Annotated in this window: 53 protein-coding genes and 1 riboswitch (2 of these 54 cut by a window edge); of the genes, 16 read left to right on the top strand and 37 right to left on the bottom strand. The window is 49.1% G+C overall.

Annotation, left to right across the window (positions count from 1 at the left end):
• From ACFRAM_RS21580 to ACFRAM_RS21530, 11 genes are all read right to left on the bottom strand, one after another.
• Positions 1 to 242, bottom strand: partial view of a methionine ABC transporter ATP-binding protein gene (locus ACFRAM_RS21580; RefSeq protein WP_379467928.1) — the beginning only. The gene continues 775 nt to the left of window position 1, outside the view; 242 of the gene's 1,017 nt are visible here — the first part of the coding sequence; it begins with the start codon at positions 240 to 242; its stop codon lies beyond the left edge, outside the window.
• Positions 243 to 345: 103 nt separating this feature from the next.
• Positions 346 to 484: riboswitch (SAM riboswitch) on the bottom strand.
• 121 nt (positions 485 to 605) lie between these two features.
• Positions 606 to 1,325: a Cthe_2314 family HEPN domain-containing protein gene (locus ACFRAM_RS21575; protein ID WP_379467926.1), complete on the bottom strand. Its 720-nt coding sequence runs from the start codon at positions 1,323 to 1,325 to the stop codon at positions 606 to 608.
• A gap of 166 nt (positions 1,326 to 1,491) precedes the next feature.
• Positions 1,492 to 2,421, bottom strand: coding sequence for a COX15/CtaA family protein (locus ACFRAM_RS21570; protein WP_379467924.1), 930 nt, complete (start codon positions 2,419 to 2,421; stop codon positions 1,492 to 1,494).
• 214 nt (positions 2,422 to 2,635) lie between these two features.
• Positions 2,636 to 2,980 carry a thioredoxin family protein gene (locus ACFRAM_RS21565; RefSeq protein WP_379467922.1) on the bottom strand — a complete coding sequence of 115 codons (345 nt, stop codon included), beginning with the start codon at positions 2,978 to 2,980 and terminating at the stop codon, positions 2,636 to 2,638.
• Between the two features lie 91 nt (positions 2,981 to 3,071).
• Entirely contained in the window at positions 3,072 to 4,697 is a 1,626-nt protein-coding gene (locus tag ACFRAM_RS21560) for a putative polysaccharide biosynthesis protein (protein WP_379467920.1), read from the bottom strand.
• A 26-nt stretch (positions 4,698 to 4,723) separates the two neighbouring features.
• Entirely contained in the window at positions 4,724 to 5,209 is a 486-nt protein-coding gene (locus ACFRAM_RS21555; protein ID WP_379467918.1) for a DUF456 domain-containing protein, read from the bottom strand.
• A gap of 26 nt (positions 5,210 to 5,235) precedes the next feature.
• Positions 5,236 to 5,973 carry a Cof-type HAD-IIB family hydrolase gene (locus ACFRAM_RS21550; RefSeq protein WP_379467916.1) on the bottom strand — a complete coding sequence of 246 codons (738 nt, stop codon included), beginning with the start codon at positions 5,971 to 5,973 and terminating at the stop codon, positions 5,236 to 5,238.
• Between the two features lie 42 nt (positions 5,974 to 6,015).
• Positions 6,016 to 8,142, bottom strand: coding sequence for a peptidoglycan D,D-transpeptidase FtsI family protein (locus ACFRAM_RS21545; protein WP_379467915.1), 2,127 nt, complete (start codon positions 8,140 to 8,142; stop codon positions 6,016 to 6,018).
• Between the two features lie 30 nt (positions 8,143 to 8,172).
• Positions 8,173 to 10,257 (bottom strand): peptidoglycan D,D-transpeptidase FtsI family protein, encoded by a 2,085-nt coding sequence (locus ACFRAM_RS21540; protein ID WP_379467914.1) that lies wholly within the window; start codon positions 10,255 to 10,257, stop codon positions 8,173 to 8,175.
• 126 nt (positions 10,258 to 10,383) lie between these two features.
• Entirely contained in the window at positions 10,384 to 11,523 is a 1,140-nt protein-coding gene (locus ACFRAM_RS21535) for a transglutaminase domain-containing protein (protein ID WP_379467913.1), read from the bottom strand.
• A 54-nt stretch (positions 11,524 to 11,577) separates the two neighbouring features.
• The gene (locus ACFRAM_RS21530) at positions 11,578 to 12,027 is read right to left on the bottom strand and encodes a hypothetical protein (RefSeq protein ID WP_175371445.1); all 450 of its coding nucleotides are present in this window, start codon (positions 12,025 to 12,027) and stop codon (positions 11,578 to 11,580) included.
• A gap of 256 nt (positions 12,028 to 12,283) precedes the next feature.
• On the opposite strand from ACFRAM_RS21530, the gene ACFRAM_RS21525 reads away from it, so the two are divergent.
• On the top strand, positions 12,284 to 13,486 hold the full coding sequence (locus ACFRAM_RS21525) for an MFS transporter (RefSeq protein ID WP_379467912.1): 1,203 nt from the start codon (positions 12,284 to 12,286) through the stop codon (positions 13,484 to 13,486).
• Between the two features lie 313 nt (positions 13,487 to 13,799).
• Complete coding sequence (locus ACFRAM_RS21520; protein WP_066376351.1) at positions 13,800 to 14,147, top strand: DNA primase; 348 nt, start codon at positions 13,800 to 13,802, stop codon at positions 14,145 to 14,147.
• A gap of 96 nt (positions 14,148 to 14,243) precedes the next feature.
• On the opposite strand, the gene ACFRAM_RS21515 is transcribed toward ACFRAM_RS21520, so the two are convergent.
• Positions 14,244 to 14,867, bottom strand: coding sequence for an SCO family protein (locus ACFRAM_RS21515; protein ID WP_379467910.1), 624 nt, complete (start codon positions 14,865 to 14,867; stop codon positions 14,244 to 14,246).
• An 11-nt stretch (positions 14,868 to 14,878) separates the two neighbouring features.
• A complete protein-coding gene (cyoE, locus tag ACFRAM_RS21510) occupies positions 14,879 to 15,811 on the bottom strand; it encodes a heme o synthase (RefSeq protein ID WP_379467908.1) in 933 nt (310 codons plus the stop codon).
• A 228-nt stretch (positions 15,812 to 16,039) separates the two neighbouring features.
• Here cyoE and ACFRAM_RS21505 point away from each other — a divergent pair, with 228 nt between their 5' ends.
• Together ACFRAM_RS21505 and ACFRAM_RS21500 are read left to right on the top strand one after the other, a co-directional pair.
• Complete coding sequence (locus ACFRAM_RS21505) at positions 16,040 to 17,044, top strand: metal-dependent hydrolase (protein ID WP_379467906.1); 1,005 nt, start codon at positions 16,040 to 16,042, stop codon at positions 17,042 to 17,044.
• 205 nt (positions 17,045 to 17,249) lie between these two features.
• Positions 17,250 to 17,438: a hypothetical protein gene (locus tag ACFRAM_RS21500; protein ID WP_379467904.1), complete on the top strand. Its 189-nt coding sequence runs from the start codon at positions 17,250 to 17,252 to the stop codon at positions 17,436 to 17,438.
• A 31-nt stretch (positions 17,439 to 17,469) separates the two neighbouring features.
• Here ACFRAM_RS21500 and trpS read toward each other — a convergent pair whose 3' ends face one another.
• Positions 17,470 to 18,459: a tryptophan--tRNA ligase gene (gene trpS, locus ACFRAM_RS21495; RefSeq protein WP_379467902.1), complete on the bottom strand. Its 990-nt coding sequence runs from the start codon at positions 18,457 to 18,459 to the stop codon at positions 17,470 to 17,472.
• A gap of 449 nt (positions 18,460 to 18,908) precedes the next feature.
• Here trpS and ACFRAM_RS21490 point away from each other — a divergent pair, with 449 nt between their 5' ends.
• A complete protein-coding gene (locus ACFRAM_RS21490; protein WP_379467900.1) occupies positions 18,909 to 19,883 on the top strand; it encodes an aldose 1-epimerase in 975 nt (324 codons plus the stop codon).
• 207 nt (positions 19,884 to 20,090) lie between these two features.
• On the top strand, positions 20,091 to 20,330 hold the full coding sequence (locus ACFRAM_RS21485; protein ID WP_066376333.1) for an alpha/beta-type small acid-soluble spore protein: 240 nt from the start codon (positions 20,091 to 20,093) through the stop codon (positions 20,328 to 20,330).
• Between the two features lie 137 nt (positions 20,331 to 20,467).
• Here the strand turns inward: ACFRAM_RS21485 and ACFRAM_RS21480 are convergent, their stop codons facing one another.
• Complete coding sequence (locus ACFRAM_RS21480; RefSeq protein ID WP_379467898.1) at positions 20,468 to 20,878, bottom strand: O-methyltransferase; 411 nt, start codon at positions 20,876 to 20,878, stop codon at positions 20,468 to 20,470.
• 290 nt (positions 20,879 to 21,168) lie between these two features.
• On the bottom strand, positions 21,169 to 22,968 hold the full coding sequence (locus ACFRAM_RS21475; RefSeq protein ID WP_379467896.1) for a M3 family oligoendopeptidase: 1,800 nt from the start codon (positions 22,966 to 22,968) through the stop codon (positions 21,169 to 21,171).
• Between the two features lie 131 nt (positions 22,969 to 23,099).
• Between ACFRAM_RS21475 and ACFRAM_RS21470 the strand changes: the two genes are divergently transcribed.
• On the top strand, positions 23,100 to 23,288 hold the full coding sequence (locus tag ACFRAM_RS21470) for a YycC family protein (RefSeq protein ID WP_175371407.1): 189 nt from the start codon (positions 23,100 to 23,102) through the stop codon (positions 23,286 to 23,288).
• A complete protein-coding gene (locus ACFRAM_RS21465) occupies positions 23,285 to 23,515 on the top strand; it encodes a hypothetical protein (RefSeq protein ID WP_066376312.1) in 231 nt (76 codons plus the stop codon). Before ACFRAM_RS21470 ends, ACFRAM_RS21465 begins: the two co-directional genes overlap by 4 nt.
• Before the next feature lie 130 nt (positions 23,516 to 23,645).
• Here the strand turns inward: ACFRAM_RS21465 and ACFRAM_RS21460 are convergent, their stop codons facing one another.
• Together ACFRAM_RS21460 and ACFRAM_RS21455 are read right to left on the bottom strand one after the other, a co-directional pair.
• A complete protein-coding gene (locus ACFRAM_RS21460) occupies positions 23,646 to 24,359 on the bottom strand; it encodes a DUF2225 domain-containing protein (RefSeq protein ID WP_379467894.1) in 714 nt (237 codons plus the stop codon).
• 33 nt (positions 24,360 to 24,392) lie between these two features.
• Positions 24,393 to 24,776 (bottom strand): globin domain-containing protein, encoded by a 384-nt coding sequence (locus ACFRAM_RS21455; RefSeq protein ID WP_175371409.1) that lies wholly within the window; start codon positions 24,774 to 24,776, stop codon positions 24,393 to 24,395.
• A 450-nt stretch (positions 24,777 to 25,226) separates the two neighbouring features.
• Here ACFRAM_RS21455 and ylbJ point away from each other — a divergent pair, with 450 nt between their 5' ends.
• From ylbJ to ACFRAM_RS21435, 4 genes are all read left to right on the top strand, one after another.
• Positions 25,227 to 26,465, top strand: a complete 1,239-nt coding sequence (ylbJ, locus tag ACFRAM_RS21450) for a sporulation integral membrane protein YlbJ (protein WP_379467891.1) — start codon at positions 25,227 to 25,229, stop codon at positions 26,463 to 26,465.
• Between the two features lie 113 nt (positions 26,466 to 26,578).
• A complete protein-coding gene (locus tag ACFRAM_RS21445) occupies positions 26,579 to 27,382 on the top strand; it encodes an NAD kinase (protein WP_379467889.1) in 804 nt (267 codons plus the stop codon).
• Positions 27,383 to 27,577: 195 nt separating this feature from the next.
• Positions 27,578 to 28,756, top strand: coding sequence for a stalk domain-containing protein (locus ACFRAM_RS21440; protein ID WP_379467887.1), 1,179 nt, complete (start codon positions 27,578 to 27,580; stop codon positions 28,754 to 28,756).
• 27 nt (positions 28,757 to 28,783) lie between these two features.
• Positions 28,784 to 30,220, top strand: a complete 1,437-nt coding sequence (locus tag ACFRAM_RS21435; RefSeq protein ID WP_379467885.1) for a S41 family peptidase — start codon at positions 28,784 to 28,786, stop codon at positions 30,218 to 30,220.
• Between the two features lie 109 nt (positions 30,221 to 30,329).
• Here ACFRAM_RS21435 and ACFRAM_RS21430 read toward each other — a convergent pair whose 3' ends face one another.
• Positions 30,330 to 31,100, bottom strand: a complete 771-nt coding sequence (locus ACFRAM_RS21430; RefSeq protein WP_379468041.1) for a YutD family protein — start codon at positions 31,098 to 31,100, stop codon at positions 30,330 to 30,332.
• Positions 31,101 to 31,645: 545 nt separating this feature from the next.
• Entirely contained in the window at positions 31,646 to 32,551 is a 906-nt protein-coding gene (lipA, locus tag ACFRAM_RS21425) for a lipoyl synthase (RefSeq protein ID WP_175371414.1), read from the bottom strand.
• Positions 32,552 to 32,843: 292 nt separating this feature from the next.
• On the opposite strand from lipA, the gene ACFRAM_RS21420 reads away from it, so the two are divergent.
• On the top strand, positions 32,844 to 33,935 hold the full coding sequence (locus ACFRAM_RS21420) for a M23 family metallopeptidase (RefSeq protein WP_379467882.1): 1,092 nt from the start codon (positions 32,844 to 32,846) through the stop codon (positions 33,933 to 33,935).
• Between the two features lie 27 nt (positions 33,936 to 33,962).
• On the opposite strand, the gene ACFRAM_RS21415 is transcribed toward ACFRAM_RS21420, so the two are convergent.
• From ACFRAM_RS21415 to ACFRAM_RS21390, 6 genes are all read right to left on the bottom strand, one after another.
• Positions 33,963 to 34,634 carry an alpha/beta hydrolase gene (locus tag ACFRAM_RS21415; protein ID WP_379467879.1) on the bottom strand — a complete coding sequence of 224 codons (672 nt, stop codon included), beginning with the start codon at positions 34,632 to 34,634 and terminating at the stop codon, positions 33,963 to 33,965.
• A gap of 435 nt (positions 34,635 to 35,069) precedes the next feature.
• Complete coding sequence (yunB, locus tag ACFRAM_RS21410) at positions 35,070 to 36,017, bottom strand: sporulation protein YunB (RefSeq protein WP_379468038.1); 948 nt, start codon at positions 36,015 to 36,017, stop codon at positions 35,070 to 35,072.
• 307 nt (positions 36,018 to 36,324) lie between these two features.
• Positions 36,325 to 36,936, bottom strand: a complete 612-nt coding sequence (locus ACFRAM_RS21405) for a TVP38/TMEM64 family protein (protein WP_379467875.1) — start codon at positions 36,934 to 36,936, stop codon at positions 36,325 to 36,327.
• A gap of 234 nt (positions 36,937 to 37,170) precedes the next feature.
• Complete coding sequence (locus tag ACFRAM_RS21400) at positions 37,171 to 38,034, bottom strand: glycine betaine ABC transporter substrate-binding protein (RefSeq protein ID WP_379467873.1); 864 nt, start codon at positions 38,032 to 38,034, stop codon at positions 37,171 to 37,173.
• A gap of 15 nt (positions 38,035 to 38,049) precedes the next feature.
• Positions 38,050 to 38,883: an ABC transporter permease gene (locus ACFRAM_RS21395; protein ID WP_066376245.1), complete on the bottom strand. Its 834-nt coding sequence runs from the start codon at positions 38,881 to 38,883 to the stop codon at positions 38,050 to 38,052.
• Positions 38,883 to 40,079 carry a quaternary amine ABC transporter ATP-binding protein gene (locus ACFRAM_RS21390; RefSeq protein ID WP_379467870.1) on the bottom strand — a complete coding sequence of 399 codons (1,197 nt, stop codon included), beginning with the start codon at positions 40,077 to 40,079 and terminating at the stop codon, positions 38,883 to 38,885. Before ACFRAM_RS21390 ends, ACFRAM_RS21395 begins: the two co-directional genes overlap by 1 nt.
• A gap of 254 nt (positions 40,080 to 40,333) precedes the next feature.
• Here ACFRAM_RS21390 and ACFRAM_RS21385 point away from each other — a divergent pair, with 254 nt between their 5' ends.
• Both ACFRAM_RS21385 and ACFRAM_RS21380 read left to right on the top strand, forming a co-directional pair.
• Positions 40,334 to 40,891 carry a GbsR/MarR family transcriptional regulator gene (locus ACFRAM_RS21385; protein WP_379467868.1) on the top strand — a complete coding sequence of 186 codons (558 nt, stop codon included), beginning with the start codon at positions 40,334 to 40,336 and terminating at the stop codon, positions 40,889 to 40,891.
• A gap of 275 nt (positions 40,892 to 41,166) precedes the next feature.
• Positions 41,167 to 42,189 (top strand): LacI family DNA-binding transcriptional regulator, encoded by a 1,023-nt coding sequence (locus ACFRAM_RS21380; protein ID WP_379468036.1) that lies wholly within the window; start codon positions 41,167 to 41,169, stop codon positions 42,187 to 42,189.
• Positions 42,190 to 42,337: 148 nt separating this feature from the next.
• Here the strand turns inward: ACFRAM_RS21380 and ACFRAM_RS21375 are convergent, their stop codons facing one another.
• The 9 genes from ACFRAM_RS21375 to ACFRAM_RS21335 all read right to left on the bottom strand — a co-directional run bounded on the left by ACFRAM_RS21375 (position 42,338) and on the right by ACFRAM_RS21335 (position 55,447).
• Positions 42,338 to 43,372: a ketoacyl-ACP synthase III gene (locus tag ACFRAM_RS21375; RefSeq protein ID WP_379467866.1), complete on the bottom strand. Its 1,035-nt coding sequence runs from the start codon at positions 43,370 to 43,372 to the stop codon at positions 42,338 to 42,340.
• 58 nt (positions 43,373 to 43,430) lie between these two features.
• Positions 43,431 to 44,144 carry a hypothetical protein gene (locus ACFRAM_RS21370; RefSeq protein ID WP_379467864.1) on the bottom strand — a complete coding sequence of 238 codons (714 nt, stop codon included), beginning with the start codon at positions 44,142 to 44,144 and terminating at the stop codon, positions 43,431 to 43,433.
• Between the two features lie 442 nt (positions 44,145 to 44,586).
• On the bottom strand, positions 44,587 to 45,996 hold the full coding sequence (locus tag ACFRAM_RS21365) for a glycoside hydrolase family 30 protein (protein ID WP_379467862.1): 1,410 nt from the start codon (positions 45,994 to 45,996) through the stop codon (positions 44,587 to 44,589).
• 120 nt (positions 45,997 to 46,116) lie between these two features.
• Positions 46,117 to 47,691, bottom strand: a complete 1,575-nt coding sequence (locus tag ACFRAM_RS21360; protein WP_379467860.1) for an extracellular solute-binding protein — start codon at positions 47,689 to 47,691, stop codon at positions 46,117 to 46,119.
• Between the two features lie 77 nt (positions 47,692 to 47,768).
• Positions 47,769 to 48,707, bottom strand: coding sequence for a carbohydrate ABC transporter permease (locus ACFRAM_RS21355; protein ID WP_379467858.1), 939 nt, complete (start codon positions 48,705 to 48,707; stop codon positions 47,769 to 47,771).
• Positions 48,708 to 48,719: 12 nt separating this feature from the next.
• Entirely contained in the window at positions 48,720 to 49,640 is a 921-nt protein-coding gene (locus tag ACFRAM_RS21350; protein WP_175371425.1) for an ABC transporter permease, read from the bottom strand.
• A gap of 279 nt (positions 49,641 to 49,919) precedes the next feature.
• Positions 49,920 to 52,208, bottom strand: coding sequence for a helix-turn-helix domain-containing protein (locus ACFRAM_RS21345; RefSeq protein WP_379468034.1), 2,289 nt, complete (start codon positions 52,206 to 52,208; stop codon positions 49,920 to 49,922).
• Positions 52,209 to 52,220: 12 nt separating this feature from the next.
• Positions 52,221 to 53,231 (bottom strand): LacI family DNA-binding transcriptional regulator, encoded by a 1,011-nt coding sequence (locus ACFRAM_RS21340; protein WP_379467856.1) that lies wholly within the window; start codon positions 53,229 to 53,231, stop codon positions 52,221 to 52,223.
• A 158-nt stretch (positions 53,232 to 53,389) separates the two neighbouring features.
• Positions 53,390 to 55,447: a stalk domain-containing protein gene (locus ACFRAM_RS21335; RefSeq protein ID WP_379467854.1), complete on the bottom strand. Its 2,058-nt coding sequence runs from the start codon at positions 55,445 to 55,447 to the stop codon at positions 53,390 to 53,392.
• Between the two features lie 327 nt (positions 55,448 to 55,774).
• On the opposite strand from ACFRAM_RS21335, the gene ACFRAM_RS21330 reads away from it, so the two are divergent.
• Positions 55,775 to 56,524: a YqjF family protein gene (locus ACFRAM_RS21330; RefSeq protein WP_379467852.1), complete on the top strand. Its 750-nt coding sequence runs from the start codon at positions 55,775 to 55,777 to the stop codon at positions 56,522 to 56,524.
• A gap of 111 nt (positions 56,525 to 56,635) precedes the next feature.
• On the opposite strand, the gene ACFRAM_RS21325 is transcribed toward ACFRAM_RS21330, so the two are convergent.
• A complete protein-coding gene (locus ACFRAM_RS21325; RefSeq protein ID WP_175371430.1) occupies positions 56,636 to 56,806 on the bottom strand; it encodes a hypothetical protein in 171 nt (56 codons plus the stop codon).
• Positions 56,807 to 56,908: 102 nt separating this feature from the next.
• A protein-coding gene (locus tag ACFRAM_RS21320; RefSeq protein ID WP_379467849.1) for a DUF5666 domain-containing protein crosses the window boundary here: on the bottom strand, positions 56,909 to 57,671 show its 3' portion. The gene runs 92 nt beyond the window's last position; the window shows 763 of its 855 coding nt (coding positions 93–855); its start codon lies off the right edge, out of view; its stop codon occupies positions 56,909 to 56,911.

The following is a 57,671-nucleotide window of genomic DNA, read 5'->3' as shown; positions in this document are numbered from 1 at the left end:
CGCTTCTCCTGCAGCTGTCCTTCCGGCAATTGAGTCAGTTCCACGCCATCTACCCAGACCTCGCCTTCGGTCGGACGCTCCAGCAGATTAATACAACGGATCAGCGTGCTTTTTCCTGCCCCAGAGTGGCCGATGACTCCGAAGATTTCCCCTTTCTTGATCGACAGGTTTAGCCCCGAGAGTGCCGTGGCGGTTTTGCTGCCTTTACCATATACCTTGGTTAGACTCTTTAGCTCTATCAAGCTGCCGTCCTCCTTTAACGATAATATCAGTGAATTGTACAAAAAAAGCCTCCGACGATCGTTTGCAGATCGCAAGAGGCCCTGTGCGCTTATAGACAATGCCGTCTCATCTGCCAACGTCCGCACTCACACGGCATTGTAGGAATTAGCACCATGGCACTTATGTACACGCGGTTCACGCATAAACATAAATCGGTTGCCGGGCTTCATCGGGCCTATCCCTCCGCCACTCTCGATAAGATATGTGATATAGTGTTGTAGTTTGTCATAAAATGTCCGGCCTAAGAAGGCATGATTTAGTATAATTTAGTTCTGCATTCTTTGTCAAAGGAAAATTTTCCGCAGAATTCCATTTTTACATCATCAGGATTTCCCAGTATTCTTAAGCCAGTGTTCCGTACTGTATTTATATACAGCCTCTAATGATTTGCAGACCATTTCCAGCCCCTGCTTTAAATCCTCCAGATGACTGTCGAGATCCTCGAGCTGTATTTTGTCGTGAAGACCCTGATGCCGCTGCCACAAATCATCCTGCATTTCAGCGTTCATATAATGGATTTCGGCATTGCGGCGCTTACGCAGGTTCTGCAGTGGGTCCCGGTAAGAGTTCTTAATGTTCTCCAGCTGGTCGGCCAGCACAGCATGCTCCTTGTGGGTAAGAAATTCCCGGAGTACCGTGAAATAGGAGAAGTGGGTTTTAACCCTGGATGTATTAAGATCATAAAGACTGTTCAATACCGTGCCAAGCTTGTCCAGCAAGGAGAAGACACGAATAAAGCCGTTTTTATAAAAATACACATATCGCGCATATTCGCCCTGCTCGGCCACCGACATATCATCCATATACCCGGCCTTTACGGATTTTCGATAAAAAGCCGCGGCAAACCAGCTCTGCTCCAGTTCATCCAATGAGACGATCAGGCCACGAGTCCAGATTTCCAGCTTCCGGAATTCATGATCACGGTCCTCATATCTGTTCATTTCCTTGCGCAGTAGCGATGCAAATTCCGCCATATGTTCCATCGCCTCAGCGAGCACACCGCTGTTCACACGGGGCGGTTCTCCCAGCAATATCCGCAGCATATGTTGTCCTCCTTACCTGCTTCGGATGCAGCAAATCCAATATGAGTGTTATTGTCCCACCCTGTAAGCCACTCTATCCATCCTCTTAGCCTCAGGGGACATCTGATCAAGTAATGATCAGCATAACATAAATGCCGCAAGGATCTGTAAGGATATGAGTGCCGAGTTAACGCCTGTTTCCCTTGCTAAGCTGCCATACCCGTACGCTCATATAACACAGTACACCGAATAGTCCGGCAATCAGCAAAATGTGAGCAAGAGCGGCAAAGATGTAGAGCTTATCATTCCCGAGCGTATACACAACCGCCGCCCCGCTGAACACCTGCATCAGGCATAGCAGAACCGCTGCAACCCCCAACATCCTCAGCTCTCTGTGGTCCTTCTGCTTCCAGAATGCCAAATGTCCCAGCAATGCCGTCAACATAAACAACAGCAAAGCCGCTATCCGGTGTGTGAACACAACCCCAACGCCCCCCGATAGCTCGGGAATCCACTCCCCATTACAGAGTGGCCAGCCAGAGCAGCCCCCTTGGGAGTCGGTATGGCTAACAAACGCTCCTATGTAGACAACGATGTAAGAATAAATAGTCGTGAACCAAGTCAAATTGCGAAAAGAAATACTCACCGGCTTGCCGGGCACAGGAAGAGTGTCGCCTTCTTCATGCCTTCTTTTGGACCCTAACGCCAACATCAGGGAACTGGCAAACGCAATCAGCGAAAATCCCATATGTAGCGCCATCACGGCTGCAGACTGGGATCTTAGCACTGCAAGCGCTCCCATTCCGCCTTGTACAATTACAAACAGCAGCGTCATCCAGGCATACACTAACAGATCGCGCCGCTGACGCGCATAACGCCAGAAGGCAAACATGGAGGCAAGCGAGAGCATACCCGCCAATCCGCTAAATAAGCGGTGGGTATATTCGATCAAGGACCCTACAGTATAGGCAGGAATCAGCTTACCATGACACAATGGCCATTCATTTCCGCACTCCAGGCCCGAACCTGTTTTGGTTACTACCGCCCCGCCCAGCAGCGCCAGGAACATTACCAGACAGGTTATGTAACTAAGCCACTTCAACTGATTTGTCGTCAAATGTGATCACCCGCATTATAAAATAAATAAGTAAATGAATGACTTTTGCTGGAAAAGTATGAAGTAATGCGTTTCCATTATAACCGATAAAATGGTATTTGCGGCATTTGATTCTGCATTTTAAGAAGAAATGGCCTCCCCGTTGTCTGATATCTAAAAAAAACACCGCTTTGCTCATAAAACGGGCGAAAGCGGTGTTTCCATTATCCATCCATTACTTGTGAATGCTTTGATAAACCTCAAGGGCTGTATTGAGGAAATTCTCGATTTCCACACGGGATTTACGCAGCTTGCTCACAAAGCGAACCAACTCGCGTCCATCGGTATAAGCCACAAAACTCGGAATGCCGAGAATGTTCTGCTCCTGGCTTACATCGCCAACAGCGTCGACATCCACTTCCACGAGCGTCAGGCGGCCGTTATAATTCTGCTCCACCTCAGGCATAAAGGGATCAATGAACTTGCAGTCGACACACCAGTCGGCTTTGAATACGGCTATCGTCAGCCGGGGCGATTGAATCGCTACCTGAAACTCAGCGGGAGAACTAATCTTATCCATCCAGGGGTCATTCCCTTCCAATAAAAAATATGTTGCCTGTACCTTTTAAGTGAAGCAAAATGCGACACGGAAGTCAAATCAATCATTTGCATTATTCTCTTGTCCGCACACGAGCCGGCTGTAATCTCATCAACGGGTTCAGAAGTTTCTGAAGGGCACGAGGGTATCCGGCAATTTCCTGCTTGCTGATCACACCTAGCACGATGAGCAGTACAAGATAGATAATTACAACCGCTGCGCCCACCACGAGGCAAGTCAGCAAGAATGCCAGACGAGCAGGCATAACATGTGTCAGCAGAATACCGGCTTCATTCAAGCCATAGCCGATGCCCACGGAGACTAGAACCGCAAATACAAAACCTCCCCAGCGCTTGCCCATAATCTCGAAAGGTACGATCTTTCGCAGCAGACGCAGGTTCAAGTATGTAATCACGATAAAACAGAGTGCTGTTGCAATAACAATTCCGTAGATCCCCATGAACCGGCTGAGCACCAAACTGAAGATAAGCTTCGTGGCGATCCCGCCGAGCACGTAGAACATAGAGATTCGGGATTTGCCCATCCCCAGCAATATCGAGTTCGAGGTTGTCATCGTTATTTGGAAAATCGTACCGAATGTAAGGAGCGCAATAATTCCAGTTCCTGTAATATTGGTGAACAGAAGCCCATTGATAGAATAGGCAGCAGCGACCAATGACATAACAATCGGTGTTCCAGTTAAAATGGAAATCCGCAGCGCGAGTGTAATCTGCCGCTTCAGGTGAACATCATCCCGCCGCGCATAAGCCGCTGAGATCACCGGGATCAGCGATGTGCTTAGCGCAATGGCAAGCACGGGTGGGATTCCCGCGATGCTCTGCGCTTTTTGCCCCAGAATCCCCAGCATTTGCGTGGCGCTGGCCTCACCAATTTGGCCGCTGAGAAGCGGAACAATCAGGGTCGTATCAATGAAATACACTGCTTGGATGGTCATGGATGATAGCACGATTGGAATGGACAGACTAAAAATATCCTTATATATCCCAAACATCGGAAGCTTGGCACTAGGCGCTGTATTTAAATTCTCCAGACGATCCTTCTTCCGGGTCTTCATGATGAAATAGAGCATGACCCCAAACGCAGCAATACTTCCCAGCACGCTCCCGAAAGAAGCACCTGCTGCCATAATCGGATTTCCATAGCCTTGTTTGAGCAAAATATAAGCCAGCAGAATCGCTGTGAACACTCTGGCAATCTGTTCCACGATCTGTGAAATACCGCCAGCCATCATATTATTGCGTCCCTGCAGATAACCACGCATCATCGCGATGGCCGGGAACAAGAGGAGTGCAGGCGCAATGGCCTGAATGGCCCTTGTACTCTGTGGAACCTTGGCATGGTTCGCGAACCACGGCGCAGCAAAGTACAGCGCCACGCTCATAATAACCCCCATCACCGCAGCAAAAATAAGCGCCGCCCGATAGACCTGCCGCGCTTCATCCGGTCGGTTCAGCGCATACCGTTCCGACACCATTTTACTAAGTGTACTTGGGATACCGGCAGTTGCCAGCGTCAGCAGCATTAAATACACGTTGTTGGCTTGTACAAATGCTGCGTTCCCGATATCGTCAAACAGATGCTCCAGCGGAACCCGCTGAAAAATACCAAGCACGCGCGCCACGAGTGCTGCTGCAGCCAATATTAGCGTGCCTTTGACAAAAGACTCTTTCTTAGACAAACTGCTTCGCCTTCTTCACTGTTAAATTAATGCAGGCCGATCCAGATGAAAAAGAGGATGACCATCGCTAATTGCAGCACAATCTTGACTACCGTACTGCTGAACAAACCAATTAATGCTCCTACACTTACTTTGGTGGCTTTGCCCGCTGAGGAGCCGACGATCAGTTCACCAATAAACGCGCCCAGAAACGGGCCAATAATCAAACCGAACGCCGGAATGACGAACGGCCCGAATATCAAACCGATGGTGCTGCCGATGACCGAAGCACGTGAGCCGCCGAATTTTTTGACACCCCAAGCTCCAACTACATAATCAGCGATAAAAAGCACCACCACGATCAGTGTCTGGGTTATCCAGAACCAGGCGCCAAAGGACTGGAAGGAAAAGAACCATCCGTATACAAAAAAGGCAAGATAAATCGCAAGTGCACCCGGAAGAATCGGAACTACTGCACCGGCCAACCCGACAGCAAATAAAGCGATAATCAGAATCCAACCCAGGATTGTCAATTCCTTCTCCTCCAATGTCGTTCACTTTACAATATGAATCGTTGAATGACCTCAGCTATGCCATCTTCGTTATTGTTAGCTACAATAGCGTCCGCTTCCTGAAGAACCGTCTCCTGGGCATTGCCCATCGCGATACCAAGACCAGCCTGCTGAATTACTGCAAGATCGTTCAGACTGTCTCCGGCGGCCACGACTTGGGACATATCGATGCCGAGCAGCTGGCAGACTTCCTTAATTCCGGTTGCTTTGTTAATACCCAGCGGGTTAATCTCCAGGTTATGCGGCGAGGAATTCGTGATTTCCAGCCCGCCCAAGTCTTGCAGCTCCAGCAGCAGCTTGTGCCGGATGTCATCATCCTCAGTGCTGTACCCGAACTTCAACCATTCACGGCCCTCTGTATTTCCATCCCAGTTCTCCCGGTTGTGTACTTGCTCCAGAGAGTAAGCCCAGAACCAGATCCCATAACGCTCTGCCATGTCATACAACTGACTCACAAGTTTAGGATCCATTAAGGAACGGCGATACAGCTCATGCGGCGCACGCCACACTTCGCTGCCGTTCACCGTTACCATTGGCGTCTCCAGACCAAGCTGCTTGGCATAAGGCCAGGCACCGTTAAAAGAACGACCTGTGGATAGGCAGACATGAACGCCCGCCTTTACCGCTTTTTGAATCCATTCCACTGTCTTTGGGGTAATGATTTGTTCATCATTCAACAGGGTCCCATCCATATCCAAGGCAAGCAGGCGGTATTTGGCAGTCATTGCCACCCCTCCATTCTTTGTTGTGCCCATTTGCGGGCAATTTTATGGTTGTTGTGTATTTGTTGTTGCATCTGTAGATTCGGCATTGTCTTGCCCATTCGCTGGAGACTGCAAACTCTTCTTAGGTACACCATTCAGTCCGTATTCCCAATCGTAGGCATCAAAGATTTTCCGGGCTACTGGTGCGGCACTGCTGCCACCCAATCCGCCCTCTGGAATAATTACAGCAACAGCCAGCTTTGGATGTTCACGCGGGGCAAAGGCTATAAATACCCCGTTGTCGATTGTATTTTTAACACCTTTACTATAGGCATCCTGCTGCGAAGTACCTGTCTTACGGGCAAAATCATACGGGAATTTATCAAAGCTGCTGACTTTACTGCTCATTCCCTTGATAACTTCTCTCCAATAAGCCGGATCGAAATCCACCTTATCCAGTTCTTCACGGCCGAAAGTCTTCACTACCTTGCCGGAGGAATCGGTGATTTTACTGACCAATTGAGGTTTAACCCGTACACCTTGATTCGCGATCGTCGATGCATACTGAGCCAGTTGCAGAGTAGTATAACTACCTTGCTGACCAAATGACGCATAGACTAATGCAGATTGGGCACTTCCTGCTTCAGCCTCTTTAAAATAGTTCAGCATTCCTTTGTACTCTTTCGGTAAACCGCTACCGGTTGACACCCCAAGACCAAATTCCTTCATATATCGATCCCAGACTTCCACACCCTTAGCTCCGTACTGCTCATAAAGCTTCTTACCTACCTTATCGATCATAAAGACGTTGGAGGAGTTCGCAATGGCATCAGCCGGGGATCTAAAGAATCCATAGGCATGACTCCCGGCATTCCTAACCGTGGTTTCATGACCGGCTTTACCAAACTTGGTGCTGCCTGTATCTGAATAAGTGGTATGTGTAGTAATGAAACCTTCTTTGAGACCAATAAGCACCGTAAGTGGCTTAATCGTGGATCCCAAGAAAACAGTAGAACTAAAATTATGACCGGAGCTTCCTGAGGAAAACGGGGTAATCGTTCCGTTCTGATAGTTGCCCATAATCTTTTTCCATACATCAGGGTCCATCTTGTCTTGTGTCCACACATTGGTATCGTAATCCGGCATACTTGCCATAGCTACAACATTACCGGTATCCACTTCCATCGCCACGGCGTAGCCGGTAACCGCAGACGGATGCAGCTTCCCTTGAACCGTATTCTTGTGCAGCCAGTTGAGCTGGTCGGTAATGGCCTGTTCGGTTTTCATCTGGATATCCTTGTTGATCGTCGTCCAAATGTCATTTCCCTTCACAGGCGGAACTACTTGCTCAATTTTCTCAGCCATGTTCTGCGGGTTAACAGAGATCTCCTGATAACCATTCTGGCCGCGAAGCTCCCGCTGATATTGCAGCTCCAGCCCGTCATAACCAACAATTTCATCATCCTTGTAGGTCAGGCCGGCAGTGGGATTGTTCTTCATCTCATTCAAAATATTCTGGTAAATCGGCAAACTGTTGGAGGATCTGAAAGGCTTGATATAACCAACGGTCTGCACGGCAACCGTGTCCTTATCATAATGGCGGTTGCTCTCCTCCACCACGGTAAGTCCAGGGTACTCATCCTTGTGTTCCATGAAGTAAGCTACTTCTTCCTCAGTGAGACCTGACTTAATTCGTCGAGCCATGTACCCCGAATACTTTTTAAAGTACAAGTCCAGAGAATCCAGCACATCTTCCTTCGTCATAGCTTTAACGTCTTTGGCACCGAACTTTGCAAAGTCCGCGACAAGACGGTTCGCCAGATCATCTGACTTGGCCTGAGCCGCAGGTGACAGCGTCGTCTTCCCGGTCTCCTTGTCGGTTACCTTGGCCGTATATTCTTTGGTCAGTGTAATGTATAACGATTGAACCGGTGTGGAATAGGCCAGCTTCTCGCCTCCTGCGGCATAGATCACACCGCGCATGGCTGCTAGCGGTACACTTTTTGTTGCCCGGTTAGTCTCCACCTCAGTCAAGGTTGGCCCTTCTACAAACTGTAGAACCGCAAGACGAATAATAATGACACAAAAAATAATAAACGTGCTGAAGAAAAACACGTTGATCCGTAGGCCAAGGGAACTTTTGCTAGTGGTCTCGTCCTGTGGCGAGGCCTGCTTACGGAAAAAGCTCACAGTTTTTCCTCTCCTTCTTCTCTAAGATGATTATTCTGCCGCGTCGGCCTCAGGAGTCGTGGTGACAACTGGTTGAAGTTTCTTCTTCGGTACACCATTCAGCCCGTACTCCCAATCATAGGCGTCAAATATTTTGCGGGCTACCGGCGCAGCACTATTGGAACCAAATCCACCTTCAGGGATGACCACCGCTACGGCAAGCTTGGGCTTGTCACGTGGTGCAAAGGCGATAAAGACACCATTATCGCGCAGCTCCTTTTTAGCTTGTTGCTGGGATGTTCCCGTCTTTCGGGCAAAATCATAGGGGAAGTTCTCGAAGGCGCTGACTTTACTGTTCATACCCTTCTTAATCTCCTGCCAAAACGACTTATCAAATTTCGTCACCTCATTCAGCACTTCGCGACTGAATTTGGTAACCGTTTTGCCCTCTGCATCCGTTATTTTGCTAACCAGTTGCGGTTTAATCCGCTGCCCTTCATTGGCTAATGTAGTGGCATATTGAGCCAATTGCAGCGTCGTATAACTCCCCTGTTGGCCAAAAGACGCGTACACCAGTGCGGCTTGCGCACTACCCGCTGCTTTGATGTTGGTGTAGTTGATCTGACCAAGAAATTCACCAGGCAGACCGCTTTCTGTAGATACACCAAGTCCGAACTCCTTCATATACCTATCCCAGACATCAATGCCTTTGCTTTTATATTTCTCATACAGCTTCTTGCCAACCATATCGATCATGAACACGTTGGACGACTTCTCAATCGCGGTTGCGGGTCCCATCTTCCCATACACGTGGCCTGAGGAGTTCCTCACTGTGGTCTCATGACCTTCTTTACCGAACGAGGTGCTGCCTGTGTCGATGTACCTGGTCGAAGAAGAGATAAAACCTTCTTTAAGGCCAATAAGCACCGTCAGCGGTTTGACGGTCGAACCCATCAATAGCACCGACTGAAGTCCATGTCCGGATAACCCCGATGAAATCGGGTTAATCGTGCCATTCTGGTAATTGTACATCATCTTCTCCCAGGCAGCCGTAGACAGAGTACCTGTTGTCCACACATTCGTATCATAGTCGGGCATACTCGCCATGGCGACGATATTGCCAGTGTCTACCTCCATAGCTACAGCATAGCCGGTCAATGCGGCGGGATGGACCTGTCCCTGCACAGGGTTGGTATGAAGCCAATTGATCTGCTCCATGATAGCCTGCTCAGTCTTAAGCTGAATGCTTTTGTTAATCGTTGTCCAGATGTTATTACCTTTAACCGGTGGAACAACCTGTTCCACCTTCTCTGCCATATTCTGTGGATTGACCGATATCTCTAGATAACCATTTTTCCCGCGCAGTTCTTTCTGATATTGCAGCTCCAGACCGTCGAAGCCAACGATCTCATCATCTTTGTAGGCGAGGCCCGGATCTGTCTCCCTCTTCATGGCCTGAGCAATATCTTGATAGAAAGCCCGGTCATGCGAATAACTAAACGGCTTGATATAACCAACAGTCTGCACGGCTACTGTATCCTTGTCGTAGTGACGTACAGTTTCTTCAACAATTTCTAGTCCCGGGTAGTCATCCTTGTGTTCCATAAAATAGGCGACTTCCTTATTCGTCAGCCCGGTCTTTACCCGGCGGGGAACATAACCAAGTGATTTGCGAAAATTCAAATCGAGCGCTTTAAGAACATCCTCTTGTGTCTGATCCTTAACGGCGGGATCACCATATTTCTTGAAATCTGCCACAAGGCGAGCAACCAAATCATCCGACTTAGCCTGGGCCTCCGGTGTCAAAACCGATTTGCCCAAGACCTTCGTCTTAGCTGTGTACTCCTTAGTTAACGTGATGTACATAGAATATACCGACGTGGAATAAGCGAGACTCTCGCCCCCTGCTGCAAAGATGTTCCCGCGCAAAGCAGCAAGCGGCACATTCTTCGTATTACGATCTGACTCTACTTCGGTCAATGTGGGGCCTTCGACAAACTGCACAATGGCAAGTCGAACGATGATTACGCAGAAAATAATAAACGTGCCAAAAAAGAACAGATTGATCCGCAGACCCGTGAATCCTCTGTTCGGCGTATCATCCGAACCGGGTCTCTGTCTACGAAACTGACTCACAGCCCTCTCTCCTAACAATAGATAAAATATGGCACATAAATGTAAGCCAATCCTATTAATTCTTATGATGAGTAGTCTAGTTAGTCCAGTTTATTGTACCACATCTGTTTACGCTGCGCCTTTACGTCACAGCACGCTCTCCCTGATATGCGTGTCATAGAAATCCTTAGTGTTGAACCAGTTCCCGCTACTCGCCCAAGTAGGGTCGAGGGGGATCCAGGCTTGCTTGTCACTCACGTATACCTCATTCCAGGCGTGCGGACCGTATCCGCCCCGTCCATCATATCCCTGACCAGTCACAACTCGCACCTGAAGGCCCTGTGAACGGGCCATTACGGCATAAAGGCGTGCATAGTCAATGCATACACCAAGTCGTGTATTGAACGTGTCTTGTGGGGTCTGCTCATGCCAGACCCGGTTCTTCTCGTAATTCTCAGCCTTGGCATAATCATAAGCAACCCGGGAACCGACCCAGTCATACAGCAGCCGTGCTTTTTCCTCTTCCCCTGCTGTCTTTCCGACAATATCAGCAGCCGCCCCAGTGATATCGCCGGAAATATCGTGATCGATAATCTCGTATTTACGACGAAGAATATCATTCATCTCTGCCGCGACTGCCTGAGTCAGAATCGGTAGCTTTTTATGAACCGTATCACCAGCGAAAGGCTCAATGACTGCGGCTGCACTCTGGCTATAGACTGGAGAAGATTCCACATAACGACTGAAGCTGCTGTCCGGACTCAGTGCAACGCCGATGAAAAGTACGGCTACCAATATAAGCCCCCGTGCCATCCCGATCAATAATCCAACGCCTGCTCCGCCCAAACGGCTTAGCGCGGTCACCTTCTTGTCCCCTCTACGACGACCGCTGCTCTGAAACGGAAGCAGAAGAATAACAACTCCGAGTAGCATACGTATCAAGCTGTAACAGAGCAACAATACTAATAGAAACCGTACAACCGGAGATCCCGCCAAAACGGAAATAGCTGTATAGTACAGCTGCTGCCACCTTGTCAGCTCGTTGTCCATGTACTTCACCCCGGAAGCCCATGCTTCGACAAGCGGAGAGAAATAAGCCGCCGCCGGTATAGCAAGAAGAAGCGCGACAAGCGTCGATATCCCTGCACCCAAAAGACCAAACAACCTGCCTGTCGAACGTGAAAATCCTCTACCCCAGCCCTGCAAGAGGGAGAAGGCAACAATAAGAAGTAGGATGATGGAGATTACGTTGGCATCAGCCACGCTTTTTATCCATCCGTTGAGCATGTCCGCTCCCCCTTTCTTTAGCTATGGAGTGTCTTGATAAATGCCCGTCTATCTTTACTTTCCAGCTGTATTCTGTTTACGTGCGGCATCAATAAAAGTTTTGGTTGTATCATTAATACTCCATTTTCCCAGTCCAACACCGCGGAAGGTAACTTCCACCTTGTCCTCCCCGGCTTTCCCTTTGACTTCAAGATTCGGAGTAGTGATTGTAAATGTGCCATCCCCACCGGAGGTATACTTGGCGTCCTTAGCCTCCTTAAGCATAACGTCCTGCGCTTCGCTTTTTAAGGTGCTTAATGTGCTGTCGGCCACTTTGTTCACAGCGTTCCCGATCTGATCCATTGTAACCCCGCTGTAGATAAACAAACCGGCGATGATAACAATGACAATCGCCCATTTAAGAACCGTCTTGACCAGATTGACCACAGCGAACAGCAGCACAAGCGCAATAACGATAACTAGCCAATTCTCTCTAATAAACTGTGACCACACCTCTGTATTCATCAACTTCACAACACCCCAATCAACTTTAATATTGATTATTATACATGATGTAATCTCAGAATTCATGGTTACCCAGTTGTACCCTGGCGTGGCGGCGCCGGGGCGCAACATCGACGGTTGATATTATAAAAAAGCGGTATAAGCCCTGCCTGGCCCACGTAAAGTACAAGTAGCTGCTTTTTCGTTCTGCAGATGAACTATTTGAATACGCCTGCCCTGCAATTCCTATGTTGCGACAGGCCCGGAGGTGTTACATGTGAAAACTGCGCTGTGGCTCTACTTGTTCCTTTTTCTGGCCTTCTTCGATTTGCACGCCCAATATCCCGTACTGACGCCGTTTGCCATATCACTTGGCGCCGGCCCCGCCTTTATCGGCTGGATGATGGGCATGTATTCGCTGACCCACCTCCCCGGCAATCTGCTGGCTGGAGTGCTTGTGGATCGTAACGGAAGCCGCCGGTATATCGTCTTCAGCCTGGTGACGGCCGGTGTGCTCCTGCTACTGCAGGCGCATGCGCAGTTCCCCTGGCATCTGCTGCTGCTGCGCGCAGCAAGCGGCTTCGCGCTGGCCTTCCTGTCCCCGGCCTGTATGACACTATTGGCCTCGCTCTCTTCGGATTCGGCCACTCAAGGCAAGTACATGTCCGGTCACGGTATCGTGCATACACTCGCCTCTGTGATCTCTCCTGCCGCCGGTGCGTTTATCGTCGCCAAAGCCGGATTCTCCGGTACGTTCAGCAGCCTGGGCTGGCTACTGATCCTGACAGGCTTCATGGCTTTCTTCAGCGTCCCCAAGCATGTGCAGACCCGTGCTGCTGATCCTTTGGTTCATACGGAAGCTGATCTGGAAGCTACTCAACTGGCAAAATCGGCTCCTTCTCAGACCAACACCAATTTCGCCAAGCCCTCCAGACGCTATTATCTGCTGCCATTTTTCGTCTCTTGTTCCCAGGGGGTATTGTTCTTTGAGCTTCCTCTCTCACAAAATGGAGGTCGGGACATTCTCTCCACAGGCCTGCTGCTCTCGCTTCTGAGTTTGGGGGCTCTCGTGACACTCAGCATGTTCTTCCTGCATCGGCTGACACCTTCCGGTAGAATAGCCGCAGCGCTGCTCGGCATGGCGATCTGCTTCTTCGGGCTTGCTGCTTTCGGCAATATCCCACCCGGCCTCCTCCTGTTCCTGATGGGCGCTGCCAAGGGTGTGCTGTTTCCCGCAATGGCCTCACTGTTCATTAGCCTTGGTGGCCCGGGGCGGCTAGGCAGGACGTTCTCCATGCAATCTATCGCCATGTCCCTCGGCGCATTCGCAGGTCCTGTCGCTGCCGGTCAGCTGCGGGGTATTGTCTCCCCTTACTTTATTGCCTTCCTGCTGCTGATGACTGCACTCCTTCTGCTTCCGCCAAAGAGCACAAAGCTCGAACCTAGCTACAAAGCAGGCCTGAATGGACGCGCAGCCTAAAGCCTAACTGGCTGGTTCTCAATACGTTTTTTTGGGGTATCCCCGGTTTTCTGGACATCCACTTTCATTATTCTGGTGTTGGACTTTCTTTTGGTAATCATGCGCCGCGCTGGAGTATTCTAAATATTCCATAGAAAGCGTTTTTGTCGTATCCTCAATCACCCGGGCATATCACCCGGGTGATTGTTTGCTTTTGCGACATTTCCCGGGGAATGATTACATATCCGCGTTAGCGCCTGTTAAAAATGACGAAGCTTAGGTAAAATATATGCGTGTGTGTCATGATTATCGCTCCGGAGGTGACGAACTGAATATGTCCATCACAATCATTGTCGAAGGCAAAAACGACCGCAGCAGATTACGGCGGATCTTGATGCCTGAAGTTGATATTCTCTGTACCTTTGGCACCCTGAACACCCTCAAGCTGGAGAATCTGCGCCAACAGGTTGGGGATAGTGAAGTCTATCTGTACATGGACAACGACAGTTCCGGCAAAAAAATCCGCGGTGTGCTTCGCGATGCTTTTCCTGACGCTGGTCACATCTACACAAGGCGGGGATATGCCGGGGTAGAAGGTACGCCGGACGAGTATAACATCACTCAGCTGGAAAAAGCAGGTCTGGAGGAATTTATCATCTATCCGGAACCCCTGCCCTATTAAGAATAGAATTCAAACCAAAAACGCCTTCTTTGTTCTCCCTTCCCATGAGAAGGTGAGCAGCAAAAAAGGCGTTTTGGTTAATCTGTGATTATTCAGTTACTCACGGGCCAAATCCTTCACAGCAGCGGCCAAAAATTCAGGGGTAACATTCTCGCTATCCCCAGCATCGTACAGCGCCCGAAGACGGTTCTCCCGGTCCACCAGCCCGATCAGATTCGCATGGGCAAAGTTGTCCTTGTTATCTCCCGCAATTAGCACCTTGAAGGACTCTGCAGCAATCTTACGGATCTTCTCCTGGTCACCCCGCAGGAAATACCAGCCGTCATAATTAGCATGGAACCGGTCGGCAAAATCCTTAATGGCTTCCCGCGTATCTCTCTTCGGATCGAAGGAAATCGACAAGAACGACACATCCTTGCCAAAGCTACCATCCTTGACCAGTAAATTCTGAGTCTGAGAGAGCATAAATGTCGTTATAGGACACACATCAGGACAATCCGTGAAAAAGAAGTACACCAACCGGGCCTTCCCTTGTGTATCCGCAAGCGTCACAGTATCTCCATTCACATTCTCAAGGGAGAAGTCCTGCACTTCCCCGATGACCGGCAATTCTTTGCTCCCCAGCGCCAGGGAATTGAAGGCCAGATAAGCAGCCATAATTAATGCAAGCAGAAGAAGTAGCCAGGTCCATTTATAACGTTTCAAGGTTTGCAAGGACATTCTCCCCTCCATTACAAGTGAGTTGTATTCAGCACTAGCACGATCAAGCTGACCGTCAAATAATTGATGGAAAAGAGGAAATTCTGTTTGGCCCAGACTTCATCGTCTTTGGCCTTGAAGCCCTTCAGTGTCAAATACAACCACATCAGGGACAACAGACTGGATATAATCAGGTAGAAAATACCCGCATATCCGTAAGCATACATCAGAACCGGAATCGGCAGCAGCAGAGCCACATAAGGAATCATCTGGAACTTAGTGCGACGTACGCCTTTTACCACAGGTAGCAACGGAAAGCCCGCAGCACGGTACTCTTCCTTGCGGCGGATACCCAGCGCCCAGAAATGGGGGGGCTGCCACAGGAACAGCATGGCGAATAACAGAACAGCGGCAAGGTCTACTTGGCCTGTAACCGCTACATAGCCGATCACTGGTGGGGTAGCTCCGGAAATGGCACCAACCGAAGTACTCCAAGTGGATGTTCGCTTGAGCCACAGGGTATATATGACAACATAGACGAATACCCCGAGTATCCCGAACAAACCGGCAAGCATCCCGCAGAACGCAAATAGTACAACAAGACCGGCAATTCCTAGAACAATCCCATACACTAGAACCGTTCGCGGCTTCAGTCTGCCTGTAGGCAATCCGCGGTCACGGGTCCGTTCCATTTTCATATCCAGATCCCGGTCAAAATAGTTATTAAATACACAGGCCGAGGCCATTACAAGCATTGTACCTAGCAAAGTTAAAATCAAGCTTCCGTATTGGACATGCCATCCAGAAGCTAACCAAAAACCAGCAAAGGCTGCAATCAGGTTCGATCTGATAATACCTGGCTTCGTCACAGTAATGAAATCACGCCAGCTCGCACCTTTTGGCGGAAGCTTGGCAGACACTGCTGCGGAATCCGAAGAAGCCTGATATCTCCATTGATTATCCACGCGTATAGATCCTCCTTCTAAAACAAACTTCTAACGTTCCCGACAGAGAAATATACTCTCCGCTGTTAACTTTATCATAACAAACCCCTGAAGAAATTGACAATCATTTGGCCTGATGTTCATGAATTCGACAATTACGTGACGATAATAATTTGATTACAATTTAATAACTGGACATGATTGTGGGTAGTAATGAATAGGAACTTTCAAACAAAGGAGAACTGTATTATGGATTCTGCTACACATGTTGTCATGGGCCTGGGGCTGGCGGGGCTGTCCTTCGTTGATCCGGCCGTTGCTTCCGACCCTGTGCTTGCCGGAGCTGTTATGGTATCTGTCGTTATTGCGTCACAGGCCCCCGATGCCGATACTGTATTGCGATTGAAGAGCAATGCGATGTATATACGCAATCACCGAGGCATCACCCATTCCCTGCCTTTTCTCTTACTGTGGCCCGCGCTAATTACTATAGTAATCGGACCCTTGTTTGGAGTTAGCGATCCGCACAGACTGGGTCACATTGCGCTTTGGAGTTTCATCGGTGTATTCGTACATGTTTTTTCTGATCTATTCAATACTTATGGCACCCAGGCCGCGAGGCCGTTCACCGAGAAATGGATTGCCTGGAACATCATTCACATCTTTGATCCCTTTATATTCGGCAGCCATACGGCAGCTCTCGTGCTCTGGGTGAGCGGCCTCGTCCCTCCCGCCCCTTTGTTCATTACGCTCTATATTTGTATCGTGATTTATTACCTTTGGCGGACCCTTGTCCATTTCCGGCTTTCACGCAGGATCAAGGCCAAGGATGTCACACATGACCCCGGGGACCGCTATTACATAATCCCCACAATCTCGCCCAAACGCTGGAACATCGTCAAAGCCAAACCTGACGGCAGTTATGATATTGGCCAGTTGCTAGGTGGTCGGCTTCACTGGTTCAAACATGCCGTAAGCTCCGAACACCCTGCCGTAGCGCATTCCAAATCCCATCCGGATATCCAGTCCTTCCTGTACTTCACCTCTTATGCAGTCGCAGAGGTAGAAGAATTGCCCTCCGGTTATATTGTACGCTGGGGGGATGTGCGTTATTTACACCGCAAGCAATTCCCTTTCGTGGCAGTTCTCGTCATGGATAACGACTATCATCCGTTGAATACGTACGTAGGCTGGCTCAGTAGCGAGAAGCTGAACGAACGTTTTGCCAGTGGCCCCGGGTCCATGAAAGTGTAGATTCCCAAGGAGCCGGGCTTTTCCCCTTGACTCCCTTACCGGGTATAAGGCACAATCACCATAAAGTGTTTACAAGATAACGCCCTTCACTATTCATTCCGTTAATTCTAGTCGTTGATGTCACAATCGTATGAACACAAAAATCCCGGAATCACGCTAATGATCCGGGATCACTTTCTCTATTGCCTAAAGGAGGCTGTCAATTATGGGAAAAGGACTCTCCCTGTGGTTCGCATGCTCGTCCATTCTGCTCCTGACCGCCGCCTCCATCGCGATCAGCTACAGTATTTGGCTAGCACTGGCGCTTGGCTTGGCCTGCATTCTGAACATCGGCTGGGGTTTTATTGTCAAAGCCCGGCGCAGACGTCGGCAGGATGGCACAACACAAGCTTAACGTTTGTGTATGCCTTCCTGCAGCTCTGTCCTTATCGTACCGGCAGGAAACCCATACGTTCCTTCACGCCAGCCAGCGTCTGTGCAGCTACCACGCGGGCGCGCTCAGCACTTTCTGCCAGAATATCGCTCAAGGCACCTGAATTTCTGATTTCGTGATAGCGCTGCTGCAGTGGCTCAAGCGTCGCCACGACCACCTCAGCAAGCTCTTTCTTGAAGCCACCGTACATTTGTCCTTCAAAACGGTCAGCAATCTGCCCCAGCGACATCCCTGAACATTCCGAATAGATACTCATCAGATTACTAACTTCCGGTTTGTTCTGTGGATCAAAGATCACTTCGCGCCCCGAGTCCGTAGTTGCCCGGCTAATCTTCTTACGGATGACATCCGGCGGATCCAAAAGCGAAATAAAGCTGCCCGCATTAGGATTGCTCTTACTCATTTTTTTGGTTCCATCGTCAAGAGACATAATCCGTGCGCCCACTTGCGGGATATACGGTTCGGGAATCGTGAAGAACTCCCCAAAACGGCTGTTAAAGCGCCCTGCCAAGTCGCGGGTCAGTTCCAAATGCTGTTTCTGGTCTTCTCCCACCGGTACTAGGTCTGCATTGTAGACCAGAATATCGGCTGCCATCAGCGACGGATAAACGAATAAGCCTGCACCTACAGAATCCTTACCGGAGGATTTATCCTTGAACTGAGTCATCCGCTCCAGCTCTCCCATTGCAGTCAGGGTTGTCATGATCCAGCCAAGCTCAGCATGCTGCGGAACATGAGACTGGAGATACACATTGGAACGTGCCGGATCAATTCCGGCTGCAATAAACAGCGCAGCTACCGACTCCGATTGCTCGCGAAGTGCCGCAGGCTCTTGAGCTACTGTAATAGCGTGCAAATCCACCACCATGAAATAACATTCATGTTCTTCCTGCAGCTTCACGAAATTCTTCATTGCTCCAATATAGTTCCCGAGTGTCAATGTACCGCTGGGCTGAATACCCGATAATACTTTTTTAGCCATGCTAATCCCTCCATGTAGTGTATTTCCGAATGAGATGCAATGTGTAATGAACGCAAAAAAGGCCCACTCCGCAAGGGACGTGAGACCGTGGTGCCACCCTTATTCGCCGCATCTGTCCTTTGTCAAAGGACAACAGCAGCCTTAAGCTTCCGTTAACGGGGAAGAACCGGCCGGACTACTGGGGAGACGTTATGCTCCTGTTCAAACACGGCGCTCGGAGGTCCATTCACCAGAAGAATTCCACCGGTTCGCATCATCCACCGGCTTTCTGAAGGTTCATCATCTGACTACTTGTCCCCGTCATCACATTGCCATTATTATTGAATGAGTTCATCATGAACGATGCGGAGAGGTTTGTCAATTCCCTTAACCCAGGGCCGCATAAATCTGTTATGATAAGGTTATCCGCGTTCTATTCCGATTACAGCTACAATAAAGGAGCATATCTCATGAAACAGGTGACCAAAGGGCAGTGGGGCGGTTATGATACTTATATTTTGCACAGCCGCGAACTGGAAGTCACGCTTTTGCCGCGACTTGGAAATAACGTGATAGCCTTGAAAGACCTCAAGGAAGAACGGCAAATTCTGCGACGGCCTGAAGAAAGCGACCTAGATTTTTTTATGCAAAAGCCATATCATTTTGGCATTCCGCTCTTGATCCCACCAGGACGCATTCGCAAAGGACAATTTCAATTTGACGGGGCAAGTTACCAGTTTGACCAAAACACCGCGGGTGACAATCACATCCATGGCCTGCACAGAACACAGGCTTGGTGTGTTAGTGACATTGAAGAAGACGAGGATGGCTGCGCCGTAACGACGGAGTTCAACACTGTGGACGATCCACACTGGATGGAGCAGCTGCCTGTGCCACTCAAATTCGAAATGACATTTCGGCTGCAGGATGCCAGACTGAAACAGATTCTTAAAGTAACTAACCTTGGTGAACAGCGCATCCCGTTCGGACTTGGCTATCACACTTGGTTTATGATTGATGGAGAACCTGAACGCTGGAATCTCAAGCTGCCTGTAGAGGGCATCTATGAGCTGAATGAGGAATTGCTGCCAAGCGGCAATCTGCTTCCTCTCGGAGATCTTCAGGACCTTAACGAAGGAAAGAACATTCAGGGAACCAACTTTGACACAGCTCTGCGAATCGGCAAAAATCAGCCTGTAGAGGCTCTATTACTACGCGATGATGGCTACGGACTACGGTATACAGCCGACGAGAATCTCTTCCGTCACTGGGTGCTTTATACAAAAGGACCGGCTGATCAATTCCTCTGCATCGAACCCTATACTTGGCTTCCCGATGCGCCGAATGTATCGCCTGATCCGGAGTTTACCGGCCTGTTGACATTGGAACCGGGACACAGCATTGAGCTGTCAACCACACTCGAAATGATTCATCCCAATCGCTAAACACCATTATCCGCCCAAGCGGTCATCCCCTGCATACTAGGAGATGATCGCTTTTTTGACCTTCTGCGGCGGATTAGAGTCATCATATCTTTTAAAATCAATCATGACACACTAAAAATTACCATCCTTAAAACCTTTCGAAAAGGTGCATGAATTCATCTCCTAGCGCTCATACTATCTTCACAACGGGCGAAGGAGGTGACAAACATGGGTCAAGCAGGTCAAAGCCAAGGTCGTGGTAGTCGTTCCAATAACCTGGTCGTTCCTCAAGCAAACGCTGCTTTGCAACAACTGAAATATGAAGCAGCTCAAGAGCTTGGTGTAACCATTCCTCAAGACGGTTATTACGGAAACTACACTTCCCGCGAAACCGGTTCTTTGGGAGGATACATCACCAAACGTCTCGTACAACTGGCAGAGCAACAATTGTCCGGTCGTTCGAACTAGTCACACCCTTATCTTAAACGCCTTACTTGGTTAGGCATCACAGCCTATCCTGCAAAGCTTCCCAGCCCTCTTGCGCTTCTTTTAAACAGAAGCGTGAGGGGGCTTTTAATATTTTGACAATACATTCCCTACGTCCATCAACCCAGGAATTGATCATGTGCGTCGGATTGCGAATTGCGGGGATAACGGATCATCAGATTCGCCATATTGTAATTAGACTCCAACGTGGCATCCACGATAACCATGCCCTGCCGAACAGCAAATTCATAGCTAATCTCACCGTGGGTCCACCGTCGTTTATATTTAAGGCTTTCCAGCGCCATCAACCGGAAGGAAGCCTGCTGCTCGGGGGTCAATCCTTCCGTTTCAGCAGCAAAAGCACCTTTTCTTCCGGATAGAGGAAGATGGCGAATACCAAACTTTCCAATGACATTGTTGCGTATTTGCACAAATACCGTGCCGGAAGACAAACCTGACAGTTCTTCTTGCAATTCCTTGAACACCAGATCGATCTGTCGCGCCAGCGATAATTGCTCCGTCTTCATCATAAATTTCCTCCTCAGTTATCTTCCTAGCACGCCTTATATAAGGCTTAGGACTCAATTATAGGTTAATTACAGCAATCCATACAACATTATTCAACATAATTGGTCAATAATAACTATAAATGCGTATTTTTCATATTAAAAACTAATATCGCCCCCATAAAACTGATCATTTTCGACAATATATAAGCAAAAAAAGACCCTCAATTGAGGGTCTTTTCGCATTAATACCTTATTGTGGTTAACTAACTAAGCATCTCATGTGCTAAGTTGTCTTTATATCGCCATAAATCTTAGGCCAGATGCTCTGTCATTTGCAGGAACTCTTCAATATCAGCAATAATCAGATCCGTGGCTCCCTGCCAGAAATCCGGCTGAGTCAGATCAACACCCAGATGTTTCGACACCAAATCCTCCAAGGTCATCACACCTGTATCCCGCAGCAAATCATCATACTTATCTGCGAATGAAGAACCATCTTGAAGTGCAAGCCGGTACAGACCTGTACTGAACATATAGCCCACTGTGTACGGGAAGTTATAGAACGGCACATCTGTGATATAGAAATGCAGCTTGGATGCCCAGAAATGAGGATGGTAGCTGGAGAGAACCCCGTTGAAGGCTTCCTTCTGTGCTTCTTCCATTAAAGCTGACAGTTCTTCTGCACTGACAACACCTTGCTTGCGTTTTTCGTAGAAGCGGGTTTCGAACAGGAAGCGGGCATGGATGTTCATAAAGAACGCCACGCTTCTTTGAATCTTGGACTCCAGCAGTGCCAGCTTCTCTTCAGGATTAGTCGCGGCCTTCACTTGCGCATCAGAAATAATCGCTTCAGCGAAAGTCGAAGCTGTCTCCGCCACGTTCATCGCATAATTCTGATTGAACACCGGCTGATCCTTCAGCAGGTAAGAATGATAAGCATGTCCCAGTTCGTGTGCCAGTGTCGACACATTAGAAGCCGTACCGCTGTAAGTCATAAAAATACGGGATTCCTTGCTCTCAGGGAATGTGACACAGAATCCGCCAGGGCGTTTTGCTGCACGATCTTCGACTTCAATCCAATTTTTGTCGAAAGCTTCTTCCGCGAAATCCGCCATTTTCGGACTGAAATTGCGGAATTGTGCAACAATGTCTTGTGCTGCCTGATCATAGGAGATTTTGCCGTTAGCATTGCCGACAGGCGCTTCGACATCCACCCAGGATAGCGACTCCAATCCAAGCAGTTTCGCTTTGCGCTCCAGGTAAGAAACCAAAGCCGGCTTGTTACGGTTAATGACATCCCACATCACATCCAGTGTCTCACGGGTCATACGGTTGATTCCAAGCGGCTCTTTCAAGATGTCATCCCAGCCGCGGCCGTTATAGAGGTTCAGGCGGAAGCCCGCTAGGTGGTTAAGTGTATCCGCACAGTAATCTTCAACACCGCCCCACGCTTCTTCCCACTTGGTGAACATTGCGGAGCGGACGGCCGGATCGGCATCATCCAGTTTGTTGAAAGCCTGGCCTGCAGATAGTACACGGTTGCCTTCTTGATCTTCAAAAGGAATCTTGATGGAGGAAACGATGGTCTCATAATGCTCACTCCAGCCATGGTATCCGTCTACTGCCAAGGAGAGGGCCAAGCTTTCCAGTTCAGGGCTCATTTTCTCACGGGCCAGACTGCGGCTCTCGCTAAGCACGAACGATAATGGAGCAATTTCTGGCCGGGCTACCCACTCTGCCCATACTTCATCAGAGGTTTGGCGCAGCACATTGTCAAATTGCGAGCTGATACCTTCGAAGCGGGCACGCAGCCCTGATACTTTAGAGGACAGACGAACTGCACCTTTATCCTGCTGATTCTGTGCGCCAAGGCACCCTGTGAACTCCGCAGCCTGCACCAGACGACCAGTGCAACTCTGCAACAGTTCGATCACGCTGTCCAAAGCCTCTGTTCCTTTGACATCAGCCGGGGAGACGGAAGCTTGCACTTGCTGCTGCAAAGTCTCAATATCCCCCTCCAGTTTATGGAGGAAGCTTTCGAACTCGGGAGAAGCTGAGCCTCCGTTAAAAATGGAGTCCAATTCCCAGGTTAACGATAACGGTTGTTTCATGTGTATTCACCATTCCTTTTCTCACATTTGCTTTTCTTTGTAATTGGCCAAGAGCCGTGGTAAAGTGGATTACAATATTGGAACTATCCATAAGCCTGCGCTGCATGGCAACCACTTAAGGAGGATTCATAATGAAGCCGCTGCAAATTTCGCCAGAAACGGCCATTGCCCTGTCCAAACAGCTTGGTGTTCCCTTGGAACACTTGATGCATATGCCCCAACATATTTTGCTGCAAAAGATAGCTGAGCTATCCAAGAAGAACACAACACAGGCCGAAGACGGGCCGGAATTGCCTTCATCCGGGAAGGATGGACAATGATCCCTTTCAGCCACACCTGGCCTTATGACATTATACTGGGCGATATGTACGTGCAATACTGCCCGTTCTGTACCCATGAGAATGTGCTGCTGCCCCTAAAACCGAAAGAACTGCCTCTTATCCGTGATGGCAAGAAGCGACTTCTGGTCTTTCCCTGCTGCAGCACCAGCCTCACGGTCATCGACAACGATGCCGACTATCTGCTGTTCGACCGCGCCGTAAGATGACTTTGGCGTAAAAAGAGGACAAGCAACGGGCCGTTTAGGACGTCCCAGCCGATGGCAAAGCGCAGAGAGGAACTCCTCTCTGCGCTTTTTCTATGTCTCCAGCCAGAGGAGGAACATAGCTCACGTACCGTTAGCTTCCTACCGAGTCGGAAGGAAGTCCATCCTCGCTAATCTCTTCACCACGCATCTGCTCACGCAGAATCGTCCATTGCTCACGTGCGGCCCGGATCATCGCTGCATCCATAATCCGCTGATCATTCACCAAGCGGGAGAACCATTTGACCGCATCCGAGAAATTACCCGTGCGCCGGTTAAGCTCTCCAATGAGGAACATTAGCCGAGCATCATTCCCGCCGATACCATCGCCCTCATACACCTTGATATAAGCGTCTAGAGAGTACTGCAAAAAGCGCATCTCCTGTGCCGTGTCCCCCTGATAGCGGTACAACCAAGCGATGTGATGCAGCAGGCTCGCTATAATGCGATCCTTGTCATTGATGCTCTGGGCACACAATAGCGCGAGCTTATATGTCTCCAGTGCTTCTCCCCAGCTACGCTTCTCACCGAAGTCACGCGTTTTCCAGCGTTTTCCGACCTGATCATTAAAGGCTTTACGCTGCCAATCAGCAAGCTTGTCCGCAGAATTCTCTGTAGAGGCAAATCCGCATTGCGGGCAGACTCTCACAACATAATAATCCGGATTCTCATTCTTGTAATAAGAACAAAAATCCGCATCGCGGCGTTCTGCTTTTTTGAGGCTGGGCCGTACCCGGGAGGTTAAAAACTCGTGTTCACAGTTACAGCACTGAACCTTGATGGAATACAAAGGTATTAATTCTGTCAAATGCCCTCATTCCTTTCGCCATAGAACCTTATCTTATTCTTGGGGCATGTTCACAAAGTGATGCGCAGGGCCAGCCAGGCGATTTAATACAAAAGAACGCAGGGGCTCCTCCACTTCTCTCTCCTCCAGTGCTTCTTTCATGCACTGCAGCCATTCCTCTGCACGCTCCGGGGTAATCGGAACATGCATATGCCGCGCTCTCATCATGGGATGCCCATGAAGCTCAGAGAAGAGCGCAGGGCCGCCAAAGAATTGGCTCAGGAATTGATACTGCTTCTCCAGGACAGGCGCAATGTCCTCGGGGAACAATGGACCAAGCTGTGGGTGGGCTTGAACTTTGCTATAGAAGACCTCTACCAGGCGGTGAAGACCTTCAGCGCCCCCCAGGTTAACATATATACTGTCATTTGGATTCATTGAAAGGTACCAGCTTTCTTCCATAATAATGTAACGGCCTTTTCATTATACCAAAAAAACAGCCTACAATGATATCTGTCCCGAGGACTTCAAATCTTGCACGCTGCGCATAGACAAAAAAGACGCTAAACGATTGTTTAGCGTCATTATTACATATTCAATAGGTCCGAAAGTCCTCATCACCAGGCGGGACGAGGGAAGCACGGATCACATATACAAAAGCACAAACCAGCACTCCGGCAACTATGCTCATCACCATCACTCCATCCCTAATTATCTGATGTACAGCGGTGTTGTATTTATTAATTTTATAATATCACAAATTCAACCGAAAAGCACAGACATTTGTAACCGCTTTCCTTGTTTTTTTGTGTCTTTTGTCCTTCTTTTTTGTGCTGTTTGTCCCTGTTTTTGCATATCTTCTTAGCAATAGACCTGGAGGCATAAATCATGATCATGAAAAGAATAGGTGGTCCTTTGCTGGCTTTCGGGCTGGCGGGCTGCATGGTACTGATGCTGCTACATCCCGGATCATCCCTTACCGCTGCACTGCGCGGGCTCTCCATCTGGTGGGATGTTCTATTCCCGTCGCTGTTCCCTTTCTTCGTCATCTCCGAGATGATGCTGGGCTTTGGTGTAGTCCATCTCTTTGGTACTCTGCTTGATCCACTGATGCGCCCGCTGTTTCGTATACCAGGCAGCGGCGGTTTCGTAGCCGCTATGGGATATGTCTCAGGATACCCCGTTGGCGCCAAATTAACCGCCAAGCTGCGTGAGCAGAACTTGATTACTCGGGTAGAAGGAGAACGGCTGGTGGCTTTCACCACCTCTTCCGATCCTATTTTCCTGCTTGGCGCGGTTTCTGTCGGATTTTTTCACGACGCGTCTTTGGGCCTAATCCTGGCCATTTCTCATTATGGTGGCGGGCTGCTAGTCGGGCTGTTGATGTCTCTTCATGGCCGGAGGGCAGCAGCCACCCCCGATCTTTCCGTCACTGTGCCTGTGCAGCCCCACACGGGACAAGGTATTGGCAGGATTCGTGCTGCGCTGTCAGCGATGGCAGAAGCCCGGCGCAGGGATGGCCGAAGCCTTGGCGAAATCATGAAGGATGCCATTCAGTCCTCTTTAAAACTTATTATTGTCGTCGGTGGCCTAGTTGTATTCTTCAGCGTGCTAATGGAGTTATTATCGCGCGCCGGCATCATGTCGTCACTCTTCACTCTTGTAGGGGCCCTGCTGTCCCTGATCGGCTTTTCACCGGAGCTAGCACAAGCCTTGGTAGGCGGATTCTTCGAAGTCACCCTCGGCGTCCGTTCCGCCGGGGAAGCAGCCTCTGCCGTGCCGCTTCACTTCAAAATCGCAGCGGCGGCCTTCATTCTCTCCTGGGGCGGCCTGTCTGTCCACGCCCAGGTCGCAAGCATTCTGAACGGCACGGGGCTGCGCTACCTGCCGTTCATGATCGCACGCCTGGTGCATGGCGTGCTCGCGGCCAGCCTCGCCTTGCTGCTATGGCAGCCCGTCGCTGGCGGCCGGCTGGCGGCGGCCTGGAGCCACTGGCCTCCCGCAGCCACACTTTCAAATGCCGGCTCTAGCCTCGGCGCGAGCCTTGTACTTCTCGGCCTACTCCTTAGCGTAGCCCTCTTGCTGGCACTGGTGCTGTCCCTGCTGCGACTGCACCGCAAGAGCTGATCGCTGAGGCTCTGCGATCAGCTTTGCTCTTTTACACCCTCAAATATTGTGTTCCGCATCAAGATTGATTATGATCGGTGTATGACTGAATTAAACAAAGGAGCCTGTACATCTTGAGATATTATGTTCTGGACCGCGGTGATGATCTGTCCATCAATCTTGCGGAGCAATTTCACAAGCTGGCGGCGGAGCGAAACCTGGAGCTGGATGCCGAGTCCCCGGAGATTGTCATCTCGATTGGTGGCGATGGCACGATGCTTCATGCTTTTCACACCTTTATCGACCGCATTCCGAATCTGGCGTTTGTAGGCGTGCATACAGGCCACCTCGGCTTCTATGCTGACTGGAAGGCGCAGGAGTTGCCTACCCTGATCGACTATATGTGCGGAACGGAAGATGGAAATCCGAAGAAGCCGAGAATTGTGCAGTACCCTCTGTTGGAACTGGAAATTCACAAGAAATCCGGGTCCACCTCCCATATTGCGCTGAATGAATTCACCCTTAAAGGAGTGGATGGTACCGTAGTCATCCAGATTGACATTAATGACGTGTCGTTTGAGATGTTCCGGGGGGACGGAATTTGTATCTCCACACCTTCCGGCAGTACCGCATATAATAAAAGCCTTGGCGGTGCTATGGTTCACCCTACCATTGAGGCTCTGCAGATTTCGGAAATTGCTTCCATCAACAACCGTGTGTTCCGCACGATGGGTTCACCACTACTGCTGCCGAAGCATCATCACACCGATATCTTTTCACGCAAAGAGCAGCGTCTGCTATTAACAGTGGATCATGTCAATATACCGGTCGACGATCTGATTTCCGTGCGCTGTCAGGTATCCTCCAAAAAAATCAGCTTTGCCCGCTACCGCCCGTTCCCGTTCTGGAACCGTGTTCGCGAAGCTTTTCTCGTTTAGGTCAAACACCGGGACGGCCCAGTTTTGACCCGCATAATTGTACTAAACACAAGGGCCGGGGATCATTGCATCTCCGGCTTTTTCATGCTGACAAAACTACCGAATACAGCTAACATGATTCGATAGACTAGAGAGAATTCAAATGGTATAATGAGCCTATTTTACAAAGTGTTCCATATTAAAGGAGAGAATCTGTTGAAAAAACTATTAACCATTATGGTCGCGAGTCTGCTAGCCCTCGTTATGGCCATTCCCGCTTTTGCGGCCGAGAAACCGATTGAAGTCTACATTAATGGCAGCAAGGTCCCTTTTACCTCAGGGGCTCCATATCTGCAGAATAACACCATACTGGTACCTTTCCGCGTTGTTTTCGAAAAACTGGGACTTAAGGTACTCTGGGATGCGAAGACCGGAACCGTCACCGGTACAGGAAAAAGCTTATCCGTCAGCCTTAAAATTGGCAGCAAGGTAGCCATGGTTAACGGAACCGCTACTAAACTCCCCATTGCACCTGTAGCCAAGGCAGGAACCACATACATACCCTTGCGTTTCATAGCTGAAGCGACAGGCGGAACAGCTGTATGGAATCCGTCCTCTCGTACGGTCAACATTCAAGCCTCAACTACTGACTCCGCTGCTGAAGGCATAGCGATTACAGAAGTAATCAAGCTGGCTAACAAGTACCACAATGAAAAAAATGCCGAGAAATACTTCTCCCTGGTTGATCCGGACTCCATTAGCGATGATTCGATCGCAGACCTCAAGGAACAATTTAAGAGATTCGATCAGAGCAATACTATCGACAAAGTCGAAATCATTGATTTGAAAGCCGATGAGGCAACGGTCTATACAACAGAAACCAACCGCCGGTTAGGCGGGAGTTACTTCCCTGATCAGAAGTACGAATACTTATATACCCTTGTTCGACTAGGTGGAAAATGGAAAATCTCCGAGGTGGAAAGTCAGGATAGTGCTGTTCTCTTAACCCGTGAGCAAGGCCTGAAGCCCGCGAATGTGCTTCAAGACGATTCCACTGCCATTTTGAATAATCTTACGAAATACTTCCAGTACATGAATGAGAAAAATGCCAATAAGGTTGTAACAACAATGACGTCAAACGGAGCAGAAAATGACGAGTTCCTTATAGGGGATTTCGAAGAGTTCTTTGATTCCTATGATCTTACTTATACCCCGATCGTCTCTAATATCTTCTACTATAATGCCGGGGAAGCCGCTGTCTATGTAGAGAGTAAGGTAAAAGAAGCAGGCGAGAGAGCCAGCTTCCAAACTGGGGCGATCTACGTTCTGTCCAAATCGGCAAATGGAGCCTGGACCATCGACACCAGCTATGTGGTTTCCAACAAGCAACTTTAAAATTTATATAAAGGGCGTGTGCATTTTATGAAATCCGGAAAAGTTATGACCGCTCTCCTTAGCGGCTGTCTGGCCCTGACGCTTGTACTGGCACCGGTTGCTTCAGCGGCCGATTCTGTCAAGGCGGCCTCGAATGAAGATCTTATCAACGAAGTTATGCAATATTTGGAGAATTACAATCTTTCAGGTGTAGACAAGGATACCTTGATTCGCGGTGCCATCGATGGCATGGTCAACACGCTGGGCGATCCGTACAGTCAGTATTTCGATGCCGATGAGGCAGCGGATTTCTCCCATCAGGTTGATCTTGAATTTGTAGGCATCGGGGTCAAACTGCAATATACAACTACTGAGCTATACATTGAAGAAGTAATCGCAGGATCACCTGCTGAGAAAGCCGGTCTTAAACGTGGCGATGTCATTCTCAAAGTGGATGGCGTACCCGTTGAAGAGACTGAAGGCGATGAGCTGAGCGGAGCGCCAGGGACCAAAGTAACCCTGCTCATTCAGCGTGACGGGGTTTCTAAATCCATTCGCGTGACGCGGGGAGAGATTACTTCGACTGCCGTTACCGGACAGATCATCGGTCCCAAAATCGCTTATGTCAGCCTGAGCGGCTTTACCCAAACCGCAGACGAGGAATTTGCCCAAGTATTGAAAAAAATGCGTACGGCAGGCATGAAATCGATGGTGCTGGATCTTCGTGATAACGTGGGCGGTTATATGGATTCGGCCTACAATATTGCTTCCATGTTCATGGACAAGGGCATCATGATGTACACCTCAGACCAGACTGGTAAGCTGACTCCGGTAACCATTACGAATGGTAGTAAAATAGGGGTACCAGTTGTCATTCTAACAAACGCTTATACGGCCAGCGCTTCTGAAGCCTTAACCGGGGCGCTACGGGATAACAAAATCGCTACCGTTGTAGGTACACGTTCCTTCGGGAAGGCGCGAATCCAGAGCCTACTGCCCATGTCCAATGGTGATATGCTTAAGCTCACTACACAGAAGTATTTGACGCCTACCAAGGAAGATTTTAACCATATCGGACTTACTCCGACGATTGAGGTGCAGGGTAAAACGGCACAGCTGATCACCGCACTTAAAATTGCAGGATTGTCCACGATTGAAGCCTCCGGAGATAATCATATCCTGGATATCAATGGAGTGCCTTTGGCCGGCAACGTCGGCTTGATCAAGCAAGGGAACACTATTTATGCTTCTGCACGCGTGCTCTCCGCTCTCGTGGAGGGTGAACTCGCATGGGACGCAAAAAATAAAAAAGTTGTCGTAACCAACGTTGCGGGTGTTGCTTCCGGATTCACCATTGCCTCCAAGGCGGCCCTCTCCAAAGATGGTGAGACCTATATTGATCTGAACGCCTTCAAGCAGAAATTCCCTGCACTGGCGTGGAGTTATAATGCTGCTCAGAACAAATTGAAATTATCTGTAAAATAAACGTTATCTAAACTAAAGGGACTGTTCTCCTGTAGAATCACTACAGTGGAACAGTCCCTTTTGATTACATAAATGATATTAGAAGGTGCATAGCCTTGCCAACCCCTGCTTAACCCTGCGGGTCCTGAGAAGCTTGGGAGCCTAGAGGATTTTGTTGGTTTTGTTGGTTTTGTTGGTTTTGTTGGTTTTGTTGGTTTTGTTGGTTTTGTTGGTTTTGTTGGTTTTGTTGGTTTTGTTGGTTTTGCTGGTTTTGTTGGTTTTGCTGGTTTTGAGGCTTTGGAGCGTTCTGGGGGTTCGGCGTGTTCTGTTGGCCGCTTGGCGGCTGGCCTTCCCGCTTTCCTTGGGAGTTACGATCACGATCTCGTTCGCGGCCCGGTTTCTTCCCTTGTCCCTCTTTAGCACGATGATTCTTACTTTGATGCTCCCGAACAGGCTTATCCTTCACCTGATTGTCTCTTCCCGATGCTTCTTTAGCAGCATTGGAATTCGATCTTCCGGAATGCTCACGGCCTGTATTCTCCTGGGCTGACGCTTGGCGCACAGCCTGCTCTTGTGTCATCTCTTCTGATGGCTCATTCTCCGCAATCTGAATCTGCGGATCTTTGATCAGAATATCCTTGTACATGCCTTCTTTTGGCTGTTCTTTCGATTTTTGCAGCACAAAATAGGCGCAGCCAAAATTGCAATATTCATTAATATAATCCACCATGCCTGAAATTGCTGTATCCCGGTTCACCTTTGGATGGTTGTCCCGGTAAAAGCCCTTCAGACGCAATTGGCTGTAACCCCAGTCGCCGACGATGTAATCGTATCGTTCCAGCACTTCGCTGTATCTCCCGCGAAAAGCCTCCGGATTCCATCCGTCTTTGTGGTCCAGCATCAGCTCGTAGCCTTTTCCGCCTATAACGATCAAGCTTTTTGTCGCCTGCCTTTCATTAGAAGAGGGGAGCGTTGATCGGCCGTCATTGCGGGAATTTTGGACTTACGGTCGCTGTTGTGGTCCAATTTCTTCATTTGTAACCGCTATGCGGTTGAAATTGGACCACAGCGTCTGCTTCCGAAGCTAGCTTTCCTCCGGAAAGCTTTTAGACGAGCGCTACGCTCCTCCAGTTCCAAAATTCCCTCCATGACTCCATCAACGCTAGCGTGGGAGCACAGGGGACTAGCTAAGTGCGCTAACGCTCCTTAGCTGCCTTGCGCTCGCTCCGCTGGCCGTTGGCCTCGCCTCGCTATGCTTAGTTTATTGGAGAGCTTCAAATCGCTGTCGCTCTTTCAGCTCTCCATCATTTTTCGTGACCGCGTCACGGGAAACATAAAAGATTCAAAACTTCTTCGTGACTACGTCACGGATACCGAACAGCTGAAAACCTTCGTAACTACGTCACGGATACCTAACAGCTTAGAGCCTTCGTGACTTCGTCACGGTTAGCCCAAAGTCACCGCACGCTCCTCACGGGCATTAGCGGCGGATTTGACCTGCTCATGCGCATGGTAGGAGCTGCGCACTAACGGGCCAGATTCAACGTGGCTGAAGCCACGCTTCATGCCCTCTTCCTTCAACCGAGCAAATTCCTCAGGCGGATAGTATTTCTCCACATTCAGATGCTTCGGCGAAGGCTGTAGGTACTGACCAAGTGTGAGAATATCGCAGTCCACGGCACGAAGGTCGTCCATCGCCTGCAAAATCTCGTCCCACTCCTCCCCCACACCCAACATGATGCTGGATTTGGTAGGAATCTCGGGTTGCATCTCCTTGGCACGCTTAAGCAGCTCCAGGGAGCGGCGATACTTAGCTTTGGCCCGGACACGGTCAGACATCCGCTCTACAGTCTCAATATTGTGATTTAGAATATCAGGCTTGCTGTTCATCACAATCTCCAGGCTATCCCGGTCACCCAGGAAGTCGGGGATTAACACTTCCACACTACATAGAGGAAGACGCTTACGAATCGCCGCAACAGTCTCGGCAAAAATCCGGGCACCGCCATCCTTCAGATCATCTCTGGCTACACTTGTCACAACACAGTGGCGAAGACCCATGCTTTCTGCGGCTTCAGCCACACGCTCAGGCTCTTGCAAATCCAGCTCTGTTGGCATACCGGTATTAACTGCGCAAAAGCGGCAGGCCCGCGTACAGATATCACCCAAAATCATAAACGTTGCTGTCCGGTTGGCCCAGCATTCATAAATGTTTGGACAACGAGCCTCCTCACATACCGTATGCAAAGTTTTAGAACGCATCATGCTTTTAATATCCTGGTAGTTATCACCGGTAGTTAGCTTGATTTTAATCCAATCCGGCTTGGGTTGTTTAGCGCCTTTTGTAGTCAAAGTGAATAACCCCCACTTTCGCCTGTGTAATAATCGATTGCCGCGTTAAAGTTGCTGCCTCATATTATAGCATGTGCGCCGGGGTAATGCCTGTTTTTGTGAAAAATCCAAGGCAGAAATAACCGCGGCCCAAAAGGCACTCTTGGTACGTCTGGTACCTTTAGGCAATAACGGATAAAACGATCACATTTGCTTCAATCTATAGAAAAAGAGCGACACTAAACGGCCCTTTATTAAGGCAAGTGGGTTCATTCCAAGACAAACACCATGCCCGGACAAAGGAGGTAGTCCTATGCGGACCCTATTTCACAATCATCTCGTGCAAAAATCATTCTGGTGCATGTCCGCGGCCACCATTCTATGGAGCGGACTTCATCTTCCCGCTGCACAAGCGGCCAGTATGGGAACACAAAGCCCCCCAGCATCGGTGAGTTCCAAAACAGATGTCATTCCCACCGATAAAGCCGCTTTACTCTCGGCTCGCAGAGAACTATATGAGCAGATTAGTGCAGCAACTGGCATCCCCTGGTTCCGTTTTGCGGCCATTGATCAATATGAGCGTACCGTCGCCAAAAAAAGCAAAACAGCACCCCAGCATCTCACCAAGCTAACCGGAATCACCATCCCGCCTCCCCTATGGTCAGGACCTTTGAATCCTGATCAGGAGGACACTTCACCACAATCCATCAGCTTCTTCGGCGGCTTTGGCTCCGATGGCTCAGGGGACGGCCGGGCCGACCCTGGCAGTGATGCAGATGTTCTTTACAGCATGGCCCGCCATCTGTTGCATTATGGACAATCCTCCAGCGATTTCAGTATCGCAATTTGGGAGTATTACCATAATGGCCGGGCATCGCAGCGAATTAACCAATTCGCCAAACTGTACGAGCATTTCGGACGGCTGGACCTGTCCGGGAACGCTTTTCCACTGCCACTGGGAAATACGTATGCCTATCGCAGCACTTGGGGCACGGGACGCAGCTGGGGCGGAGCACGTATTCATGAAGGTACCGACCTGTTCACTCCGCACGGTACGCCTGTACGCAGCACTTGCTACGGCATTGTGGAGACAAAGGGCTGGAACCGCTACGGCGGCTGGCGGATCGGGATACGCGATATCGATAACCGCTACCATTACTACGCTCATCTGACGGGGTATGACAAGAAGCTCGCGCAGGGAGATATCGTACAACCTGGCCAGACGATTGGCTGGGTCGGCAGCTCGGGCTATGGCAGTCCAGGCACACAGGGGAAATTCCCTCCACATTTGCATTTTGGCATTTACAAAGACAGAGGGATTACCGAATGGGCGTTTGATCCTTATCCATTACTTAAACAATGGGAAAACCAGGAGTACAGAGCACGTCGAAATAAAAATAAATAAGACACCGGATTTTAATAAGGTGTGAATTTATCTTTCGGTACCCGTGCTTTGAATAAACTGCAGTACCTCACGCATCGTTTCATGCTTATCATCGTCATGGCAGAGCATATGTCCACTCTTACCAGCGATAAGCATCTGCTTGCGGGTCGAGGGGATCGTATGGTGTAGATAACTGGCGCTTCTGCTTTTGACCAAATGATCCCTTTTGCCCTGCACAATCAAGGTCGGCGTCTCAATATGCGGATAGATCTCGAAGCTCTCGCGAACCAGTCGCTGAAACTCTCTCGTGGCTTTCGGCGGTGTGGAGCGAATTTTGCTGATGTATTGCTTGAGCATGGCAGGGTCGCCCAGCGTCTTGATCATTTGCACAAGATTCAGCGGAAACACAGGCGTCGACAGCAGCGTCAGCGAACGAACCCGCTCCTTGTAGCGTACCGAGAGATGGGAAGCGATTAGAGCACCGGTGGAAAAACCAATCAGATGCACTCGCTTATTGCTCGCCAGCAGCGTGTTTAGCTCCTCTTCAGCGCTTTGCTGCCAGTCATGCCGGCTCGTTTTAAGCAAATCCGCTCTTGTTCCCCCATGTCCCTTCAATGTGAATGTCCGGGACCGGTAATGATGCTGCTCCATATAACTGGACAACGGTGCAATCTCATGCTCGCCTCCTGTGAAGCCGTGGATGAACAAGCAGCTATCCATAACGCTCCCTCTTTTCCTTTGGTGATTTGGTCAATATGATGATAGCTTGTGTTTTCCCTTTATTTTCTATGCACCACGTCAAACAGACCGCCGAATCGGCGGTCTGTGGCTTTTCTATGGTCAGCGTGCTAATGACTATCCGTCCGCAATAGCGCACTATCTATAGCGCAATGTAATTAACGGCATTTTCGTACCTTAAATTCTCTTCAGGTAAGGGTTACTGCATATTAAGTGCAATATTGTACCTTAAATCTTCCAGAACATCGGGTTCATCGTTTTTTTCCGAAAAATAAGATACAAAAATGCACCTATTCCCCTCATTTATCTAAATTAACTAAAAATAAGGTACAAAAATGCTTTTAGTTGGGGAGGCGCCCCTCTTTTTCACTGTTAAGACGACTGGTGAAACGGAATATACCATAGTTCGTTTCTGTATCAATGCGAATTTATTGTACCGCTACTCACACCGCTGTTGTTATTAACTGGCGCACTGCCACTCCCGCTGATCTCCGGAATGGCTGTAGGAACAGGGGTACCGGTATTCACACTGCCGCTATTCTCGTTGCCCTGAACGCCAGCATCTTCCTTCTCCCCGCCAATTTGCGGCGCAGGAATAGCAATGCCAGGTGCACTGCTGCCGTTCTGCCCGACAGGCTGACCTTGATTGTCATAGTAATACATCGGGACATCTCCTACGACCATCAAATACGACACAGGAATCTCTGTATCCACCACCTGTGGCTGCATGTCAAACGGAATGACAACGGCCACCTCGGTCACGATATGGATATAAACCTCTACCAGAATCATGTTGATTCCGGCATTTTTCTGACGTGTAGCCAGTTCTACTTTGACTGCCCCCTGCGGTTCAATCGTGATGGGAATATCCGGACCGAAGGAGGCAATCAGTGGGCTGCCCAGCGCCTGACCTAGCGGGATACGCTCACGTTTGTTATGCAATTCCTGCAAGGTGGACTGAATGACAGTTGCTGCTTGCGAGGTAATTCTCATATGTTCGGCGTAATTCAGCATAAATCCCGATATTTTGCCGTTTTTGTCTGTCTTCCAGTCAATCAGCTCTTCGGCATTGCCTCCGCTGGCTACCTGGGAAGTGATCGCCTTGTTGATGGATTCTGTAGCGATCTGCTTGACGCGAATCTGCGCCAGATGCACGATGGGGGGCTTCAAATGCTGCTCCACATAACGGATGCTCTGGAATAATCCGAGCAGAAGCAACAACGAGAGGATCAACCATAATTTTCGCCTGCTGCCTGACTTTCCCCGGTTGCCTGCACTGGATGATGGCTGCCGTTCCCCACGGCTGAATAATTTTGCAGGACGCCTGCTCCGCTTGGCCTCAAATCGTGCAGACTGCGGCCGGATGGTCGTCGTTTTGCTGGGTCGCGCCTTAAAGGCCGCTCTTCTTCCGTTCGGACGCGGAATACCGTCCCAGCTGATTTTGGGCAACCGCAAGCGGCCGAAGTCAGGCACTCGGATCCGCCGGCTCCCCCATTTTTTATTTCTGCCCATTGCGTTTATCCCTCCCGCCTGGCCCGGCGGTCAAGCCGCCGCTTAGTATAAGATATTCGGGAGCGGGACAAAAAAGAAGAACGTCACCACCTAGACCTGCGGGATAACGTTCTTCTTCATTTTGACATAAGCCAATCCTCTGATCGTATTCTAATCGTTCTCAGCCCATACGGCTTCGCTTATCTTCCTGCAGATGATCCCAATGCCTTCTGACAAAAACAGCGATCAGAACGACCATAAACACCGAATACCAGGTCAAGTAGACGCCCCACTCTTCCTTGGGCACAATCAGCGTTGAACTCAGCGTCCCGAACAGCCAGATATAGGATAGGTTACCGAGCACTGTTCCCCAGATGAATGAGGCCGTAGAAAGCGGCGAGACCGCCGACATCAGATTGATGATATTACTTGGAATAATGGGAATGGTGCGCAGCAGCACAAGGGTCCAGATGCCGTAACGATCCATATTGCGCTGCCATTTATCGTAACGTTTCAGTTTCTTTCTCCATTTGCGGTCAAACCAATCAAACAGGTACCGCCGGCACAGAAAATACACCAGGATTCCACCCAGATTGCAGGCCAGCCAGCTGATCAGCATCCCGCCAATCACATCAAATACCGACACATGCAGTACAATCAGAATGGCAAGAGGGAAAAAACCGAACAGACTTTGCAGCAGCGTCAGAGGAACCGTAACAAGCAAAACGTAAGGCCCAGTCAGGCCAAGGGTTTGCAGCAGCCAATCTATCCATGAATTTATTATCTCTGTCAATGGAGTGTTCTCCTCTCTTGACTCCTTACAGGCTGCATCCTTAAATACGATCAATTCCCTTGAAAAAGCTGTTACTTCAAAACACATTCCCAAGAAAAACACCCCTTTACGGGGTGTTTATTGAATATAACGTGATATATAGATTACATGTCAGGAACAGTCATTCTACAAAGGTTACAAAATTGTATCTATTGATTTTTATCATAGCACATCTTCAAAATATCTGCAAAACAGTTATTCGATCCCCGCTGTCCAGGTTGCTACTTTATCGGGGTTACTCTCTACCCAAGCTTTGGCCGCCTCCTCAGGAGACTTGCCGCCCTGAATCTGGACCATAACCTCAGCCATATCCTCCGGTGTCCACTCGAATTGATCGAGGAACTTGTAGACCTTCGGCATATCATCCTTCAAGCCTTTGCGGACCATGGTATGGATTTGTTCATCTCCACCATACACATTCTTCGGATCCTCCAAATACCGGAGATCCATATTGGCAAACATCCAGTGTGGCGTCCAGCCAGTCACGACGATAGGTTTGTTGTTGTTATAAGCTTTTTGCAGTTCCTGCGCCATAGCGGCAGAAGAGCTCTCCACCAGCGTATAATCACCAAGTCCGTAGGACTCAATCGCTTTTTCCGTAGTGGTCATGATTCCTGCACCCGGCTCAATACCGATAATCTTATGATCCAGTTCGGCACCGGCCTCGGCACTCTTCAAATCCTCAATCGATTGGATATTCATATATGCCGGAACGGCAAGCCCAACCTTTGTTCCATTCAAGTTTACGCCAAGGTCCTCGATATCATTCCCGTATTTTTCAAGATAGGAAGCATGCGTACCCGGCAGCCAGGCAGCAACCATGGCATCGGCACTGCCATCTGCCACTCCGGCCCACATCGGCCCAGCATCCACTTGCAACATTTCTACATTAACCCCGAGCTTCGATTCCAGCACTTCTTTAACTACATTTGTACTGGCAATTTCCGAATCCCAGGCGACATAAGCCAGCTTTACCTTATCATTGCTCTCTGCCGAACATCCGGCGAGAACCGCTACTAATAAGGCTGTCAGCATCAATCCTAAGCTTTTTTTCTTCATTATAAGGAAACACTCCTATCTTTGTTTTGGTTTCAATGCGTTCTGAGTGAGGCGGTCGAGCAGAATGGCAATCACCACGATGGCGATCCCTGCTTCAAAGCCCGCTCCGGTCTTCGCCTGCGATACCGCACGGTAGACCAGCGCCCCAACACCCTGCGCACCGATCATCGATGAGATTACAACCATCGACAGAGATAGCATGATCGTTTGGTTAATCCCCGCCATAATCGTCGGCAACGCGATCGGCAATTGCAGCTTGAACAGCTTCTGTGACGGTGTCGATCCAAAGGCATCCGCCGCCTCCACCAGTTCAGGCGAGACTTGCCGGATCCCGAGATTCGTCAGGCGAATCGTTGGCGGGATGGCAAAGATAATCGAAGCAATTACACCTGGGACTACACCCAGCGAGAAAAAGGATACCGCAGGCAGAAGATACACAAAGGCCGGCATCGTCTGCATAAAGTCCAGAATAGGTGTAATTGTATTCTTCACCGCATTGCTCTGCGCACATAGAATGCCGATGGGAACGCCTATCAGCACCGCCAGAATAGAAGCGGCCAGAACAAGCGCCAGTGACTGCATCGAAGGTCCCCATAAACCGAGGTTATCGATCAGCAGCAGGCCGATGACCGCAAAAAGTGCCATTCTCCATTTGCCAATCCAGTAGGCCAGTGCAGCAATAATCACAATAAGAACAAGCGCTGGCAGGAACGTGAGAATATTCTCGATTCCCTTCACCATGCCGCCGATTACTGCATGTATTACATCAAACACGGGACCGAAATATGTCGTTAGCCATTTTTCGAGCCATTCAACACCTTGGCCCAGTGGTATCTTAGGAATGTTCATTACACGTGCTCTCCTTCCGGAACTGCGTTGCCGGCAAGCGCTGAAAGAACGGCACCTTTAATGACAATTCCCTTGAGTCGATCGGATTCATCCACTACAGCTACCGGCAAATGTGTCTCCGACATCAGCTCGAACAAATCATTGAGCAAAGTATCGGGGTGCACACGGGGGATTTCCCGCCGCAGCACTTCAAGTATCGTTTTATTCTCTTTGATCGCTTGGGCCGCATCTTCGGCCGTTACGACACCTTGGAGCTTCATCTCTTTATCTGCAACATATAGACTGGACACGCCACTATCGCGCATTAATTGCAGCGCCACGCGGGGACCGCGCTCAGGTCTGACCATCTCTGGCTGGCGCATCACATGCGCAGCGGTCAGTACCTTGGACAGATCCACATCCTCTACAAAACGTTCCACGTATTTATTGGCAGGCTGAATCAGAATCTCTTCTGGCGTACCGATCTGCACAATCACGCCATCCTTCATCAACGCGATCCGGTCACCAATCCGCAGTGCCTCATCCAGATCATGCGTGATGAACACAATCGTCTTCTTCACTCGGGCCTGAAGCTCCAGCAGTTCCTGCTGCATATCCTTACGGATCAGTGGATCAAGAGCGCTGAACGCTTCGTCCATAAGCAGAATATCTGGATCATTGGCCAGCCCGCGGGCCAAACCAACCCGTTGCTGCATCCCGCCGCTGAGCTGATCCGGGCGATGATGCTCCCAGCCTTTCAGACCGACGAGTTCCAGGGCCTGCATAGCGAGCTCGGTTCTTTTCTTTTTCTCCACGCCCTGCACTTCAAGGCCATACTCCGCATTCGCCAGCACCGTCCGGTGCGGGAACAACGCAAATTTCTGGAATACCATACCGATATTCTTGCGCCGGAACTGCCGGAGCTGCTCGGGGTTCATCCCAACTACATCGTTCCCTTTAAAAAGAACTTGCCCCCCAGTAGGCTCAATCAAACGGTTCAACAGACGAACCAGGGTTGATTTACCACTGCCTGACAACCCCATAATGACGAATATTTCTCCTTCTTCAATACTGAATTCGGCCTTATTGACACCGACAGTCAGCTTGACTTCCTGAGCGATCTTCTCTTTGGACCACCCTTGTTCCAATAATGGAAGCGCACGCCCCGCATCATGACCGAATACTTTGGTTAGCTGTTTCACCTCTATAATAGGCATGCTGACCTCCTTCTCCCGTTTCTGTATCGGGTTAGTTCACTTCTAATAGTCTACCGGACTTATGAAAAAAGATGCAAAGCGCATATTCGGATAAAATTTAGTGTACAGTTTTAACTTTACAAACTATACGCAAAGAATACTCTGTTTTACGCCATATTCCTTTCGTCTCGAATTCTTTACTTATTAACCATGATTTGATTACAATACACAGTAGAGGTTTGCAGTCTATTAGCCTAATCCTCAGGAGGGACATCATGAATGATTTAGAAGGGCTTGCGCCCGAACAAATCGAGAAAATCAGCAAAGCCCGGGAACGAGTCATTGATTCCATCGGTAAAAATATGGACTTATACGGTATCACCCTGTCTATAGGGCATTTATACGGGTATATGTACTTTAATCAGGGTCCGGTAACGCTGGACGAGCTTAGTAAAACTATGGGGATGAGCAAGACATCCATGAGTACAGGCGTCCGTACCCTGCTGGACCTCAAAATGATTGATAAAGTATGGGGAAAAGGCACACGTAAGGATTTATTCGAGGTGGTTCCGGACTGGCATCAGAATTTCAGCGATTACTTCTCAATTAAATGGAGAAAAGCCGTTGAGGGCAACATGAATGCCCTTTCCAAATCCGTGAATGAAATCAAGGATATGAAGGCAGAGTACAGCGATGACGCAGAGCTGCTGAAGCTGCTGGACAACGACGAGGAGAAGATCGGAGAGGCGGTCAAGTATTACCGCTGGCTGCTAAAGCTGATTGAAGCACTGGAAAGTGGTAAAATCTTCGATTTGATTCCTAAAGAAACATAGTACGACCACAATTGTTAGGGGTTCTTGTCAGCCAGTTTATGTATGGCTGTGCAGGAACCTCTTTTTTTGTAGCAGATGCGTGATCCAGCTTTTGTAAGAGTATACTTTGTTCAATGGTCCAACATTATCGTTTGACTTGCCTTGGCATTCAGCATAAACTTAAATATAATTGTTTTCGTGCCAGATTTTACTTGAAAATGCGACTGAAGAAAGCGCTGGCATCCAGCCCTTTTCAGATTTTTATTTATAGCCGGAGGGTGGCTTTTTCATTGCAGTTGAATATCAAAAAGATTGCCGAAATGGCCGGCGTATCGGTCTCAACAGTATCTAAAATTATGAATAATTACCCGGATGTCTCCGAAAAAACGAAGCAACGAGTGATGGAGATCATCGAACAAACCGGGTACTCCCCTTCCAACTCCGCCAAGACGCTGGCAACTAAAAAATCCAGCCTGATCGGTGTTATTTTTGCCGGGGAGCTGAATGTTGATTTTACCCATCCCTTTTTTCTCGCCGTACTCAATGCCTTCAAGAAACAGATGGGTGTGCTCGGCTATGATCTGATCTTCTTTTCCAATGAGAAATTCTTAAGCGGCGGCGATTACTTTTCCCGCTGTGTTCATTTTCATGTAGACGGCTGTGTGATCATTTCAGGAGAAGAAATGGAGCCGGCCATTCAGGAACTGGATATGAGTAGCATACCTTGTATCGGGGTAGATCTAGAGCTGAAGGGTAAAAAATCGGGGTACGTGACCTCGGATAACTATCAGATCTCCTCCAAGGTTGTTGAGCATTTCTACCTGCTCGGTTACCGGGAGCTTGGTTTTATCGGAAGCACCGCCAATTCGGATATCTCCAACCAGCGGGAAGCTGGATACATTAAAGCCATTGAGGGCTTCGGCATGAATATCAATAAGAATTGGTTCGTTCATGGCGATGATTTCTTCGAGCCTAGCGGCTATGACGCCATGCAGAAACTGATTCAATCCGGCTCTTTGCCCAAGGCCATCTTCGCTGCCTCGGACCTGCTGGCGCTTGGCGCGATCCGCGCATTGAAGGAACATGGACTACGCATACCTGAGGATATTGCTATGGTCGGCTGCGACGACATTGAAGCCTGCAAATATACGACGCCAACGCTGACGACGATCCGCCAGAACAAAGAACGGCTCGGGATTCTCGCCGCTCATATGCTCTACGACATGATCAACAATCAGTCCGAGGGCGGCTCCTTCGTTGTGGAGCCGGCACTCATCGTCCGCGAATCCTGTGGCAGTCACCTGCACGATCAAGGATGACATCTCTTTTGCCGCCAGCCGGGAGAATTGACGACGGCAAAGCCAAACAGCCTGCCCCAGCATGATACATGCGAGGGCAGGCTGTTTGTTTATGTTAGCGCAACGGAAGCGGGATAGGCCCTCTTACGCTTTTTACATTAAGATCACCTTACAACGGCGTAGGTTCAGCCACTTGTTCATCGAGCTCCAGCTTCACCAATTGCCCGACCTGCGTCAGCCCTGCGCCAAAACCATACATAAGGACGGTCTGACCATTCTGGACCTTGCCTTCCCGGATGCCCAGATCAAGCGCCAACGGGATAGAAGCAGCAGACGTGTTGCCGAAATGAACGAGACTGTACAGCGCCTGCTCCAGCGGGTAATTCATCCGCTCACAAATCGGCTCGATCATCCGCAGGTTAGCGCTGTGTGGAATAAACCAGTCCACTTTTGCAAGATTCGTCCCTGCCTTGGCCAGCAATTGCTCTACACCCTGTGGTACGGTCCGAACTGCCCAGCGGAACACTTCCCGCCCATTCTGCACAAGCAGCTTGGTATCCACAAGCTCGATATCTTCAATTTTGGAGGATAGCCCTGTACGGTATACATGATGCCCACCACTGCCGTCACTCCCCATATGAAAGCCGAGGAAGCCGGTAGAACTGGCCCCGCTTTCCACCAGTACCGCTCCAGCTCCGTCACCGAACAGGATACAGGTACTGCGGTCAGTGTAATCCGTAATTTTAGAAAGAGAATCCGCACCCAACACCAGCACCTTGCGATGCAGTCCGGAAGCCACAAGACCATTGGCCATATGCAATCCGTAGACAAATCCGGCACAAGCTGCACTCAGATCGATGGCTCCAGCGGTCTGCGAAATCCCCAGGCGGTTCTGTATCAAAGCAGCCACGGAGGGAAAAGGAAAGTCAGGCGTGCTTGTAGCGACAATTATCATGTCTACATCCTGAAGATTTTTTCCGTACCGCTTCGCCAAATCCTCTGCAGCAGCTACACATAAATCACTGGTGAATTCATCCTTGCGGCTGATTCTGCGCTCCCGGATACCCGTTCGCTGGACGATCCACTCATCATTGGTATCTACCATCTTTTCCAAATCGGCATTGGTGAGCCTCTGCGCGGGAACATAGGTCCCGATAGCTGTAATCTTCGCACCTGTCAATTCATTCACCCCATTATTTAGCATCTAGTATTAGTACTTGGTACTAATTATAACAAATGAACTCATTCATTTGCAACTGGGATTATGCCAATTCACGTGTATCCCGGCCTCTTTTTCTGCGTAACCACAACGTAATCAACAAGACCAGAATCACGATAACAGCTACTAATGTGATGACGATATTCTTGATATTAGGTGCATAAACCACCAGTTTTAGCGGCTCGGGATTTCCGAGTGACATGTGCCAGGTCAAGGTCCGGCCATCCTGTGAAGTAGCATTGTTCGGCCCATAGACATTCACCGGCAGCGTCAATTGAAAATCAAAAGCAAAGCTCTCCATAAACATCCGCACAAACGATTTGGGGATATTCAGCATCCCAAGGCTATCTATAATCTGCTCAGAATAAGCGCTCAGCGTGGGCTGAACCTCCAGATCATACTTGGTGTACAGCCATTTGGGGTCTGTAATGACTTTGGCATCGACTATGTTCATGCTCCCACTGGGCTGTGCTTTCAATTCCTCTATAGAGGAATAACTTTTCATAAATTGATAGTCCACGTCCTTGCCATCCTGCACCTTGTGGAGCTCTATACCTGACTCCGCCAGCTTGTCTGTCAGCATTTGTTCAGCTTTGCCACTGATTAGCGACTCTGTGCGGGAATCCAGCTTCACATGGACAGCAAGGTCAACACTGCCATTTTTGTGAACCGTAACATGCGCGCTCCCTTTCGCACAGCCTGACAATAATACGAGCATGAGGATCATCCCCACAATCATTGCCGTTCTCTTTTTCATCCGCATGCTCCTCTCCTCCGTTAAGTTTCTCCTCATAATGTCTTGTCAATCTATATTAGACGAACTTAAGAACCGAACGTAAGGCTCAGTCGTCACTACGGTGGAATGTTTGGACTTCCGGCCGCTGTTGTCTCCAGATTTCTTTTAATTATACCGCTGTTTGCGGTTGAAATCTGGAGACAGCCTATGCTTCCGTCGCGAGCTTTCCTTCGGAAAGCTTTTAGGCGGTCGCTACCGCTCCTACAGTTCCAAACTTCCCCCTGCGTTCCTTCTCGCTTTTTGTTACTTTCTTTTGTTCGGCTTATATAGCATAATATAGCCGCTCTAAGGATTCAAACATAATGGGCAGGCCTCCGCCCTCTCCATCCACGCAAAAGCCCTCCGCATCCTCAATAGGATGCGAAGGGCTTGAATTATATAAGTTTTATACTGTGACAATGCGTCAGCCTTGATCCCACCAGCGATACGTTCCGACGGATTGCGGCGGGAGCACTGTGACGAACTGCCGGCCATCGCACAGAATGCGGAATGGCTGTGCCGATTGCGTCTGGTTAATGACCACGGCCACAAGCGAGCCATCTTCGTTGCGGAAAGCCACATTAGTGACGGTGTCGACGGAGCCGTAGCTGCTACCGATTCGAACAGCTCCCCGCCGGACAAACCTGCTGTACTGGCCCAGCAGGGAATATTCAGGAGTTCTCCAGTAGCGGTCTGCTTCATTAGCATCCTGGATAAACATCGTTGGTCCAGGCGTCCCTAGCCATTGATGAGGGGCAATACGGCTGTTAAGCATCGTGACCCAGGCGTTATAGCTGCTGGCATAATTCCGGAAGTAGCGGGCCATCCGGTCCGCGCCACTAGTCCCCCACAGCGATCGCTCCGTCAGATAGATCGGCTTATCGGGGTAAGCGGCATGAATTTCGCTCATGACCTCCGGTTCGCCTTCATAATCGTGCAGCGCAATGCCGTGAACCCCGGCGCCTGCTTCAGCATCCTTCAGAATCGGCGCCACATAATTCCACACCTCATCGAAGTTATGGTCGAAAATCCAAAGCTTCGTATCCAGTCCATGTGCTGTGAATTCCTTCGCCAGCGCCACCGCCAGCGCCTTCTGCCGCTCCGGCGGCATATGGCAGCTCGGATAATCCGTCTCCAGCAGCGGCTCGTTCTGCAGGGTCATCGCATAGATCGGGATGCCCTGCTCCCGATACGCCTGAATGGCCAGGCGATAATACTTCGCCAAGGCATCTGTATACTCGCGGCCTTCCTTCAGGCGGCCGCGTTTCAGGCTCCCGCTTGTCTTCATCCAAGCGGGAGGGCTCCACGGTGAAGCGAACAGCAGCGTATCTGGTGCCAGCGCCAGCAGTTCCTTAATCGTGGCGATGATGGAGAGGTCGATATCCTTTTGAATCGAAAAATGCTTCAGTTCAAAATCACTCTCCCCATCAGGCATATCATCATACGTATAGAATCGCTCGGCTGTAAAATCAGAGGTTCCCAGTGTAATGCGGAACAGATTGAAGCCGATGCCATCCTCAGTATGACTGAGCTGCTTCAGGATGCTCCCCCGCTCGTCTGCACTCATCAGCGACAAATTGCAAACGGTCGTCTCTTCCAGCGAGGTTCCAATGCCGAGAATCTTCTGGTAGGTAAGTTCCGGCGATACAATCAGGGTGGTCAGCTCTTCATCTTCATATTCAGCGGGGCTGGGAACGGCCCAATTCAAATCAGCTTGCTGACTCAAGTGATATGTATGCTCTTGCGGACCCTTAAACCAGCTTTCCTTACCCGGGTCCTGCTCCGAGCTGAACCAGACTTCCACCGTTTCTAAAGGTTTGTTCTCATAGTTCATTGCAGCATCTCTCCTTGTTCTCTTACGTATTCAAGAAAAAAAGCGGCGAAATGAATTCGCCGCTCCCTTTAGTGCCGAGATGACAGCACCGTTAGGTACTACCAACCCGTGGCACCTGTTCTATTGGATTCCTTTTTCATCAAAATACTTGTTGGCTTCACCCTGCACATAAGCCAGCAGCTTCTCTACACCAGCCGCTTTCAGCTTATCGCGGTAAACTTTCAAGGATGCATCCACATCAGCGGTCAAGCCTAGCATCAGCGGTTTTCCGTATTGCTCAAATACCTGGTTAACAGCAGCCAGCTCGGTTTTGACCGGATCGTAATCCAGATAAATCTGTCCGAGAATATCCGGCTTGCTGATCGGTTTGAATTCTTCCTTCAGCTTGTCGAGGCCTTCCCAGCCGCCTTTTTCTTTCTTAATGTTCTCTTCTACACGCCAGCCCCAGCTTGCGATGTCATAGCGTGGTGTAACGTTCAGGTCAACACCTGGTGCCGGAATGACAATGGTCTTATCATCATCACCTTTTGCCCAGTGCGTGCCTTCGATACCATAAGTCATTAAGTTGTAGTAAGCAGGATCATTGCGCAGCTTGTCGAGTACCATCAGGGAACGTTCCGCATTATCCGAGCTCTTTGGAATCGCCATACCGTTCGCAATCGGCAATGTAGGAATGACATAGTTATGGAAGCGGGTGAACGGGAAGAACCCTATTTCCATTTTGAGGCCTTTGGCCTGCACTTCGTTGATAAATCCGCCCGCACTGGACGGGTTACGCCAGTAGATCGCACCTTGACCCGTCTTGATGAAGTCGCCGGCTTCCTGTTTCGAGGACAGCGAGTTCTTGTTCCAGAAGCCCTTCTGCTCCCATTCTTTCATTTTCTTAACCCAAGCTTCGTATTGATCCGTGAACGGAATGATCTGAATATCGCGCGGTGTTGCGTAGGAAGTTGCACCAACGATCTCACCAGTAATCATTTGCGTATCTGTCCAGAACTTGAACAGGTCATTGACGTTCTCATAAGCAGCACCGTTGATCGGTGTCACTTTCTTCTGTGTTTTAACAGCATCCATATAGGCCTCAATGGAATTCAGATCAGTAAACTCCGGCAGATTGAGCTCTTTGCGCCAGTCTTCACGATACACATAGCCAAGTGGCGTATACTCCGGATTCGTGTTCGGTACAGCAAAGATACCATCACTTACCGTTACTGCATCCCAGTCCTGCTTCGGCACATTAGCCCAAGTTACTGGTGCATAAGTTGGCAGCAGGTCTTTCAAATTCTTGAATGCACCCTGTTTCGCCAGCTTGTAGAAATCCGCCCAGTTAGATGCGAAGATCATGTCAATCTTCTCGCCGGAGGTCAGCAGCAGGTTGTATTTGGTCAACCAGTCATTCCACGTAGTAAACTTCAGGTCAACGGTAGTGTTCAGATCCTTCTCCAGCATTTTATTCCATTCTGCAACGATCTTGTCCTGATCCTTATGGGCATCACCAACCAGATACCAGGTCAACTTGACCTTCTTCGACGTGTCCGGGCCTGCTTCACCTTGCGCCGGTGCGGTATTACCGTTGTTTTTCTCTTTTTCCGGTGCCGCACTGTTGTTGTTACCGCCCCCGCAGGCTGCGAGCAGCGAGATCAGTAAAGACATGACAAGTACGAGCGTTAATCTCTTGGTTACCTTTCTCATCATTGACTCCTCCTTAAAAGTTTGTCTCATTAAACCCACTATTGTTCAAGCCTCATGCTATGTTAGCCGGAAATCCGGTTCTAACCTTTAACAGCTCCTACTGTAAGTCCCTTCACGAAATAACGCTGAACGAACGGGTAGAGCAGAACGACCGGCCCTGTAACCACAACGGCCACAGCCATCTTAAGTGTTTCGGTAGGTGGAACAACATTGGCCGCCAGATACGACCCGTTATTCGTCTGTAGCACCGCGGCGCTGGACAGAATTTTGTACAACAGGAATTGCAGCGGATATTTATCGCCGGTTGTGATGAACATGTTGGCATTGAACCAATCGTTCCAGTAACCGAGAGCAAGGAATAATCCGATGGTCGCCAGACCCGGTGTCGAGAGCGGCAGAATGAGCTTCCGGTAAATCAGGAAATCCCCAGCACCATCGATTTTGGCAGATTCCACAATAGATTCCGGGATGGACTTCATGAAGCTTCGCATCAGAATGATATTCCAAGCACTAAGCAGTGGCGGCAGAATCAGGGCCCAGTAGCTATCTTTAAGACCCAGGTATTTGGTCATCATGATGTACCATGGAATCAATCCACCACTGAACAGGGTTGTGAAGTAAATGAAGAACGACAGGCTGTTGCGATAGAGAAAATCTTTACGGGAAAGCGCATAGCCCGCCATTGAGGTCAGGAACAATCCCAGTAGCGAACCTGCTACCGTCACGCCGATCGTCACACCGTATGCACGGTAGATTTGTTCCGGTGTACTGAACACCGAGCGGTAAGCTTCGAATGAGATTGTACTCGGGAACAATTTGAAGCCTTCGGAGATAATCTCCAGCTCATCCGTGAACGAACCCGCGACAATTAGCCAAAAGGGCACCAGACAGATGATGGAAATCAGGGCCAGTAACGTGTACCCGATAATATTAAAGACAATGGTAGCTTTGTCTTGCTTGATTTTGGAGCCGGTTTTCTTTCTGCGCACTCCCGGCAGCTTTTCTACTTCAGTACCCATGCTTATCCCCCCTTAGAACAACGCGTATTCTTCGTGCGTCTTTTTGATAATGTAGTTCACCGTCATGATCAGAACGAATCCGAAGAAGGATTGATACAGACCCGCAGCCGTCCCCATCCCGATATCGAAGTTGATTGTCAGAGAGCGGAATACGTACGTATCGATGATATCCGTAGCTTCGTACAGCATGCCGTTGTTCCCGATAATTTGATAGAAGAGATCAAACTGTCCTTTCAAAATACCGCCGAGACTGAACATGATCAGCAGGATAAAGGTCGGCATGAGCAGTGGAAGCGTAATCCGCCGAATCTGTTGAAAAATGTTGGCTCCGTCAATTTTGGCCGCTTCATAATAGTCCTCGCTGATACTCATGATCGCCGCCAGGTAAATGACTGTACCATAACCGATACCCTTCCAGATGTTGAAGAACACGATAATGTATTTCCATGGAGCGGTCTGAAGGTAGAAATCGTAGGTCTGTAGACCAAGCTGGGTCAGCACACTGTTGACTACCCCAAGATCGGAGAAGAGGTTGAACACGAACGCCCCAACGAGTACCCATGACAGAAAGTATGGAAGAAACATCAGCGATTGTGCGGTCTTCTTGAACCACTTGCTGGTCAACTGGGCCAAAAATATCGCACAGATGATCTGCATGATGTTGCCGAGAATAATAAACGCCAGATTGTAGAGCACTGTATTTTTCGTCAAATCCCAAAGGATGCCTGACTTGAACAGAAACTCGAAATTTTTAAGTCCAATGAATTCGCTTCCAAATAGTCCCCCGTCAAAATCAAATTTCGTAAAGGCGTAATACACACCAACCATAGGAATGTAACTGAAGACGATGAAAAACAGCAATGTTGGAGCTACCATCAGAAACAATACTTTGTTTCGATTAAGCTCCCGGATCAATCCGCCTTTTCCAGACATAATCGTATAGCCTCCCTCAACCTTCTTTATCAGATATTGCACTCTCCGGTGCTGTTCTCCGGCTGCAATGCCAATACTATAAGACCGCGGGGAACCCAGCAACTAACCATACCCGATGTGACTCACTTTTCAGCGAAAAGGGGCACTACTCTTTTCCGAACTCACTCTTTTTTTCTGACACACCCCAGTCATACCAAGGGTTTTCGAGATTTCGTCCCGATAAAAAAGGAAGGCCGGGTACCTGCCCGAGCCTTCCTCAAAGTGTGCCGCTGAAGTGGTTCAGGCAAGAATCGCACCCTCTCCACCCTCATCCTCTTTCTGTTGTCTGCTATTCCTCCGGTATTCGGCTGGTGTTACACCATTGTGCTTCTTAAAGGCTTTATAGAAATACGGATTATTGGTAAAACCAGCTGACTCGGCGATATCGCCGATACAATCATCGCTATGTGTCAGCAGTTCGCGAATTTTGTTCATTCGCACCTCTTGGATGTAGCTGAGAATGGTCTGGAAGGTATGCTGCTTAAATACACGACCGATATACGTGGCTGACATGCCCATTTCATCCGCCAACATCTCTAGCGACAGATTCTGATCCGCATAACGCTCGTCAATCATCCGTTTGATGCGCCCCGGCAGATCATCCTGCCGATTCTTCCGCTTCTCATCCATATGCTTCTCCAGCAAATCGAACAGAGACATATAGCGCTCCATTAGCTCTGCCATTGTGTCTACTCGCGTGTGATTATAGAGATCCAGCGATGGAACCGCAAGCTCCTCCGAGGCAGCAGAATGCTGCCGGATTGTGCGGATCGCATTCTGCAGCGCATAGGTCAGATGGGAGATCGCCAGCTGATATGAGATGTAGGAATAGTTGGCGGTGTCGCCGATAATATCAGTAAACAGCCGCTTAGTTTCTGAAATTCGGCCCAGCATTAATTCGTCGATCAGTTGCTTCTCCTTGTGAATCGGATATTCATAGCTCCGGGTCTTGTTCATCTCGACCGTCTCTGCATCAATATAACTACCCGCACCACTGAAGACCCGGCTAAAAGAAGCTTCGACAGCCTGCTCAAACAAGGTATGCAAGGACTGAACGCCCTTTCCGTTAAGGCTTGAAGATATCGTGATGGACAGCTTCAAATACTGGGTCACAGCCTCTTGGATAAGTCCCGCATAACGCCTGTAAATCTCCTTATCATCGACCTCCGCATCCGCCGGCTGGATGATGATCACGGCACGATTATCTCCAAGGTCAGCAGTTGCTGCCGAAAGTCCGGCACTAATCAGCAGTTCATGCGCAATATTAAGGATGCCATAGCGCAGCAGCTTGCGGTCCTCCGGCTGGTACTGATCCACCAAAGCCCGGTAGTCATCTATCGTAATCAAAAATACGCGCAGAGAACGGTCCGGATCCAGCCCGATTCCGTAGCGCAGGAACATCTCTTTGACCTTTAAAGGGTCACTGCGGGTACACCCGCTAAGCAAACCTCTCATATATTCAGAACGCACGGCCTGCTGGCTCTCCCGCTGTTCCGATTCGAGGTTCACAAGACGGGACAGCTTCTTGTTGATTCCTGCGAACAGGCGCTTTGACACCACAAAGGAAAGCGCAAGCCCTGCGAGCAGAATAAGACCTGCTGTATAAAAGGTCTTGGTGCGCATGTTGTCGATCCGTTCGCTGATCAGCGTATAGGGAACAATGCGGATATACCGCCAGCCCAGGTTATCGGGCTCGCTATAAGTCACTAGCGATTTGATACCGCCGACTTTCATCGGAAAATAACCCGATGGCTCGCCACTGTTCAGGATGCGGTCAATATAAGGTGTGCCTTTCATATCAGTCAGCATTGGTGTAGTCCAGCTGTTGGAGACTAGCAGACCGTTCTTGTCGATGAGAAATGTGTTCGCGGCATCATTGGTCAATGAACCGTCGATGTGTTTGTGCAGTTGGGTTTCCTTAATATTGACGACTACAGCATTGCGGGGAGTCTGCTTGGCGAGCGTGTCATACAGTAAAAAAGTGTACGTGTCGCGCTCCTTCTCGGCGATATTCCCGGCTAGCCCTTCAATCCGCAGCTTACGGGGAATCGGCGACATCGTGTTGTAGTCCCCAATATGCTTCAGCATTTCCTTCATATCCTGGTCATAAAATTCTTCCTCACTGAAGACCGAAGGGACACTCATGTCTGAGCTAACATAGAAGGTGTGCGCCACCGCATTATAAATATAAATGGAATCAATAAACGGCGAGGTTTCCCTGTAGTTGTTCATCTGCTTGACCGCATCGGAGATTTCCATGGCGCTCACATTGGGGAAATTCAGCAGGTCAGCGATGTTCTGATCGTTGTGTATTTGCTTCGCAAAGGTCGAAGCAGTCAAGGTCATCACGGAGACCTCTTGTGTTGTCTGGTCCAGGCTGTCCATCGTCTGCTCATAGGATTGATTCAATGCGATCCGTTCAAAATTCAAATACAGAATTCCCGACAGGATTGAAATTGTCAGAAAGATCGTCACCGTCATCACGGAAAAAAACTTCCCGTAATACTTGGTGTCTTTCCCGCGCAGCATTTTAAGCACCACCTAGCCCCCTTTTCCCGAAGATCCTTTGATCACGAGTGTCGAACGAATCTGCATAAGCTGTGGCCCGGTTTCTTCATCGCCCTTGATCTGCCCGATCAGCTTCTCAGCAAGCAACGCCCCCATCTCATATAAGGGCTGCTCTACAGAGCTCAGCCTCGGCTCCACATAATTAGTAATCCGAATATTGTCTACTCCGACAACAGCCATGCGTTCGGGAATGGAAATTCCGAGCTCGGCACAAGCTTTGTATACACCAAGCGCCATCTCGTCATTGGCTGCGAAAACAGCTGTAAACTCCCCGCTTCCCGCCCAAATCCGCTTAAACGCTTCATACCCGGCATCCTCGGAGAAGTTCCCGTTGTCTATCAGCTCAGGGAGAAAAGGTAAGCCTGCCTCTGCAAGCCCTTCCTTATAACCCTCCAGCCGTTCAATACTGTCCGTCGCATCGGCAAACCCACAGAGAAACGCCATCCTGCGATGTCCCGCTTCCAACAGATGCTCTACAACTTCCCGGCCAATTCTCCTGTTATCAGTAAAGGAGCAAGGGATGTCGGGATGTTCAATTCGGCGGCCGATCAATCCAATCGTATACTCATCATCTGCAAAAGAGGTAATCTCCTCGTCGCTTAGCTGCGGGGTCACCAGAATTAAGCCATCCACCGTGCGGTTCTGCAACAGAGAGAGCAGTTCTACCTCTTTCTCCTTCTCATTCTGTGAGTCGCAGATCAGGATCTTGTATCCAAGGGTATTCGCCATGTTCTCGATGCCCTTTATAATTTCTGCATTATAGGAAACCCTGATATCCCTGACCACCACACCTAAAGTCATCGTCCTGCGCGACCGAAGCTGTTTTCCCATTGCATTCGGCGTGTAGTTCAATTCCTGGATGGCTTGAAGCACCTTCTTCTGCGTCTTCTCCGTTACGAGCGAGCTTCCGTTGAGCACTCTGGAAACCGTGGCGGGAGATACCTTCGCTTTTTGCGCTACATCTATGATTTTACTATCCTTCATTTGATCACGCTTTCATTGGTTGTTAAATCCATTATAGTTGCCGATGAAATCGATTTCAATATAAAATTTGCAATGTTCTTCCATTCCTGTGCCCACAAATGACCGTGATAGAAGAAAAAAGCCGCAGATCATTTCTGCGGCTTTTTCATTAGCTTATTTTATTTTTCCAACAAGGTTACCGAAGCCTTTTTGATATCATATATCTTTCCTTTACCTGCATTTACAAGCTGAGTAATTTGCGTATTTGCTAATCCGTTCATTGGAGCAATTGCATCTAAGGTAATCTTGTTAGTCTTCAGCTCATTTATAATCTGACCAAGAGAGAGGTTTGTTTTCCCCATTGAAGCGCCTTTATCATGCACAGGGGCATCTGTAATAAAAATAATCCTTTTTGCATTCTTACGTCCTGCCAGCTGCTGAGCGGCCATATGGATGGCTTCCAGTCCAGATTCGTTCTCATCCCCTCCGCCAGCCGCAACCAGCTTGCTAAGGTTCGTCTTTAAAACATTCTTATCATTAGTGAACGGGAAGAACTCCAAATCTTTATATGAGCTTCTATAATTAATGTCCCGATAAGCTACGATGGAGAAATTCGAACCGGATGGAACGGAATCAGCGAACTTCTTCACCGTCTCTTTGACATAACCAATCACTTCGCCCATGCTGCCTGTCACATCCATAACGAATACAATATCCGTAGGTGCGGTAATGCCTTGAGATATTTTCTGTAGGATCGGTGATGTACTGGTAGCTTCCGATGGGGCAGGCTTCTCACTCTCGGCGGTTGTAGGAATGGACGGTGAATTTTGAAAAACAATAACGGAACTGGAGCTATTGCTCCACTCTACTAATCCGCCAAGCGCCTCGCTCACGAATCGAATCGGCACCATCGTGCTGCCGTTGATTAACTGCGGAGCTGCACTAAGTGTCACGGGTACTCCATTTACATAGGCGGTAGTAGATCCGATCTTAAGAACAATCGTCTTTCCTTCTTTAGATGCCGTGACAGTCTGAGTAGCACTATCCCATTTCACCGTGGCACCCAGGGATTCGAAAATCGCCCGAAAAGGTACCAGTACATTTCCGTTTACATTTACAGGCGCTTGAGTATAAGCTTGCATTTTCCCTTCAACGAATACCTGAATCTTTGACTCAAGATTTATCGGCACAAATTGCGGCACCGATGCCGCCAATCCGCCAGATTGATTCACGGTCTTGAGATAAATATAGTACCCCCCCGTAGTAAGGCCTAGCTGCGTGTTCAGCGTATACGTCACGGATTTTCCTGGAGTCACCCGAATTTGCCTAACAACTTCATTACTCGCATTTTTGACCATAAGATAAGTCGTATATGTTGGTTGAATGACCACCGTTGTCACATTAATGGTGATTTTACCGTTACCACCCAGAGTAATTTGACCCGGATAGCTCTCTCCGCTAGGGATATGGAATTCTGGTTCAACCCATAGAACTGGTGGCTCCGTTTCAATTGGTGGTTCAACCGATGGGACTGGTGACTCCGTTCCAATTGGTGTTTCAATTCCATTTGGCGGTAGCGAAGGATTTGTCTGTGCAACCTCGCCAGACGTTTTGGTTCCCGCAATAGAAGTGACAGGAAAATAAAAATAAACCTTGGACTCGGCACTAGGTGCCTTACGCTTCTCCGAAAGGGTAATCCGTTGAGTTTCTAGATTGAAAGTAAATTCCGAGGTCGGCACCTTAGTACCGTCTATGTATAAGCTAACTTTCTTATTGGAATTAAGGATATAATTTGTGGTTAATTTAAAAACCTTCGTTGATCCGTCCACTCCAATTAAAGTATTCCCAATATAGGTTGATCCAGAGATCAACTCTCTCCATTCAAAGGTCGGATGGATGCTATAGGTAAAATAAAGCTCGGCGCCCGGGTCTGGCGTTTTATTCAACGTAATGGTATTACGATCATAATCCACAGTATAGTTTTGAGGATCAATTTCTACCTGGTTGTTGTACAACCTTATCTTCGTATTATCAGCCGTTAATTTATTATACGTTGTAAACGTGAACTCACGGCTTTGCCCGTCCCCATCCTTCAGAATATAGATAAAATTGTTACCTTCTTTAAATTCTGGCAAAATATCATTCGCCTTAGCCTTGGCCCCACCGGCCCAAAGACTCAAACTTCCGAACAGCAGGATAACGGCCATAGCCAGCTGCATTGTTTTCCTAAATTTCACCTTATCTCACTCCATTTTCTCTATCATTAATAATCTATATCCTGAATAATATTCCAGCACAGGAAATCATAGATAATACTAACTTTACCATACTAAACGACGCTTTTATAGGTAATTATTACTAGTTAGAAAGACTTATAGAACTACTAAGAAAAAGAACGCCCCTCGGGAACTCCTCTACGTATCGTTTCGTCGTTAATCCTCCGGTAAGCTTGGTCCCCTCCGACCATTTAACCAACAAGTATGTAGAAACTGTGTAGTTGCCGGAGCATTTGGGGATTTTAAAAGTAACACATCTCGTCTTCACGATTGGGAGGGCATCACATATTGAATACCCATAAAATTCTTGCACATACATCTCATCGTCCTTATCCCTTGCCCAAAGGGCCGTGGATGATGAAGCAAGGCTGGAATAAGGTCTTGTTCGCCCATTGGCCTGTGAACGAAGCTTCTGTTGCTCCGTTTATTCCTCCGGGTCTGGACTTGCAGCAATGGGAAGGGAGACCCTGGATTAGTGTCGTTCCCTTTCGGATGGACCCGCTGCTCGTCAGGGGGTTGCCTCCCCTTCCTTTTGTCCACTCATTTCTGGAGCTTAATATTCGTACCTATGTAATTAAAGACGGCAAGCCGGGCGTCTTTTTTCTGAATATGGATGCCTCCAGTCTGCCTGCTGTTACCGGTGCTCGCGCCCTCACCTACTTGCCGTATAGATATGCAGAGATGTCTCTTCAGTCCGAAGGACAGAGTATCCAATACATCAGCAAAAGGCAGACCGCACATGGAGAAGCCCTATTTAACGGTGTCTACTCAGCTGTCCAATCCACGCCAATACATGCCCTGCCCGGGACTCTCCTTCACTGGCTAACCGAACGGTACTGCCTGTATACTGCCAGTTCGAAAGGACAGCTATATGTCGGTGACATCCACCACCAACCATGGCCTCTACAGGAAGCCAAGCTCTATCTGGATTGCCATACTTCAACCCAAGCACTAGGGCTCGTACACGAACCGGAGCCTTCGCTTCTGACCTACACCGAGCGACTTGAAGTACTGCTCTGGCCGCTGAGAAAAATATAAATGCCGCTAACCTCTTATGCCATGAACCACTCATCCTGTTAATGATTCAGCACAAAAAAGATTGCCCTCCTGTCGAATAGCGACGGAAGGGCAGTCTTGGTTGGTGTCTGTCTAGGATTCATTTTTGGAGATATGATTGAGACTTGGAACATAATCCTCAGCCTTATTGTTAGTCAACGTCTGAGGCTCCTCTGTGAAATGAGCGTGATTCTGCTGATTGTTCTTCTTATCTGCACGATTATTCGCTCGATCATACTTCGGATCTGCGCTGTTCTTGGGCATGACATTCACCTCCATCCCTTCACGTTAGTATGGGGAACGGGAGAATCTTTTATCCTAAAGGAAAATGTCCTGATTTGCGCCTACAGCAATCTCACTTTCCGCTTATTGAGCGTCCTTCTGCGGAGCCATATTGTTGTAGATGTTGTCCGCCGTCACTTTTCCTGTGCTAATATCCTGAGAAGTATAGCCGGAGACGATATTGCCCACTTTAAATTCTTTTTGTAAAAGCTCCTCTGATGGTTTCGCCGCAGTTGGGCCTTTGATGCCCAGTTTCGTCGCGTCTGTTACCGTCACCCACAGGTCACCTACCTTGAAGCTCTTGCCGTCCGCACTTACCTCAGAGATTACACCCTCAATATTGACCGCAGCTTTGCCTGTGGTGGCCGCATTACCGCTGGTGTCTTTTTGCGGAGCCATATTGTTGTAGATGTTGTCCGCCTTCACTTTCCCTGTGCTGACATCCTGAGAGGTATAGCCGGAGACGATATTGCCCACTTTAAATTCTTTTTGCAGCAACTCTTCGGATGGCTCCGCGGCGGTCGGGCCTTTGATGCCCAGTTCCGTTGCATCTGTTACCGTCACCCACAGGTCACCTACCTTGAAGCTCTTGCCGTCCGCACTTACCTCAGAGATTACGCCCTCGATGTTCACTGCAGCTTTGCCTGTAACTGGGGGTTTCGTGGTGTTCACAGCCGATGGTGACTGCGTGTTGAAAAGTGTACTCTGGTTCATTGTAAAAGTACCTACTGCTAATACGGCACATGCCGCGATCCCAATTGTCCAGCCTTTTACTGTTCTCTTCTTTGCTGTTTGCATATTTACCCGCTCCTTATGATTGTTTATATTTATGTTTTTTGAATTATCC

Origin of the sequence: Paenibacillus sp. NPDC056722 (genome assembly GCF_042790635.1) — a bacterium.
GTDB lineage: Bacteria > Bacillota > Bacilli > Paenibacillales > Paenibacillaceae > Paenibacillus_AQ > Paenibacillus_AQ agri.
Note: the sequence above shows the minus strand (reverse complement) of the source record. Positions and strands in the feature narration are given on the sequence as shown.

What these genes read in the sequence shown, in the direction of transcription:
- ACFRAM_RS21575 (WP_379467926.1), bottom strand. Translation starts at nt 1,325, where the DNA reads ATGCTGCGGATATTGCTGGGAGAACCGCCCCGTGTGAACAGCGGTGTG.
- ACFRAM_RS21565 (WP_379467922.1), bottom strand. Translation starts at nt 2,980, where the DNA reads ATGGATAAGATTAGTTCTCCCGCTGAGTTTCAGGTAGCGATTCAATCG.
- ACFRAM_RS21550 (WP_379467916.1), bottom strand. Translation starts at nt 5,973, where the DNA reads ATGACTGCCAAATACCGCCTGCTTGCCTTGGATATGGATGGGACCCTG.
- ACFRAM_RS21535 (WP_379467913.1), bottom strand. Translation starts at nt 11,523, where the DNA reads ATGCTCAACGGATGGATAAAAAGCGTGGCTGATGCCAACGTAATCTCC.
- ACFRAM_RS21530 (WP_175371445.1), bottom strand. Translation starts at nt 12,027, where the DNA reads ATGAATACAGAGGTGTGGTCACAGTTTATTAGAGAGAATTGGCTAGTT.
- ACFRAM_RS21520 (WP_066376351.1), top strand. Translation starts at nt 13,800, where the DNA reads ATGTCCATCACAATCATTGTCGAAGGCAAAAACGACCGCAGCAGATTA.
- ACFRAM_RS21515 (WP_379467910.1), bottom strand. Translation starts at nt 14,867, where the DNA reads ATGTCCTTGCAAACCTTGAAACGTTATAAATGGACCTGGCTACTTCTT.
- ACFRAM_RS21505 (WP_379467906.1), top strand. Translation starts at nt 16,040, where the DNA reads ATGGATTCTGCTACACATGTTGTCATGGGCCTGGGGCTGGCGGGGCTG.
- ACFRAM_RS21500 (WP_379467904.1), top strand. Translation starts at nt 17,250, where the DNA reads ATGGGAAAAGGACTCTCCCTGTGGTTCGCATGCTCGTCCATTCTGCTC.
- trpS (WP_379467902.1), bottom strand. Translation starts at nt 18,459, where the DNA reads ATGGCTAAAAAAGTATTATCGGGTATTCAGCCCAGCGGTACATTGACA.
- ACFRAM_RS21490 (WP_379467900.1), top strand. Translation starts at nt 18,909, where the DNA reads ATGAAACAGGTGACCAAAGGGCAGTGGGGCGGTTATGATACTTATATT.
- ACFRAM_RS21485 (WP_066376333.1), top strand. Translation starts at nt 20,091, where the DNA reads ATGGGTCAAGCAGGTCAAAGCCAAGGTCGTGGTAGTCGTTCCAATAAC.
- ACFRAM_RS21480 (WP_379467898.1), bottom strand. Translation starts at nt 20,878, where the DNA reads ATGATGAAGACGGAGCAATTATCGCTGGCGCGACAGATCGATCTGGTG.
- ACFRAM_RS21475 (WP_379467896.1), bottom strand. Translation starts at nt 22,968, where the DNA reads ATGAAACAACCGTTATCGTTAACCTGGGAATTGGACTCCATTTTTAAC.
- ACFRAM_RS21470 (WP_175371407.1), top strand. Translation starts at nt 23,100, where the DNA reads ATGAAGCCGCTGCAAATTTCGCCAGAAACGGCCATTGCCCTGTCCAAA.
- ACFRAM_RS21465 (WP_066376312.1), top strand. Translation starts at nt 23,285, where the DNA reads ATGATCCCTTTCAGCCACACCTGGCCTTATGACATTATACTGGGCGAT.
- ACFRAM_RS21455 (WP_175371409.1), bottom strand. Translation starts at nt 24,776, where the DNA reads ATGAATCCAAATGACAGTATATATGTTAACCTGGGGGGCGCTGAAGGT.
- ylbJ (WP_379467891.1), top strand. Translation starts at nt 25,227, where the DNA reads ATGATCATGAAAAGAATAGGTGGTCCTTTGCTGGCTTTCGGGCTGGCG.
- ACFRAM_RS21435 (WP_379467885.1), top strand. Translation starts at nt 28,784, where the DNA reads ATGAAATCCGGAAAAGTTATGACCGCTCTCCTTAGCGGCTGTCTGGCC.
- ACFRAM_RS21430 (WP_379468041.1), bottom strand. Translation starts at nt 31,100, where the DNA reads ATGCTGGACCACAAAGACGGATGGAATCCGGAGGCTTTTCGCGGGAGA.
- ACFRAM_RS21420 (WP_379467882.1), top strand. Translation starts at nt 32,844, where the DNA reads ATGCGGACCCTATTTCACAATCATCTCGTGCAAAAATCATTCTGGTGC.
- ACFRAM_RS21415 (WP_379467879.1), bottom strand. Translation starts at nt 34,634, where the DNA reads ATGGATAGCTGCTTGTTCATCCACGGCTTCACAGGAGGCGAGCATGAG.
- ACFRAM_RS21400 (WP_379467873.1), bottom strand. Translation starts at nt 38,034, where the DNA reads ATGAAGAAAAAAAGCTTAGGATTGATGCTGACAGCCTTATTAGTAGCG.
- ACFRAM_RS21395 (WP_066376245.1), bottom strand. Translation starts at nt 38,883, where the DNA reads ATGAACATTCCTAAGATACCACTGGGCCAAGGTGTTGAATGGCTCGAA.
- ACFRAM_RS21390 (WP_379467870.1), bottom strand. Translation starts at nt 40,079, where the DNA reads ATGCCTATTATAGAGGTGAAACAGCTAACCAAAGTATTCGGTCATGAT.
- ACFRAM_RS21385 (WP_379467868.1), top strand. Translation starts at nt 40,334, where the DNA reads ATGAATGATTTAGAAGGGCTTGCGCCCGAACAAATCGAGAAAATCAGC.
- ACFRAM_RS21375 (WP_379467866.1), bottom strand. Translation starts at nt 43,372, where the DNA reads ATGCTAAATAATGGGGTGAATGAATTGACAGGTGCGAAGATTACAGCT.
- ACFRAM_RS21370 (WP_379467864.1), bottom strand. Translation starts at nt 44,144, where the DNA reads ATGAAAAAGAGAACGGCAATGATTGTGGGGATGATCCTCATGCTCGTA.
- ACFRAM_RS21365 (WP_379467862.1), bottom strand. Translation starts at nt 45,996, where the DNA reads ATGAACTATGAGAACAAACCTTTAGAAACGGTGGAAGTCTGGTTCAGC.
- ACFRAM_RS21360 (WP_379467860.1), bottom strand. Translation starts at nt 47,691, where the DNA reads ATGATGAGAAAGGTAACCAAGAGATTAACGCTCGTACTTGTCATGTCT.
- ACFRAM_RS21355 (WP_379467858.1), bottom strand. Translation starts at nt 48,707, where the DNA reads ATGGGTACTGAAGTAGAAAAGCTGCCGGGAGTGCGCAGAAAGAAAACC.
- ACFRAM_RS21350 (WP_175371425.1), bottom strand. Translation starts at nt 49,640, where the DNA reads ATGTCTGGAAAAGGCGGATTGATCCGGGAGCTTAATCGAAACAAAGTA.
- ACFRAM_RS21345 (WP_379468034.1), bottom strand. Translation starts at nt 52,208, where the DNA reads ATGCTGCGCGGGAAAGACACCAAGTATTACGGGAAGTTTTTTTCCGTG.
- ACFRAM_RS21340 (WP_379467856.1), bottom strand. Translation starts at nt 53,231, where the DNA reads ATGAAGGATAGTAAAATCATAGATGTAGCGCAAAAAGCGAAGGTATCT.
- ACFRAM_RS21325 (WP_175371430.1), bottom strand. Translation starts at nt 56,806, where the DNA reads ATGCCCAAGAACAGCGCAGATCCGAAGTATGATCGAGCGAATAATCGT.